We start from the raw sequence: 55,432 nt of genomic DNA, 5'->3' as shown, positions 1-55,432 counted from the left end.
GCGCTGCGCCCGAACCTGAGCCACGTCACCTGGGAACTCGCCGGGCGCCAACTCGGCCTGGCGGGGCGCTACTACATCGGCAACATCGCCCAGTATCTCCTGCTGTATTCGGTGGCGGACATCATGCTGCTCAACGCGCTGGTGTCCTCGTCCGAGGCCGGTCTCTACAGCGTGGCGGTAGTCGTGACCACGATGGCCAGGGTGCCTGCGGAGGCCGTTGTCCAGGTCGTCCTGCCGCAGCAGGCCGGCGGTGACATGACCGCGTCCGCGGCGGCAACCGCGCGAGCGCTCCGGCTCTCGTTGCTCTGTTCGTCGGGCTGCGCGTTCCTTCTCGCCGCGGCCTCCCCGCTGCTGGTCCCCTGGGTGTTCGGTCCCTCATATGAGGGAAGCGTCGCACCGTTGGTCGTCCTGGCCCCGGGGGTCGCCGCGTACGCCGTCGTGCGCCTGGCGGGGCAGTACCTGATCCGGCTCGACCGCCCACTCTCGATGTCCGGGATCACCGTCGGAGCGCTCGCGGTGAACATCGCGCTCGATCTGCTGCTGATCCCCCGCTGGGGGGCGGTGGGAGCCGCGCTGTCATCCTCGATCGCCTACGGCCTGCTGGCGGTCATCCAGGTCACGTGGTTCTTCCGGGCACGCGCCTCTTCGGCGGAGTAAAGCAGGTATTGTTTCGGCCATTTGGCGCTGCGCCACGGCCGGTTCGCCGCCGGGCCGCATTAGCGTGGATGGACAGTGATTTCTGGTGTCCGAGGCGCGGCCGTTCGCACGCCATGTCCGCGCCTAGACTTTCGCCGCGACAGGACGAAAGGCTTTGCCATGCGGAAAAGAGACCGGTCCGCCCTCCGCCGTGTCGCATTTCTTATCGGGCACCTGGGGCGAGGGGGCGCCGAGGCGCAGATATCTCTGCTCGCGCAAGGCCTGTCCAACAGGGGCATCGAGGTTCACATGTTCCTGATCTCGAAAAGCGGGCCGCACGAAGCGGTCCTCCGAGACGCGGGAATAGCAGTGCATCATCTCGGGTTCGGCCGCAAACCGTCGGGATCACCTGACCTGGTGCGGTGCCTGCGGGGTTACGCACGGCTCATTATCTCGTTGCGGCGTATTCGGCCCGATGTGCTGCACGCCTATCTCTTCGAGGGCCGGATGCTGGGACCGCCCGCCGCTCGGCTGGCGGGCGTCCCCGTCTTGGTGGCCGGTCGGCGCAACGCGGGTGAGCCGGAACAGCGGCACCGCCGGGTGCGAGTTCTCGAGCGGGCGATGACCCGGATCACCGATCACGTCGTCGCGAACGCGATCGCCGTGGCCGAGGAAGCCCGCACCATCGTCAAGATTCCGGCCCGCAAACTGAGCGTGATCTACAACGGTCTACGGGCTTCCGCGTTCGAGCAGGCCGCACCGGCGAGCATCGACACCGAACTCCCTGTTGTGCTGTGCGTGGCCCGCCTGGCGCCGCAGAAAGGGCACGACATTCTGCTCGATGCCGCGTCGCGGCTGCTCCAGCGCGGCCGGCCGTGCACCTTCCTGCTCGCCGGCGAAGGCAGGGAACGGCACCGTCTGGAAGAGCTGGTCCGCGAACTGCGGGTGGATGTTCGTTTCCTCGGTGACCGCACTGACGTCAACGCGCTCCTGGCCAATGCCGATGTGGTGGTTCTTCCCTCACTGTGGGAAGGGCTGAGCAACGCGGTCATGGAGGCGATGGCCGCGGGGCGGCCGATCGTCGCCACCGCGATAGGCGGTACACCCGAATTGCTGGAAGGCCGGGGCGTCCTGGTCCCCGCGTCCGACGCGGAAGCCTTGGCCGACGGCATCGTCCGGGTGCTCGACGACCCGGACCTCGCGGCTTCGCTCGGACGCGCCGCCCGCGCCTGGGCGCGCGAGCATCTCGACGTGGACGTGATGATCGATCAGCACATCAATCTCTACCAGCGGCTTGCCCGGATCCAGAAGGACTGGACGGACAAGTCCTAAGCGCGGGTCAGCGGCCGACGTGCGGTTTCCTCAGTGTCCGCCGACGGCCGCCTCCTGCTCCAGGCCACAGCGGACAGCAGACTCGTGACCATGACGATGGGAATGCGCTGCCGGAAGATCAGGCCGACATTGGCCACTGTCGTCGCGTAGGCGATCGTGCTCGGCACGATGAAGAGCAGCAGGATCAAGAGCACTCGCCGGTCATGGCGCCATAGCACGCGCACCCCGCGCACCGCGCTGTACAGCATGAAGTACCAGATCAGCATCTCGATCTTGCCGAGCTGCAGCGTCGCGCTGCCCTCGGTCCAAGGGAAGGGGGCCAGCAGCGTGTAGAGCAACTTCGGAATCAGCGAACCCCACGCGTTGCCGCTGTCGTCGAACAACACGCCCGAACCTTGGCTGGCGTACGAGCGGCGAGCCTCTTCCGACTGACCGAACTCCAACTGGCCCAGTGCCGTCTCCATGACCCCGCCGCTGTCGACGTAGCCGAAGAAGAACAGGCCCGCCACCAGCAATCCACCGGAGACGACCAGAGCACGGGTGAACGCCGCGCCCCTCGAACCCATGACCCCGAGAAGCGCCGGAACCGCGCACATGAACACCATGTACGCACGCACGTTCCACAGCGCCCAAAGGAGTGACAGCGTCATGAGCGGCTTGCGTATGTCGAAGCGTCGCGCAGTCGAAACGGCAAGGTAAAGACAGCCCACAACGAGGAAGGCGTTGAATCCATCCTTGAACGTGTCAGACGTGCACAGGAGAAACATCGGAGAAAACGCGGTGACGACAAGCAGGACAAATGCCGCCCGTTCGTCGGCGCCCACCACCCGCGCGAACCTGTACATGACGATGCAGAGCGCACACGCTATCAACGCCACGACGGCCGTACAGGCGAGCGGAGCCGCGCCGCCGCACAGATAGATGACGAAGGCGAAGACATAACACGGCAGAGCCACGGAGGCGAAGCGCTCGGCCGGCACGGAGGTGGCGAACTGAAGGCCTTCGCGCTGCCAGAACGCGGCGGTCTCCAGGGAGATGGACTCATACCCGAGATAGTCACCGCCGTATCCGACGGCATCGGGCCGCACTACCGCGAGGTGAACGACAAGCCGGACGGCGAAGGCGGCAAGCAGCACCGGCAGCATTCGCCACGCCGTGTGTTTGTCAAAACTTACCGAAACAAGAACGACCAGTGTGATCACGGTGGCGGCGACGATAAGGTACTCCACCCAAACTCCTCAACGCTCATCGTGTGATAGCCGGACGGCACGCTGAACAATACGATGATCGGCCGCCGAGATCGACATGGCACACCGAACCGCTGCAAGTCAGCAGGAAAGACATCCGCCTGTCACCTCATCCGATGCGATTCCATAACCTGCGGGGACAAGATATGCAAATATTCCGTCGGCACCGCGACTCGGACCATTGAACGAGTCAAGACCCAAGCTAGCTTCTGCGGCATGAAGACCCATTCCGCAGGAGCTTGTGCGAAGCCGGACGGCCGCATAAGAGTCATGGATGTCATCGCCCGGATGAACATCGGCGGCCCGGCTACTCAGCTAACGGGGTTGTGCGCGCAGTTGAACCATGACAAGTTCGACCATCGCCTCTACACGGGTGACGTCGGTGGTGACGAAGGGGACCATTTCCTGCTCCGGAACCCGGCGATGCCGGTTCACCGGGTTCCTGGGCTCGGTCGCTCGATCAAGCCTGCTGATGACGTCCGGGCGGTCATGCACCTGATCAAGGCGATCCGCGCGTTCCGGCCGCATATCGTGCACACGCGAACCACGAAGGCCGGATTGCTGGGTCGTGCGGCCGCCCGCCTGTCCGGCCTCAATCCGGCCCTGGCACACGTGTTTCACGGGCATCTTCTTTATGGGCACTTCTCCCCGCCCAAGCGATTTGTCTATGTACGGACGGAGCGGCTTCTCGCGTCGATGTCCGATCGTCTGGTGACGGTCGGAGCCCGCGTCCGCGACGAATTGCTGGAGGCCGGAATCGGCCGTCTGGAGCAGTACATCGTCACCCCACCAGGTGTCGGGCTCGGCACGATCCCCAGCCGCGAGGATGCCCGCCTGTCTCTGGGGCTCCCGCTGGACGTGCCCGTCGTCGCCTTCGTCGGCCGGCTCACCCAGGTGAAGCGGCCCGACAGATTCGTCGCCACGGCGACCGCCGTGCTCCGGAGCGTGCCCGACTGCCGCTTCGTCGTCTGCGGAGACGGCGAGCTCCGCGAGGAGATGGAACAGGCCATCGGCCCTATGCGCGGTTCCTTCCACATGCTCGGATGGCGAGACGACGTGGCGACGGTCTACTCGGCCGCCGACATGGTCCTGCTCACCTCCGACAACGAGGGGATGCCGGTCGCGCTCATCGAGGCCGGGATGGCGGGAAGGCCCTCCGTCTCCACCAGGGTGGGCAGTGTCGCCGAGGTGATCCGGCATGAGCACACCGGTTTCGTCAGCTCCGCCGACGTCGGCGAGCTGGCCGAACACACCGTACGACTGCTGCGCGACCCCGAGCTCAGACACCAGATGGGTGAGTCCGCCCGCCACTGGACCACCGCCTCGTTCGGGGTGGAGCGCCTGGTGGCCGACACCGAGGCCATGTATCGATCGCTGTATGAAGAGCGCCGGGCGAACCGCGCTTCGGCGGGAAGCGTGAGGTGACCAGATGCGATTTCTGATTACGGGCGGGGCCGGGTTCATCGGGTCCCATCTCACCGACGCGCTGCTGGCCCGCGGCGACTCCGTCGTGATCGTGGACAACCTGTCGACGGGACGGGTCGCGAACCTCGCGCTCGCCGCCGGCCATCCCCACCTTCAGTTCGTCCAGGGATCCGTGCTGGACGAGCTCATGGTGGATGAGCTGGTGCACCAGTGCGACGTCGTCGTCCATCTCGCGGCCGCGGTCGGCGTCAAACTGATAGTCGAGCAGCCGCTGCGGTGCCTGACGACCAACATCCGCGGCTCGGAGGTCGTCATCGAGGCCGCGCATCGCTACCGGAAGAAGATCCTGATCACCAGTACGAGCGAGATCTACGGCAAGAACTCGGCGGGACCGCTGAAGGAGGACGCCGACCGCATCCTCGGCAGCCCGTCCGTGGTGAGATGGGCCTACAGCACGGCGAAGGCCGTCGACGAGATCCTCGCCAACGCCTATCACCGGGAGCGCGGCCTGCCGACGATCGTCGTCAGGCTGTTCAACACCGTGGGGCCCCGGCAGAGCCCGGCCTACGGAATGGTCATCCCGCGCCTCGTCCAGCAGGCGGTCAGCGGTGCGCCCCTCACGGTCTTCGGCGACGGAAGCCAGACCCGCTGCTTCGTGCACGTCGCGGACGCCGTCGACGCGCTGCTCCGGCTCCTCGACCTCGAGGCGGCGGTCGGGCAGACCTTCAACATCGGCTCCGCGCACGAGGTGAGCATCCTGGAGCTGGCCAAGCTGATCATCGATCACACCGGGTCCACCTCCGGAATCGACCTCATCCCGTATCACGAGGCCTACCAGCAGGGTTTCGAGGACATGACCCGCCGGGTCCCCGACACCACCAGGATTCGCGAGCTCACCGGCTGGGTTCCCCGGCACACTCTCGACGAGATCCTCGTCGAGGTCGTCAAGCAGGTTCGCGAAGAGCTCCCGGCGTCCATCCGGTGAACGGGACGATCGCCGTTGCCACAGGCGTGGCCGCGTTCCTGGTCAGCTGTATGGCGATCGTGCCGTTGAAGCGCCTGGCGCTGGCATGGGAACTGACCGATCGCCCCAGTGAGCAGAAGGCCCACGCCCGCCCGACCCCTTACCTCGGTGGCATCGCGATCACGTTCGGCACGGTCGTGTCCGTGATCGCGGTGATCGGCTTCGTCGATCTCCAGATCATGGCGATCCTCCTGGCGGGCACCGCGGTGTCTCTGGTCGGCCTGATCGACGACGTCGGCCCGCTGCGCCCGGTCACCAGGCTGGTCGTGGAGGCCGGGGCGGCGAGCGGGGTCGTGCTCTCCGGGGTTCACCTCACCACGCCGGCCGACGGATGGCTGGACGGACTGCTCACGGTCGTGTGGATCGTCGTGATGCTCAACTCCTTCAACCTGCTGGACAACATGGACGGCGCGCTGGGAGCCGTCACCACCGCCACGGCCGCCTTCCTCGGCGGAACGGCCTTCGTGACCGGCCAGCCGGCGTTGGGGCTGCTCCTGATCGCGCTCGCCGGCACCAGCCTGGGCTTCCTGCCGCACAACTGGGCGCCCGCGAGGATCTTCATGGGTGACTCCGGATCCCTGTTCATCGGGTTCGTGGTCACCTGCTCGGCTGTCCTCCTGGTGATGGGGCAGGGCCCCGGCAGGGTGGTCGCCGGGTTGCTCCTACCGACCTTCGTCGCCACCGTCGACACCGGTGTCGTGTTCATCTCGCGGATACGGGCGGGTCGCTCGCCGCTGATGGGTGGTACCGACCACGTGTCACACCGGCTCCGCCGGATGGGGCTCCCCACCCGGGCGGTCGCCGCGACGCTCGGCGCGGTCGCGGCCGCGGCCGGCTGCTGCTGTCTGATGATGGCCCTGCGCTTGATATCGCCCCTGGTCACGACGATGGTCGCGGGCGGAACCGCCGTCGTTCTCATCGTCCTGCTCCAGGGCGTGCACGTCTACGCGCCGATCGAACACCTGAATGCTCCTCCAAGAATCCGTGAAAGGCGGCGTTGATCCAGTGGATCTGCTCTATTACCTGCGGCTCCTGCGCAGGAACTGGCTGCTCCTCCTCCTCTCTGTGGGGATCGGGGTAGGCGCGGCGGTGGTGGTCACCGCGAACACCCCGCCGCAGTACGTCGCGACGATCTCCATGCTGGTCTCCGGCCACGACAGGGAAGGCAGCCTGTCCACCGCGTACCAAGCTGGAATGCTGTCGGCGCAGCGGGTGCAGTCCTATGCCACCTTGCTGTCCAGTCGCCGGGTGGTCAGCCAGATCACCACGCCAGAGGACATCCAGCGTTTGCAGGCGAACATCGCGGCGGAAGTGGTCCCCGGTACCGTCCTGCTCCGTGCGACCGTCACCGACATCGACCCGGCCCGCGCCGCACAGTTGGCCAACACCCTGGGAACGCGGTTCACCCAGCTGATCGACCAGATCGAACGGCCCACTCCGGGCAGCCGCCCGACAATCAAGATCACGGTGGTGGACCAGGCGGAGACCCCCCAGATGCCGGTCAGCCCCAAGCCGCTGGTCAACCTGGCGCTCGCCGTACTGATCGCGCTGCTCATCGCCGTCGCCACGCTGGTGCTCCGCGACCGCCTGGACACGACCATCAAGTCCTCCGACACGCTGCAGCGGACCTCGAAGAGCTCGACTCTGGGCATCATCGGCTACGAGAGGGACGCGCGGCGTCACCCGCTGATCGTCCGTCCCAGGGGTCGATCGATCAGGTCGGAGGCGTTCCGCTCGCTCCGTACGAACCTGCAGTTCATCGGCGTGGACCGGCAGCCCAAATCACTGGTGATCACCAGTTGCCTGCCGAACGAGGGCAAGTCCTCGACCTCATCCAACCTGGCGATCACCCTGGCCCAGGCGGGCTGGCGGGTGCTCCTGGTCGACGGCGACCTTCGTCGTCCGCGCATCCCGACCTACCTCGGCATCGAGGGCGCGGTCGGCCTGACGGACGTGCTGATCGGCAAGGCGCGGCTGGACCAGGTGATTCAGCCTTGGGGTGAGCCGCGTCTGTTCGTGTTGCCGAGCGGCCAGATCCCGCCGAACCCGAGTGAGCTGCTCGGCTCCCGGGGGATGCGCAATGTGCTCGACCAGGTGTCGGCCGACTACGACATCGTGATCATCGACGCGCCGCCGCTGCTGCCGGTCACCGACGCCGCGACACTCTCGGCGATCTGCGACGGAGTGCTGCTCGTCGCACGGTACGGCAAGACCCGGCAGGAGCACATCCTGCGGGGCACGGAACTGCTGTCGTCGATCAACGCTCGCATCGTGGGTACGGTCATGAACTTCGTTCCGGCCAAGGCCAGCCGATACGACGGCTATGGCTACGGCTACGGGTACGGGTACGAGACCGACGTCAAGGCAGAGGTCAAGTCACCGGCGGCTGTGTGAGGAGCTGGAGCGGGACGGCGAGCGATCTGGCGATCCGCCGTCCCGCCACCCGGTGGTGCCACCGGGTGCCCCCCATGGGATCGAGGATGTCGGGCCGGTCCACCGGGACCAGGCCGCGGAGCGTGCGCACCTCGTCGACCAGCGCGTGAGCCCGCCGTACGGCATCGTGGTGACACGTGATCGCCGTAGGTGCGACGGCTCGGGTCAGGGCGCCGAACTCGACGATGGTGAAGGTACGCCCGGCCGCCGGGAGGTGCATCGTCACCGATTCGGCACGGTGCGCGGAGGTGGCCGTCAGCACGAGGTCGGCCGCGGCCACCACCTCGGTGGTCAGCGGCCGGGAGACGAAGCCGCTGGGATCGCCGCCGAGGCGGAGCAGCGTCCGCCGCGTGCGCTCGTTCATCTCCTTGCCCGGCTCGGCGTGCGTGCCCGCGCTGGTCACCTGGAACGACGGTCCGAGGGCCGAACGGGCCAGCCGCTCCGCCAGAGGGGAGCGGCAGATGTTGCCCGTACACACGAACAGGATGCGGAATTCCCCCGTACCTTCCATGAGCGCGACGGTAGAGCGCCCTGGTCGGGCGGCCGTTGGCGGCGCGCCGGTCTTTAACCCTCGCTATCGATCATTTGAGACTCGGGTCCGCAGCCGGTGTGGTCCTGGGTGATCCGGGTCTGCTGGGGATGGGCCAGCGGCTGCACCGGCACCAGTGGCGGCGCGGCCGAGGCGGGCTCCAGCAGGAGGAACTCCAGCGTCTTCGACTGTCCAGGAGCGAGCTCCAGCATGGTGGAGTAGACGGGATGCGATCGTTCGACCTCTTTGACGACCTTCACCAGCTTGCCGTTGATCCGCACGCCACCGTTCTGCGCTCCGGCCCCGGTGTACAGCGACACCCAGAGCAGGTTGGACCCGACGGCGCGCGGGCGGTCGGGGTGGTCGAGGCGGCTGGTGACATACGTGGGCAGCTTCTGGTGCGGCACATCGTTGGTGAGGCGGACCCGCACCTTCGTGACGCGCTGCCCGTCGGCGCGGCAGGAGCCCAGGTCGTACTGGAGCGAGCGCTTGAGGTAGTAGTCGAGCTTGTTGCCGCCGGAGTTGTTGATGACCAGAGCGGCGAACGGTCCCGGCTTATCCGGTAGCACGCCGCTCAGTGGCGTCGGCTCCAGGCGTTGCTGCTCGGTGTCCCTGCGGCTCCAGACCTGGATCCGCCGCTCCTCGACCAACTGCGACAAGGTGGAGAGCAACGTGAGGGGATCCGGACGGGACCGGCTCAGCGCCTCGCTGACGGCGCCGGCGATCGTGATGAGGAACTTCTTCCGCTCCTCCGGGTTCGGGTACCGGACATAGGCGTCCCGCTCGGTGAGGTCGATGACGTTCTGGGCGGTCACTGTCTCGCCACCCGGGAGGGTGACCGGCCCGATGAGCCGCAGCAGGTAGGAGAGTCCGACCGGGTCGGTCGCGAGGGCGCCGTCCAATTGCTGGCCGGTCTGCCGTTCCCACAGCGCGGTCCAGGTATTCGCGGCGTACGGGAAATGTGGCGAAAGATTGGAATTGGAGAGCAGGGAAAGCGCGCTCGACCCGTAACGCGAGTTAAATGCCGGCCCGTAGTCGGCGACCGGAGTGGAACTCGGGGAGAGGCGATTGTTGGCGGAGAGCCGCTCTATGCCGAGCTTGCCGCGCGCGGCTTTCAGAATGCCGAAGGCGCCCACCAGACCGCCGGTTCCGCGCGCTTCGGCATTCGTCTGGAAGGCCAGGAAATAACGGCGGGGACCGTCGTGGCCCAGCATCGGAGGCACCAGGGCGGCGGCGTCGGCCGCGGCGCCGAGCCAGCCGCGCAGCCGATCGGCTTCGCGCAGGGCCGTGCCGCGGGCCTCGTCCACCGCGCTCACGCCGGTGTCCGCCGGGGTAACGGACAGGCGTGAGCGCGCCAGGGAGACCCGGTCGGCGGCGGCGTCCAGGACCGGTGCCGCCGAATCGAGGACGGCCAGCAGCTCCCGCACGTTGCCCATGGAAGGCCGGTGGTCCGCGGAAGGCCGGTCGTCCAGGGGCTCGACGTCCGTGATCAGCTGTGCGGTGGCCCGGTGCACGTCAGACAGGGCAGTGGTCAGCTCCGCGACCGCCTCCGCCAGCCCGCGAATGGTCGTCGCGCCGTCTCCCACCACGGGGGTGTGAGCGATCAACGACCAGTCCGGGCCGGAGGTGAGCCGACGGGCCTCGTACGCGTGCCATCGCGCGTCCGCGAGCGTCCCGGCCAGCCGGCCGGGGTCGCTCGCGCGCAGCAGGACCAGTGCGTCCCTGGTCGCCTGCAGGTGGTCTCGCACACTCAGACCGAGGTACGCGGACCAACTCCCGGCCAGCGTGAGACCTGCGGCCGGAGCCAGCAGGCTGACAATGGCGACTCGGCGTGTCTTACTTCGCACTGGCAGTACGGCGACGCCGAATGGCGATCAATGTGCCGGCGGTTCCCACCAGCAGCAGGCCCGCACCCGCCGCTGCCAGGGCCTTCACGGGCGCTCCTGTCATCGGCAGCTCCTTGTGGCCGTGGTGGCAATGGCCACCGCAGCCCCAGTTATTCCGATGATGCCAGTGATCTCTGGGATCGTCGAAGTCGACGTGCACGTCGACGTGCGACGACGAGGTGGAGGTGACCCTCGGCGGGTAGGGCCGCGGGCTCGCGGTCCTCGTGACCGTGGCTGTCGGACTGGGAGTCACGGTCCTCGTGGTCGTGGGCGTCGGCCTGGGGGTCACGGTCCTCGTGGGCGTCGGCCTCGGGGTCATGGTCGTGATGGACGGGCTCGGCGTCGGGAAGGACTCGGCCGCCGCAAATCCGGCGGTCCCAAACGCGATCCCACCTCCGGCGGCCATCGCCACAAAAATAGGTATCGTGATTTTTTCTCTCATATCGGACTCCCCGTGTGGATGGCAGTGCGGGTCATGGGACATTTCGCCCGGAATTCCAGCGAAGTGTTCAGCACAGAACCCGTTATATGCGCCCTACTAATGGGTGCTCCGTCCGCCGCACGGTTCTTACCGAATGACCACTGATGGTTCTCCATAAGTTGACGATCAGGCGGACGGCCCGTCCGGACCTCCGTCGTCCTGATCTCGCGGCGAGGCCGGTCCGGGACGCCGACGTGTGCGGCGGGTCGCGGGGGCCGACCCCCGGCTTGCCCTGGCGCCCCGAGCGCTCGCCCGGCGTGTCGGGCGCCTGGGTCCCGGCCTGGTCGGGAGGGGACGTGGCGGGGGCAATTGGGGCCGAATCGCCCTTATGTCCGAATCTAGAGGTCTTTGTTTGATTATCGGCGTAAGTTGGGCGGGTTTGGGCGGCTTGCACTCTTGATTTGCCGCATGTGTGATCTTATTGTCGCCGCATGACCTCCGCTCCGGGCTCGCCCGGTGACGTTCTGACGCTCATCAGCGCCGGTTCCGCGACCACCCGCTCGGACCTCGCCAGACTCACCGGTCTGGCCAGGTCCACGATCAGCCAGCGGGTCGACGCGCTGATCGAGCGCGGGCTGGTATCGGAGACCGGAAGCGGTGAGTCCACCGGCGGGCGCCCGCCACGGCAGTTGCGCCTGCACACCGAGGACCACGCCTTCGCCGGCGTCGACCTGGGCGCCACGCACTGCAGGATCGCGCTGATGGACATCTCGGGCGACGTACTGGCCGAGTGCGAAGACCCGCTGCTGATCGCCGAGGGCCCGGAGACGGTCCTGGCCCACGTCGACGAGCGGCTGGAACGGCTGCTCGCCGAGGCGGGACGCCCCCGGGCCGCGCTCAAGGCGATTGGGATGGGGGTGCCGGGGCCGGTGGAGTTCGCCACGGGCCGGCCCAACAACCCGCCGATCATGCCCGGCTGGAACGACTATCCGATCCCCGAGCACTTCGCGGGCTGCGCCGTACTCGTCGACAACGACGTGAACGTCATGGCGCTCGGCGAGCACCGCAACGCCTACCCCGGCGCCAGCCACCTGCTGTTCGTCAAGATCGGCACCGGCATCGGGTGCGGCATCGTGGCCGAGGGCAAGCTGCACCGCGGCGCCCAGGGGTCGGCCGGCGACATCGGCCACATCAGGGTCTCCGGCCACGAGGACGCCGGCTGCCGCTGCGGCAACAGCGCCTGTCTGGAGGCGGTCGCCGGCGGCGCGGCCGTCGCCAGGAGGCTGACCGAGCTGGGTACGCACGCCGAGACGGGGGCCGACGTGGTGGCGCTCGTACAGGCGGGCAACACGCAGGCGCTCCGGCTGGTCAGGGAGGCGGGCAGGCTCATCGGCGAGGTGCTGGCCAGCCTGGTCAACTTCTTCAACCCCGAGGTGATCGTCATCGGCGGCGCCCTGTCCCGGGTCCACGAGCATCTGCTCGCGGGCATCAAGGAGACCGTCTACCGCAGGTCGCTGCCGCTGGCCACGCATCACCTCTCGATCGTGCCGAGCCGTACCGGGATCAACGCCGCAGCAATGGGCGCCGGGATCCTGGCGATCGAGCACTACCTGTCACCCGACAACATCAACCGCATCGTCAACGCCTGAAAGGGACCCCGATGCTTGTCATGAGGGGGATCGTCAAGCAGTTCCCCGGCGTGCGCGCGCTCGACGGGGTGGACCTCGACGTGCGAGCCGGCGAGGTGCACTGCCTGCTCGGCCAGAACGGCGCGGGCAAGTCGACGCTCATCAAGGTGCTGGCGGGCGTCCACCAGCCCGACGAGGGCACGATCGAGTTCAACGGCGCGCAGGTCAGGGCGGGCAGCCCGATCGACGCCATCAGGCTCGGCTTCGCCACCATCTACCAGGAACTCGACCTGGTCGACGGGCTCAGCGTCGCCGAGAACATCTTCCTCGGCCACGAGCACGCCCGCGCCGGCTTCGTGAACAGGGGAGCGGTCAACCGGGCCGCCGGCGCCGTGCTGGCCAGGCTCGGCCATCCGGAGATCCGGCCGAAGGCAGAGGTCGGCCGCCTGTCACCGGCCGCCAAACAGGTCGTCTCGATGGCTCGCGCGCTCTCGCACGAGGCCCGTCTGATCATCATGGACGAGCCGTCGGCCGCCCTGGCCCACGACGAGGTGGCGAACTTATTCCGCATCATCCGCGAACTCACCGCCCAAGGCGTCGCCGTCGTCTACATCTCGCACCGGCTGGAGGAGATCCGCGAGATCGGCGACCGGGTCACCGTGCTCAAGGACGGCCGTACGGTCGCCGTCGGCCTGCCCGCCCGCGACACCCCCACCTCCGAGATCGTCTCGCTGATGACCGGCCGCAACGTCGAGTATGTCTTCCCACCCCGCGCCGCGGAGTCCCCGGGCGACGAGGTGCTGCGCGTCGAGGGGCTCAGCTCGCCGGGCGCGTTCGCCGACGTGTCGTTCTCGGTGCGCGCCGGTGAGATCGTCGGGCTGGCCGGGCTGGTCGGCTCCGGCCGTTCGGAGATCCTGGAGGCGGTCTACGGCGCACGCCGCGCCTCCGGCAGCGTCGTGCTCTCGGGCAAGCCCGTACGGCGGGGCGACATCGTCGGCACCGTACGGCGAGGCATGGGCCTGGCCCCGGAAGAGCGCAAGGCCCAAGCCCTGCTGCTCGACCAGAGTGTCACCGCCAACATCACCCTGGGCAGCCTGCCGGGATTCGCCAGGTTCGGCTGGATGGACCGGGCCCGCGAGAAGGCCGAGGCGCAGCGGCTGGTCGAGGCGCTCGACATCCGCCCGCCCGACCCCGAACGGCCGATCAAGACGCTGTCCGGCGGCAACCAGCAGAAGGCCGTACTGGCCCGCTGGCTGCTCGGCAGCCGCAAGCTGCTCCTGCTCGACGAGCCGACCAGGGGCGTGGACGTGGGCGCCAGGGCCGAGCTGTACGCGGTGATCCGCGGGCTGGCCGACCAGGGCATCGGCGTGCTGCTGGTGTCCAGCGAGGTGCCGGAGGTGCTGGGCCTGTCCGACCGCGTGCTGGTGCTGCGCGAGGGGACGGTCATCCACCAGGGCGACGCCCAAGACCTCGACGAGCACCGCGTGCTCGACATGATCATGGATGGGAGAGCCGCCTGATGAGCAACCCCGCAGAAGCGGGCCCGCACGACCGTTTCGCCGTGCGGGCGCCCGGCCCGCTGGCCTGGCTCGGGGAGACCCGGCACCTGGGCCTGGTGATCGCGCTGGTGCTGCTCGCGATCGTCGGCCTGGTCACCAAGCCCGAGAACTTCGCCACCACCTCCAACCTGGTCAGCATCCTGTCGCTGGCCGCCACCATCGGCGTCATCACGGTCGGCGCCACGTTCGTCATCATCGGCGGCGGCATCGACCTGTCCGTGGGCGCCACCATGGCCCTGGCCTCCGTCTGGGCCACCACGCTGGCCACTCAGGCGTACGGACCGGCCGTGATGGCGATCTGCGCGATCCTCGTCGGCACCGGCACAGGGCTGGTCAACGGGCTGCTCATCGCGTACGGGCGGCTGGTGCCGTTCATCGCCACGCTGGCGATGCTGGTCGCGGCGCGGGGGCTGGCCCAGCGCATGTCCGACCGCAAGACGCAGATCATCCAGCCCGAAAACAGCGCGATCGTGGACCTGTCGACCACCCGGTTACTCGGCGTCCCACTGCTCGTGTACATCTTCGCGCTGGTCGTGGCGCTCGGCTGGGTCCTGCTCAACCGCACCACGTTCGGCCGCCGCACCTACGCGGTCGGCGGTAACCCCGAGGCGGCCCGGCTCGCCGGCATCAACGTCCGCCGGCACACGATGCTGCTGTACGCCCTTTCCGGGCTGTGCTGCGGCATCGCCGCCATCCTCATCATGGCCCGCACCACCACGGGCTCCTCCACACACGGCGACCTGTACGAGCTCGACGCCATCGCCGCCGTCATCATCGGCGGCACCCTGCTCACGGGCGGCCGAGGCACGATCATCGGCTCGATCCTGGGCCTGCTGATCTTCACTCTCATCACGAACCTGTTCATCCTCAACGGGCTCAACACCAGCGACCAGCTGATCGCCAAGGGCCTGATCATCGTCGTCGCCGTCCTTCTCCAGCGACGGAACCTGAAGGAGAGAGCACCATGAGCAACAACGTCGCGCGCAGGGGTTTCCTCGTCGGCGGAGCCGTGCTGTTAGCGGCCGGCTGCACCAGTAACGAGCCCGCAGCCGCGCCCTCCTCCGCGGCGCCCGCTCCCGCGCCCGCGGCCAGCGGCAACGACCAGCCCGGCACCAAGGTCGTCATCGGCTTCTCCGCGCCCGCGGCCGACCACGGCTGGATCGCGGCCATCGCGAAGAACGCCGAGTCCGCCGCCAAGCAGTACTCGGACGTCGAGTTCAAGCCCGTCGAGCCGACGAACGACATCAACCAGCAGATCTCCGCCGTCGAGTCGCTGATCGCGGCCAAGGTGGCCGCGCTGGTGATCCTGCCGAACGACGGCCAGCAGCTCAACCAGGTCGCGCTCCAGGCCACCCAGGCCGGGATCCCGGTCGTCAACCTCGACCGGGTCTTCCCCGACAAGCTGGCGTACCGCACCTGGATCGGCGGCGACAACTACGGCATGGGCGTCGCGGCCGGCCACTACATCGGCAAGCAGCTCAAGGACAAGGGCGTCTCGAACCCGGTGATCGTGGAGATCCAGGGCATCGCGACGCTCCCGCTGACCCAGGACCGCAGCAAGGGCTTCGCCGACGCGTTGAAGACGTACGGATTCAGCGTCACGGCCAAGCAGGACGCCAAGTTCACCGTGGAGACGGGCAACTCGGTGGCCGCCAGCCTGCTGCAGGCGCACAAGAAGATCGACGCCATGTGGAACCACGACGACGACCAGGGCGTGGGCGTACTCGCCGCGATCAAGGAGGCTGGGCGCAACGAGTTCTTCATGGTCGGCGGGGCCGGCTCCCTGAACGCCATGAAGGAGATCCAGTCGGGCACCTCGGTGCTGAAGGCCACCGTCACCTACAGCCCCACGATGGCCGCCTCGGCCATCAAACTGGCCAGGTTGATCGCGCAGGAGAAGGGCATGAGCGACCTGGTGGAAAACCAGGTCCCGCAGTCGATCACACTCGCGTCGGAGACTATTACCAAGGAGAACGTCGAGAAATACTTGCCACTCGGCTTCGAATCCTGATCGGGGGTTGCATGTCAGACCAAACCACCGTCGGCGTGGGCATGATCGGCTACGCGTTCATGGGCCGCGTCCACTCCCAGGCCTGGCGCAGCGTCGGCGCCTTCTTCGACCTGCCGCTGGCACCGCGGATGGCGGTGCTGGCCGGTAGGTCCAAGGAACACACCGCCGCCGCTGCCGCCCGGCTCGGCTGGGCCGACACCGAGACCGACTGGAGGGAAGTGGTCAGGCGCGACGACGTGCAGATCGTCGACATCTGCACGCCGGGCGACTCCCATGCCGAGATCGCCATCGCCGCCCTGGCGGCCGGCAAGCACGTGATCTGCGAGAAGCCGCTGGCCAACAGCGTGACCGAGGCGGAGGCCATGGTGCGGGCCGCGGTTTCGGCGTCCGGCAAGAACATGGTGGCCTTCAACTACCGGCGGGTGCCGGCGGTGGCCCTGGCCCGGCGCTACGTCGAGGAGGGCCGGCTCGGCGAGATCCGGCACGTACGAGCCCAATACCTGCAGGACTGGATCGTCGATCCGGAGTTCCCGCTGGTGTGGCGGCTGCAGAAGGACAAGGCGGGGTCCGGTTCGCTCGGTGACATCGGGGCGCACATCATCGACACCGCCCAGTTCATCACCGGCCAGAACGTGGTGGGCGTCTCGGCGCTCACCGAGACGTTCGTCAAGGAACGCCCACTCTCGCCGGGCTCTTCGGAGACCGGACCCGTCACCGTGGACGACGCCGCGCTCTTCATCGGCCGGCTCTCCGGAGGGGCGGTGGCCTCCTTCGAGGCCACCCGGTTCGCCACCGGACGCAAGAACGCGCTGCGCATCGAGCTCAACGGCTCGCACGGCAGCCTCGCCTTCGACTTCGAGGCCATGAACGAGCTGTGGGTCAGCGAGGGGGGTGGCGGCTTCAAACGCATCCTGGTCACAGAGCCCGACCACCCCTACGCGGCGGCGTGGTGGCCGCCCGGGCACGGACTCGGGTACGAGCACACCTTCACCCACGAGATCAAGGACTTCCTGGAGGCCATCGCCCAGGGCGTCGACCCGGCGCCGTCGTTCGCGGACGGCCTCCGGGTGCAACGCGTGCTCGCCGCGGTCGAGCGCAGCGCGGCTGATGCCAGCCGTTTCACAGTCGTGGAGGATGTATGAGACCGGTCACATTGTTCACCGGCCAGTGGGCCGACCTGCCGTTCGAGGAGGTCTGCCGGCTGGCCGCCGAATGGGGCTACGACGGCCTCGAGATCGCCTGCTCCGGCGACCACTTCGACGTGGCGCAGGCGATCGCGGACCCGTCGTACGTCTCCGCGAAGCAGGCGCAACTCGACAAGCATGGCCTCAAGGTGTGGACCATCTCCAACCACCTTGTCGGCCAGGCCGTCTGCGACCACCCCATTGACGAGCGCCACAAGGCCATCCTGCCCGCCCGCATCTGGGGCTCGGGCGACCCCGAGTCCGTACGCCAGGCGGCCGCCGAGGACATGAAGAACACGGCGCGAGCCGCGGCCCTGCTGGGTGTCGACACGGTGGTCGGCTTCACCGGGTCGTCGATCTGGCACACGGTGGCCATGTTCCCGCCGGTGCCGGCCTCGATGGTGGAGGCGGGCTACCAGGACTTCGCGGACCGCTGGAACCCCATCCTCGACGTCTTCGACGAGGTCGGGGTCCGGTTCGCCCACGAGATCCACCCCAGCGAGATCGCCTACGACTACGTGACGACCCAGCGCACGCTGGAGGCCATCGGCCACCGTCCCGCGTTCGGCCTCAACTGGGACCCGTCCCACATGGTCTGGCAGGACCTCGACCCGGTGGCGTTCATCCTGGACTTCGCCGACCGGATCTACCACGTGGACTGCAAGGACACCCGCGTCCGCGTCGGCGACGGCCGCCGCGGCCGCCTCTCCTCCCACCTGCCGTGGGCGGACATGCGACGCGGCTGGGACTTCGTCTCCACCGGGCGCGGAGACGTGGCCTGGGAGGACTGCTTCCGGGCGCTCAACTCGATCGGGTACAGCGGGCCCATCTCGATCGAGTGGGAGGACGCGGGGATGGATCGGCTGGACGGGGCGCGGGAGGCGCTGGGGTACATCCGTGGCCTCAACTCCATCACCCCACCGACCACCGCCTTCGACGCGGCCTTCTCCACCACCTGACGCCTTCTCGCCGGGGGCTCACAAGCGTGGGCCTCCCGGTGGGGCACGCTTCGCGCGAATGACGCTCAGGCGTGCTTCTTTGGGGGCTTCGCCCCCGGGCGAGGGGCTCCCGCCCCTCGCGCACCCCGGCCTTGCCCGGCGGAAGGACCGGCTGACTTCTGAGCCGATTCGGCCGTCCAGTCGGAGGCGTCTGAACTGGCCGGTCCGTCCCGCCCGACAACAGAGGCGAAACAGCCTATCGAGACCCGAGTCTCGTCCTTTCCATCGAGTAGCTCGCGTGCGACGTCGAGGTGGCCCGCGTGGCGTGCGGTCTCCTCGATCATGTGCAGGACGATCCGCCGCAGCTCGGTGACCTCGTCTCCGAGCGGACTTGGGTGATGTCCCTGTGGGGGCGTCGACAGAGGGGTCGCGGCGAGGACTGCGTTGGACCGCTCGCACTGCGCTCCGACCGAGAAAGGCTGCGAGGCCCTGCTCGCGTCACACACGCAGGCAGATGCCGATATCCGCAAGGAATCGACGGAATCATAGCTATGATGGCTCCGTCGATGCAGGAAGAGGGGTCGATGTGCTGATCCGGTTCGAGGTGGCGAACTTTCGCTCAGTACTCGATCCCGTCGAATTGTCGATGGTCGCCGTCGATCGAGATCGGGCGGAGGCGCGTCCGGTGCCCAACCTGGGCGAGAGTCTGCTGCCCGTCGCGGCCGTCTTCGGTCCGAACGCCTCTGGCAAGTCGAATGTCATCGCTGCGCTGACCTGGTTGCGGACCGCCGTCCGGGATTCGCTGCGTTTCTGGGACGACGAGATCCCCGTCGAGCCGTTCGCGTTTGCCGGTGGAGAGGCCCGTCCTTCGGAGTTCACCATCGAGTCCGTCGTATCGGGAGTGCGGTTCGAGTACATCGTCGAACTTGATCGGCGTGCGGTCCGCTACGAGGGTCTGTTCCACTACCCGGAGAAGAAGCGGCGACGGATTTTCGAACGTGAAGGGGAGGAGTTCAAGCTCCAGCGCGGTCTCGGGAACCTGTCCGGCACCCGCGAACTGTTGACGCCGCGCGCGCTCGCCCTGTCGATCGCCCGGCGATTCGATGAGCCGCTCGTCTCCGGTTTCGCTCGCGACCTCCTCGCGGCGCAGACGCTCGGGCTGAAGTCGCGTGGTCGGCGTCCCGTGAATCTCGCTCCGGCACGTTCGACCCTTCGTTGGTTCGAAGAGCTCTCCGATCGCGACCAGTTCGCGTTGCCGGGATTCGAGGAACTGGACAGGCCTTCTCCGGCGGATCGTACTCAGGCGTTGGCCTTGCTCCGGCTGGCCGACATGGGCATCGACGACGTGGTGATCGACGAGCCCGAGGTCTCCCATCCGGAGGGCAGTCCCGAGTCGGCGCGCATGCGGACACAACGCACTGTCCGCCTCGTCCACCGGGCGGCTCATGAGAGGGTCCCGCTTGACTTCGCGCAGGAGTCGGAGGGTACGCGCACCTGGTTCCAGCTCATCGGGCCCGTGTTGGCCGCGCTCAGGTCCGGTTCGCTGCTGCTGTTCGACGAACTGGACGCGAGCCTGCATCCAACGTTGTCCATGCAGCTGATCCGGCTGTTTCACGACCCGGCGACAAACCCCAAGGGCGCGCAGCTGATCTTCACCTCGCACGACACCAGTCTGCTCAACCACCTCAACCGCGATGAGGTCTGGTTGACGGAGAAGGCGGAGGACGGCGCGACCCGGCTCGGCGCACTGGCCGAATTCGCCGGCGAGCGGGTGAGAAAGTCACAAAACCTGGAGAAAGCGTATTTGCATGGGCGGTTCGGTGCGCTGCCGGATGTCGACCGCGCGGAAATTCTCCGCGCTCTCGGGCTGATCGGCTAGTTGAGATGGCGCCGAGAAGAACTAAGGCGAAGGACCTCAGGCGGAGGACCGCCAACCGTCCAGAACGCAAGACCATTGTTGTGTTCTGCGAAGGCGAAGCCTCGGAACCCGACTACATCAATGGGCTGAAGCGGCTCCCGGATGTTCGCGCCAACACCTCGATCAACATTGAGATCCACCCTGAACAGGGGGTTCCGTTCACCCTGGTGCAGCGAGCGGTCGAGCGAAGCCGTGATGACGAAGTCGATGAGTGCTGGTGTGTGTTCGATGTCGAGTGGCCCAAGAACCATCCAAACCTAAAGCAGGCCATCCGGTTGGCGGATGAGCACGGAATTCGCCTGGCGATCTCGAATCCTTGTTTCGAGCTGTGGTTGATCCTTCATTTTGAAGATCAGACGGCGTTTATGAATACCAGCGAAGCCGAACGGAAGAGTCGTAAACTCGACGGACGCTTCGGGAAGAGGATCGACGCCGATCAATACGTGCAACACCGGCATGCGGCGTCGGAGCGCGCGTCTTTGTTGGCCATCCGTCACGCGCGGAATCAGAGCTTGTTCCCCAATGACAACCCCTCGTCCACCATGGGCGACCTGCTTGAGGCGATTAATCCCTGACCGCGTAAGACTCTTGGCGGTGCGCCGACCGTCTCGGCACAAGACAGCTGTCTCGACTGACGCCTGCCCAGATCTTGGTTTTCCGACGCCCCACCGGTCGTCTTCTCCACCGCCTGACCCCCTCCACGGGCGAGGGCAGGATCGCGGTCGACAAGGCCTCGACCTCGAGGCCATCCACGATCGCGAGAACGCTGGCGCGCTGCGCCTCCAGGGACATCAGCAGCCCCGCTGCCCGACGATGGCCCCGCTGAACTCCTGCCGGCATCAAGCCCCGGATCGTCAGCGAGCGAATTTCTCGATGGCGGCCGGGGTGACGGGGGTGAAGAAGTTGACGAGGTTGCCGTCGGGGTCGCGCAACAGGAGCGAGCGGTTTCCCCAGGGCATCGTCGTGGGCTCGTTGACAAAGTCCGCCACGAAGTCGGTCAGCTTCTCGTGCACGCTGTCCACGTCGTCGACGAGGAACTCGATGATGACGCTGCGGTTCTGGGCCGGCTCGGCGCAGCCAGGCGCGAACAGCGGCACGGTACGGGTGCTGCCGATCGCGAGAGTGGCCGAGGCGGTGTTGAGTTCGGCGAAGTCATCGTTGGCCCAGCTCGCCTGGACTCCGGTGGCGCGCTCGTAAAAGCCGACGAGGCGGGCGACATCGGCGGTGATGATGCGGATCGAGACGAGGTTCATGGCGGTTCTCTCCAGGTAGGTCAGTGCTTCTGACCACACGTTACGAGCAATACTGGACAGAAACCGCCCAGTATCTGCAGGACACTTGGGAACATGTCCCGACCCACTGCCCGCGTGCTCGCCCTGCTGGAGCTCCTGCAAGCGGGCGGCCTTCGAACCCTGGCCGAACTCGCCGACAGGCTCGAGGTCGATGAGCGTACGGTGCGACGCTACGTCGACCACCTCATCGACCTCGACGTGCCCGTCGAGTCCGTGCGCGGCCGCTACGGCGGCTACCGGCTCGCCCGCGGTTACCGCATGCCGCCGCTCATGCTGAGCGATGACGAAGCGCTCGCCGTGCTGCTCGGCCTGGTCGCGGGTCGGCGGGCCGGCTTGATGACGGCCACCGGCACGGCGAGTGAGACGGCGGCGGCCAAGATCCGGCGGGTGCTGCCAGAGCGGCTCGGCCGCAGACTCGACGCCGTGCTCGACTCCCTCGCCTTCACGGCTCCGCCCGGCGAGTTGACCGCCCCGGAGACCGGCGTCCTGCTCTCGATCGCCGACGCGGTGCGCCATAACCGGCCGATCTCGATCCGGTACACCGCCGCCGACGGCCGGCGCAGCGAACGTACGCTGCACCCCTACGGGCTCGTCGCCCACTCGGGCAACTGGTACGTGACGGGTGCAGATCTCGCGATCGGCGAGGACCGGACGTTCCGGCTGGATCGCATTACCGGTACGAGAACTCTGCCCGGATCGTTTGAGCCGCCTGTTGGACTCGATCCGGCGAAGCGCGTCCTGACAGCGCTCGCCACCGCTCCGTACCGACACGAGGTGACTCTGCGGATCCAGGGGACAGCCGAGCAAATCCGTACCCGGCTTCCGGCCAGCGTCGCGATCGTGGAGGAGTCACCGTCCGCGAGCGGCGCGGATTCGGACACCAGGCAGTGGTCCCGTGTCGAGGTCCACGCCGAACGGCTTGACTGGCTGCCGGGCGTGCTCGCTTCGCTGGACCGGCCGTTCGTCATCGAGCAACCGGACGAGCTCCGCGACCTCGTCGCGGAGCTCGCCAACCGACTCATGTCTTCGGCCCGGCGAAGTCCGCCTCACGTCTGACGGGTATCGGCAAGGCTCCCTTGGCGTCAGCCCGAATCCTGGCCTTCGCGGCATGCTGTCTCGAACGTGTGTCCGGGTTTTTCTGCGGCAGCAGTTGGAGTTGCCGGAGCCGAACGTCACCCCATTGCATCGTCGACGCTGAGTGAATGTCTTCACTCCCCGGCCATCGCGAGTCCGCGTCGTCTGCGACTCGCGACGCAGACGCTCGGGATCAGAGACAGCCACCCGGAAGGCCGCACGCGGGCGGTGACAGCGTTATCACTGTGACGTCAGGGGCCGCTCTAGCTTTCATGTGATTACTTAACGCATGTAAAAATAACTCACAGTAATCACATCTAGTGAAAGGCCTCCATGTACGGCATCCTGACCAAGATCGCCACGGCTCTCGCCGCCATCGTCGTGCTCGGCTTCGCCGCCCCTGCGCCCGCCCAGGCAGCGGCCCCGGCCTACTTCGAGTTCGCCGACATCACCGGCGAGCGGTTCGTCGTCCAGCTCACCGACGCCGCGAAGATCCAGCATGCCCGGAACCTGCTCAGCGGCACGACCACGGACGAGCCACACATCATGGGACGGATCGTCAAGCGCCCCGCTCCCTACAACCGCCCCTGGAGCTACTACCTCCACCCCGGCACCGTCGACTTCTTCAGCGACGCATTCGAGATCTGCGACGCGACCATCCCCTACGTCGAAGAGCATCTGGACGAGGCCGGCGGCCCGTTCCTGCCCGGCCTCATCTGGTGCCCCTGGACTTCCAGGCTCGTGCGCGAACTTCCTTAGACCCGACGTCCTCTGCCACCGCGGCCCCTGGAGAACCGATCCAGGGGCCGCCCCCATGCGCAGAGAAGCAGCTTCCGCGAGAACGTCCGTCTTCGGATGTCGGCCGCGGCAAGAACTTCAACACGCAGACCTGACGGGGAAGATCAGCGTCGGCGGCGCCCGCCCCTGCGGGCAGCACCACGACAGGAACTCCCTGACCGTCCCCATGATCGCCGCAATGCGAAAGGTACAAGGGGATTCGCCCGCTCAGGCCGGTAGTACCGAGGCAGTGGAGGGTGTCGCCGTAGGTGTAGCTCAGCGCGTCCTGGCACTCGCCGCCGCGGTGTGGCGCGACTTCCAGACTGGTCAGGCGGTCAGCCGCCTGCGACCACTAAACGTGTTCGGCCAGACCTGCCTGAGACGTGGTGGTTGTGGTGCGGTAGAACTCGGTCGCATGTGCGGGACGTGCCCGGTTCGTTCGCCGTTTCGGCAGGTCGGAGCCTTGCGAGCGGCGCTTGGGATGCTTGCGTCGTACCTTCGCCTGTGATCCACTTCCAGGTACGTCATCGGAAGCTGGGGTTCCGCGATCGACAGTGGCCCGGGGGCTGGAGGGGGATCCATGTCTGAGGGGAACCACGCCACCGTGGCGGTCACTGGGGTGACCGGGGCGCTGGGCAGCCGGGTCGCGGCCCGACTCGCCGGCCATGGCGTCCCCCAACTCCTCGTCGGGCGCAGCCCCGACCGCATGCCCGAGCTGCCAGGCGCCCAGCGACGCGGTCCGGCCGCCTACGCCGACGCCTCGGACATGCGTCAGGCGCTCGAGGGTGCGTCGACCCTCATCCTGGTCTCCGGACACCGTACGGGGCGCCGGCTGGAGGAACACGCCACCGCGGTCGAGGCCGCGATCGCGGTCGGCGTGAACCGGGTCCTGTATGTGTCGCTCGTCGGCGCGGCGCCCACCGCCACCTATGTCAACGCCCGCGACCAGTGGCTGACCGAACAGTTCCTGGCAGGGGCCGGGGTCCGTCACACGGTGCTCCGGGCGGGCATCTACGCGTCGACGCCGGCCGCCCTCGCCAACGAGGAGTTCGTCGTGAGCGGTCCCGCGAGCGCCGGCCGGGCCGCCTTCGTCACCCATGAGGACATCGCCGACGTGATCACGGCCGTCGCCCTCGACGAGGGTCCCCGCTCCGAGCACGACGGCGCGATCCTTGAGATCACCGGGCCCGAGGCCCTGACCCTCGACGAAGCGGTCACCCGGATCGCCGCGGCCACCGGCCGGCCCTACCGCTTCGAAACCGAGACCCTTGAGGAAGCCTTCGCGCGGCGATGGCGACTGGGCATCAGCGGGGAACAGATCGAGACCTGGATCTCGTGGTTCCAGGCGATCGAGAAGGGCGAGGTCTCCGTGGTCACCGATGTCGTCCCCCGGCTCACCGGCTCGCCGGCGACCCCGATCTCAGACGCGGCCTGGTGGCCCGCGCCGAAGACGGCGCGTGGTATCCGCTGAGGGCCCCTTCCCGGTCGCGCTCTTCGGGTGGGTCGACGCGGTAGACGTCGGGGCGGTGAGTGGCGTGGATCGCATGAACGTGAGGGTTCAGCAGGGCCAGGATTCCGGCGTTCTCTCAGGCGGTGGCCGAAGAGGCGGCTCACCTGAGGTTCGAGCTTGGATCGAGGCCGGTCAGGCTGGCGGTGGAGGTCCACAGGCGCGCCGCGAGTGCGGTGTCGGCCAGGTGACCTTGGATGGGTTCGAGGGTGGGCAGGCCGCGGATCCCGAATATCCGAGGTCCCCAGAGTTGGCCGCCGCGTACGGACGGGTCGAGGACGGCCCGGACGGCGGGCCAGGCGGCGGCCTCCTTACCTTGCAAGAGGAGGCCGGCCGGTAGGCCGCGCAGTCGTTCGCCGGTGGTTCGGAGGTGGACCGGCGGGCGTGAGGGGGTGAGGGAGTCGAGTGCGCCGCCGGGGTGGGTGATCACGCTCAGCGTCGTGCTGCCGGCGGCGCGCAGGCGGCGGTCGAGTTCGAAGCCGAAGAGCATCTGCGCGAGTTTTGATCGTACGTAGGTGAGTTTCGGCCGGTAGTCGCGTGTGCTCTGGAGATCGTCTAGGTCCAGGGTCTCGGACTTTGCCGTGAAGCTGCCGGTGGTGACGACGCGGCTCGCGGGTGTGGCTGTCAGCAGGGGTGTGAGCCACGAGATCAGCGCGAAATGCCCCAGATGGTTGGTGGCGAACATCAGCTCGTGGCCGTCCTTGGTCTCGCGCCGTGGCGGCTGGTCGAGCAGCACCCCGGCGTTGCAGACGACCGCGTCCAGTCTGTCCAGTCGCAGGGCGTCCGCGGAGGCTTTGAGTGAGGAGGGGTCGGCGAGATCCAGGCGGATATGCCGGACGTGTGCGCCGGGGACGCGGGCGCGGATCGAGACCTGCGCGGCTTCGGCTTTGGCGGTGTCGCGGCAGGCGAGGATGACGGTGGCGCCGGTGCCGGCGAGTTGTTCGGCGACGAAGTATCCGATGCCCGCGTTGCCGCCGGTAACGAGGAAGGTCTTGCCCTCGGCGCGCGGCAGGCGTCGTACGTCCCAGGGGGCTGGGCTGTGGAGGGAGGACATGGTTTGGCTCCTTGCGTTGATAGCTGGTCGGGTCTGCGTCAGTGCTGGAGTTCTTCTGGTGCTCGTCTGGGCATCAGGGTCACGGCCGGGACGGTGATGGCGGTGAGGGCTACGACGACGATGAGGCTGGTCGTCATGGCGGGGCCGAAGCCGGAGCCGGTCCACTGGAAGAAGACCGAGGCGACGGCGGCCGAGCCGATACCGGCCGCCAGTTGCTGGATCGCCGACAGGGAGCCGCTGGCGCTGCCGGCCTCGTCGGGATCGATGTCGCCGATCGCGACGTCGAAGATCGTCGCGTAGCAGGCGCCCATCCCCAGACCGGTGAGGAAGACGGCTGGTGCGAGGGCCCACAGGCTCAGGTCCGTGCCGGAGGCCGCGACCAGGACGAGCAGCCAGCCGCAGCCGACCAGGATGACGGCCAGGCCGAGGAAGATGAGGGTGCGGCCCAGCTTTTTGATCAGCGCCATGCATGCTGCCGAGGCCACGATGATGCCGACGGTCATCGGCAGGAGACCCAGGGCGGCGTCCCGCGCCGAGGCGTGCAGCCCTTGCTGCATGAACAGGGAGAGGACGTAGACCAGCCCGGTGGTGGCGGCGAAGACGATCAGTCCGACGAGCAGCCCGGATCTGAAGCCGGGGTTGCGCAGCAGGGATGGCTTGAGCAGCGGGTCGGCGGCGGTGCTCTGGCGGCGGGCGAAGGCGGCGAGGAACGCCAGGCCGGCGGCGATGGAGAGGATCGGGATGGCGGTCCAGCCGTTGTTCGACCCCTCGACCAGCCCGAAGAGCAGGCCGAACATGGTGGCGGCGAGCAGCCCTGCGCCCACCCCGTCCACGCTGACGGACGCGTCGCCGTCGTCGTGCGGCAGCAGCCGGACGGCCAAGACCAGGCCGAGGCCGCCGAGCACCAGGTTGACCAGGAAGATCGGGCGCCACGACAGCCCGGCGATGTCGGCGTCGATGACGAACCCGGCCACGATCGGGCCGCCGACCGAGGCGGCCCCCAGCATGGGGCCGAACAACGCGAACGCCTTGGTGAGCATGTCACGCGAGAACGCCTTTGTCATGATCGCGATGCCTTGCGGGATCAAGAGCGCGCCGAACGCGCCCTGTGCGCCGCGGGCGAGGATCAGCAGAGCGGGGCTGGGCGAGAGTCCCGCTACGGCCGAGGCGATCGTGAAGCCGCTCATGCCGACGAGGAACAGCCTGCGCTGGCCGTACTTGTCGCCCAATCGCCCGCCGACCACGAGCAGGACGCCCATGGCGAGCATGTAGGCCGACCCGAGCCACTTGATCAGGCCCTCGCCGCCGTGCAGTTCGGCGGTGATCGTGGGCGCGGCGATGTTGGTGACTGTGGCGTCGATCATGTCGAGGGCGTCGGCGAGGAGCACCAACCCCAAGATCGCCCACATGCGCCGAGTGGACGCGGTCGTCGGCGGGCCGACGGTTACGGGGGTTGCCATGACGCATCTCCGTTCACAAGAAATCTGAACTGACTAAGAAACTATAACCACTATAGATTCAGAAGCATTCTAGCTTCAGCTACGATGGGGACATGCCAACGACGATGGGGCGCCGCGAGCGCAAGAAGGCCCAGATCCGCCAGGCGTTGTCGGACGCCGCGTTGCGGCTGTTCTGCGAGCACGGGTACGACGGCGTCACCGTCGCTCAGATCGCCGACGAGGCGGACGTCTCCATCGCCACCGTGTTCGCGCACGTGCCGGACGGCAAGGAAGCGCTGATCTTCGACGACGGCGCCGAACGACGCGTCTGGCTGGTCGCCGCGGTCCGCGACCGGCCCCCCGGCCAGTCAGTGCTGGACGCCCTGCGCCGTTGCATGGCAGCCCGGGGGCCCTTCGCCGACGACCTCCCGCCCGAACTTCGGCGCAAGCGCGACCTGATCGTCAACACACCCGCCCTGCGGGAATACTCACGCAAGCTCTGGATAGCCAGCGAGGGAGCCCTGGCTGAGGCGATCGCCGCCGAGAGCGGCCGCGACCCCTCCGACATGACTGTCCGCGCTCTGGCCCGCTATGTCCTGGAGATCCCCGAGCTCGCGGGCGCGGAACCCGATTCCCTGGCCGCGCTGAACGCCATCTTCGACCTGCTCGTATCCGGCTGGCCCGAGTCGCCCTGACCAAGCCCCCACCTGGCCGATTCGCCCGCCGCGCTGAAGCCAGTGATCACGTCGGCCGGGTGATCCCCAGCTCCTGGTCGAATACCGGCAGCCGGTCCGGCGCTCTGGCTCCACGGCGATGTTCGTCACCTGGAAATGGCGCCGCACTCAGGTCGGTGGCTGAATGGTGGTCTTCCGGAGGTGTGGATTCGGTATTCGGCCTTACCGTCTGGATCTGTACGTCGGCCCACACGATGCGGTGCTCGGCTTCGGTGACAAATGTCCCCCAGCATCCGTTGGACAGATCGGCGACAATGCGAATACCGCGTCCCGATTCGGCCTCGGAAGCGGGCTCGGCCATATGCGGCTCGGCTCCAAATGCGCCGGGATCGGTTACCTCGATGCGAAAGAAGCCGTCCCCGCGGCCCACGTTCACTGTGACCCACTCGCGGTGCGGGCCGTCTTCCACGTGTTCGCAGGCGTTCGCGACCAGCTCGGAGACCACCTGTTGCACATCGGGCAGCGTCGGCTGGTCGTCCGCGAGCCACCAGGCGACAGCCGCGCGCGCTTGTTTCGGCGCCATGCGGCCGCGGCGCAGCCTGGTGGCTCCGATAAGGCTTACGTCTTCTGTTCGCATTGACATGGAAATCACCTGACCTGTCCTAATTTCCGTGCCGTTATAACACGCGATATCGAGAATTCGTGTGTAGCACGGGGAATTGTTGGCCCGAAACACTGGTAAGCGTGCCATCCAGCGGGTAATTTCTGGGACAACCGCAAGGGCTCGTGCCACACGGATATGAGTCCCACCGGTGGGAATGTTGTGTGATCCTGTGGGATCGGACCAGGAGCAGCCCCCTATGCGTCCTGCCAAAGAGTTGAATCCAGACGCCAGCGCAGAGGCCCGTTTTGGGTACGAACTACGTCAGCTTCGTCTTGAAGCAGGACTGACCCAAGGGCAACTCGGCCACAAAATCGGGTTTTCCGCCAATCTTGTCGGTTCGGTCGAACGAGCCGTACGCACACCGACCGAGGTGCTCGCCAAACGCTGCGAGGAGAGACTGAGGCTGGAGCCGGGCCGTCTGGTCGACTTCTTGCCTGTCGGCAAGCGGGAGTCCATCTTCAAGACGCTCGCCCCTTGGCTCGACATCGAGGCGACAGCTCGGGAACTCTGGACCTGGGCGCCGACCATTGTTCCTGGGCTCCTGCAAACGCAGGATTACACCCGGGCCATCGTGGAGGGAAAGCCGGGCGTCACCAAAGCCCAGATTGAGGAGGCGGTCAAGTCGCGGATGGCGCGGAAGAGCATCTTCGGCGGCGACAATCCGCCCACACTCTGGGCGGTTCTCGATGAGTCGATCCTTTACCGTCCGATCGGGAGTGAAAGTGTCACCCGTGACCAACTGTCATACCTCGTTGAGGCGGCTCATAGTCCCTGTATCACGATCCAGATCCTCCCGCTCAGTGCCCGTGTCACGGCTGGACTGCTCGGAGGCTTCGTGATCGCGCATACGACAGGTGGACCAAGGGCCGCCTTCGTAGATAGCCCGGTTTCGGGGAAGGTATGGGACGGAGCGGCTGAGATCGAGGTCCTCGGCCTCCGCTATCAGATGTGTCGTGCGGAAGCCCTTCCCCAGAGCGTGTCGGTCAAGAAGATCGAAGAGAGGTTGGAGCAGAAATGGACCTGAAGCTAAGCGAGGAACTCAGGACTGCTGACTGGCGGAAATCCTCGTTCTCGGGCGACAACGGAGACTGCCTGGAGGTCGCCCCGCTGTCGGCCGGCCGCGTGGGCATCCGCGACACCGAGCAACCCGACATGCAGCCGTACGTGGTGAGCGCGTCGGTTTGGGCAGCGTTCATGGACGGCGCCAAAAGAGGAGAGTTCGACTTCTAGTCGCTCAAGGAACGGGCCCGGCTGAGGGGCGGGCGGTGTGCCCAGGTCGCCCAGCGCCAGAGCCACTCGATGGGGCCCTGGCGGTAGCGGCGCAGCCAGAGGGTGGACACAAGCCACTGGGCAGTGAGGATGGCTCCCGCGGTCAGGAACGCTGCCTGCGAGGACTGGCCGATCGGCAGGCCGAGGAGGTGACTGGCCGCCAGGACGAGGAGTGTGGCGGTCAGATAGTTGGTCAGTGCCATCCGGCCCAGTGGCGCGAAGAGGGCCTGCAGCGCCGGTCGCAGCGGCGTTCGGAGCAGGACCAGCAGGGCACATGCGTACACGCCGATGAGCAGCAGATCGGCCAGGCTGGAGGTGAAGGACGGCTGCGACGTGTCCGTCCCGGTGCGTATGGTGGCCTGTACCCACAGGACACAGGCCACCGCTGCCGCGAAGCCCAGGCCCAGCACAAGCGGCCCTCGGCCGGAGCGCTCGATCTTTTCGATGACCCCGTAGCGGACCAGTGCCGAGCCCAGCAGGAACAACCCTGCGATCAGCAGGGGCCCGCCCCCGCCGAAGATCAGCGCCGCCGACATGAGTGCGGCGGCGAGGCCGGTCACGGCCCATCGCGGCAGCCAGGTCGAGGGCAGCAGCACCAGTATGCCGACGATGGCGTACTTGGTCAGAATTTCGCCCGGCCACAGCAGCATGTGCACGAGGCCGATGGCGAGCAGTGTCACAAGGCGGCGCAGCAGGACCAGCCGTGGGCGGGGGACTCGGTTCGCGGCGGAGTCCAGCAGCAGTGAGAACCCGATACCGAAGAGCAGGGAGAAGGTCGGGAGCCCGAGCCAGGGGTCCCAGTCGCCCATGGGCTTCGTCACGACCGCGGTGCCGTGGTTGGCTATCAGCTGGATGTTGGCGAGCAGGATCTCGCACAGCGTGAGCCCGCGCAGCACGTCGAGCGCGATGATCCGGGATCGACCGGAGAACGGCGCAGCCGGACCCTTGGGGCGCGACTGTGGGGGGAGATCTTCGCGTGGCATGGGGCCTCATCCTGCAAGGTCGCCCGGAGGACGGCGTCGGTCGAAAGCAGGGTTCACGGCGGCCAAGAGCGTACTTTCGGCTGGTTCATCGGCGAGGGCGGGTACCTGGCTTTGAGCATCAGTGAGGCCCACGAGGCCGGAAACGGGGAAGAAACACGCTGCTGGCTTCAATGCCTCCCATGACTGGACACCGATCAGCGTCGACATGGTTCGGCGACGAGAGCATGGATCGACGTAAGTTCCTGCGGCGGGCCGGTCTGGCCGTCGGCGCCGGCGTGCTGCTTCCGCAACTGGGGGCGCCCCGGACGAGCGCGCCGCTCTCCGTGGCCCTGAGTTCCGCGACATTGAGTATCGACCCCGACCAGCTTTTCAAGAACGGCGAATTCAAGCAGGCCGATCGGGGCTATGCCTACCTCCTGCGCAAGGAGCCCGGCAACGCGCACGCCGTGGCACAGCGCGGACGCATCGCGCTGCTGTCCAACAAGTTCGACGACGCCGAGAGGTTCCTGGCCAAGGCCATCGAGCTGGCCCCTGGCGACAACTTCTCGAAGCGGCAACTGGCGGAATGCTTCGTCCGGCAGGACAAGGTCGCTCGCGCGGTTCCGCTGCTGCGGGGCACCGGCGATCCGAGTGACGCGGCATTCGCCACCCAGTACGCCAGCGTGTCCGGCACGCCGTACGAGCTGCGGGGCGCGCAGAAGACGCGCGTCCCCTTCGTGTGCGTCGATCCTCTGCCCTGTGTCAAAGGCGCGGTGAATGGGGGTGAGCAGAAGAACTTCTTAATCGACACGGGGGCGACGCTGGCCTTCTCGAGGGAAATGGCGGAGCGGGCCGGTCTTCGCGCGGTTTCCACCAGCACGAGCCATCCCGCCGGGCAGACTCTCACGACATATCACGGCGTCATGGAGTCGTTCCGGCTGGGTGACATCGTGCTGCGTAATGTTCCGGTCGTCTGGTACGACCTGAGAATGCCGGACCTGCCGGACGGATCTCAGCCGTCGGGCGTTATCGGGACCACGCTGCTTTATCACTTCCTGGCCACGATGGATTACGCGAAGCAGGCGCTTGTCCTGCGGCGGAAAACGGGAACGCAAGTGCGGGACCTCCAGGCGGAGGCCCGGCGTACCGGGGCCGATCGCCTGCCGTTGTGGCTGGCAGGCGATCACGTCCCCTGCACGCTGGGCAGTCTCAACGACTACGGGCCACGGGTGGCCTCCCTCGACACGGGAGGCATGGGCATGGGCATCATGACGACCGAGGAGAACGCGAAACGAGCCGGTATCGAGATCGACTACGAACACCCGACGACAGGCGGCGGGATGACGAGCTACCCGATCACTCCGGCCAGGATAAGCCTCGGCCGCAAGGTCGGCCGGAACATTCCCGGTGTCGTCGGCGGATGGCCGTGGCTCGAGCTTTTCGGGTTCGAGACGATCGCCAACTTCACCCATGAGTTCTTCAAGTCCTACGCCATCACCTTCGACTATGCGGACATGAACTTCTATATCGCGAGCAGATAGCGCGGGCCCTTCGCGGAGTCCTCGGGTAGTGAACGGTCCTGTTGGGAGGACCGTTCCCCCGAGGGCTCCTTTCGCGTTTCCGGGCGTTGAAACGCTTCGCTTCGCTCGGTCCAAGTACAGGCGTAGGGGAGATCGGCTGGGTACGTGGAGGGACGCGCATGAACACCATCTTCGAAGAGCGCCTGCTCGGTGCGCTGAAGGAAGAGATCACCACAAGGAGGCCGACACCGGTGCGGCGGCGCGGTCCAAGTCGGCGTTTCCTGGCGTTGTCCGGCGCGCTGGCGGGGGCCGCGGCGACCGCCAGCGTGGCGCTCACCGCGTCCGGGGGAGCCGGCACACCGGCCTACGCGGTGGTCAAGGGCGCGGACGGATCGGTCGAGGTGTGGATCAACGAGTTCCACGACTCCGACGAACTGGAGGCCAAGCTCGCCGCGGTGGGGATCACGGCGGTGGTCGACTATCTGCCCGCGGACCGGACCTGCCGGGAGCCCCGGGGCGAGCAGGGGACCGCCGGGGGAAGGATGCGGGTCGGCATCGGCAAGGACGGCAAGGGGATCGCGTTCAAGATCAGCAAGGGGCGGATCGGGGTAGGTGAGACGCTGGTTCTGGCGATCTCCATGGACCGGGCCGGCGCGGACCGGCCACCCGTTGCCACCTCGCTGCAGGTGGTCAAGGGGGCGGCCGCGAGTTGCGTGGTGACCCCTCTGCGCCTCCCCGGCGATCCGTCCGGCGACGAGAACACGCAAGACGACGGTCCCACCAGCGACATCGAGCGCAGCGGTACGGACGACAGTCCCGGCCCGAGCACCGCCACCCGTAAGCCGTAAATCGGGTCCACCGGGCTCCGCGTCACTCACCTCATCCTGCACCTGCCGGCCCCGCCAACCGCGCGGCCGGTGGATACCTCATGCCCAAAAACCACCCAACAAGGAGAGATATGAGCATCCGTCTGCTGCTAGCCGTACCCGTACTGGCCCTGGCCCTCACAGCGTGTGGCGCGAAGGCCGGGGAGGGGGACGTCGCCAGCGCGAGCGGCAGCACAACCAGTCCCGCGGCGTCGGCCTCGGCGTCCACCGACAGGCGGGCGGCGGGGCTCAAGTTCGCCCAGTGCATGCGCGAGCACGGCGTGGACATGCCCGACCCCGAGCCCAACGGCCCGGTCGCCATTCAGCAACGCCCGGGAGACGAGCAGAAAGTGCAGAAGGCCCAGGAAGCGTGCAAGCAGTTCATGCAGGCCGCGGTAGGCGAGAAGGGGAAGGGGCTCGATCCGCAGAAGCAGGACCTGTTGGTCAAGTTCGCCCAGTGCATGCGCCAGCACGGCATCGACATGCCGGACCCGGCCGCCGACGGGCGGATCGAGATCAATATCAAGGAGGGAACCCCGGAGGAGAAGGTCAAGGAAGCACAGACGGCGTGCAAGCAGTTCGCCGGCGACCTCCCGCTCCCGCGGTGAAGAAGGGCCTCGCGTTCAGCGGCGCCGCCCTCCTCGCGGCGGCGGCCTGGGCGGTGTTGGCCCTGCTCGACGGTGGCGGCACCGGCACGGCCTCGCCGAGCAAGGTCACGGTCCCGGCCACCGCGGCAATCGCCAGGCAGGACCTGGTGGACACGAAGACCGTGGACGGGGCGCTCACCTACTCCGGTGAGCGCCTCCTGACGAGCGGTGCCGCGGGCACGGTGACGTGGGTGGCCGCGGAGGGCACAGTGATCCGCCGCGGCCACCCGCTGCTCAAGATCGACCGGAAGCCGCTCGTCCTGATGTATGGCAAGCTGCCCCTCTACCGGCAGCTGGAGCAGGGCGTTAGCGACGGCCCGGACGTCGAGCAGCTGGAGCGCAATCTGAAGGCGCTCGGCTACGGCGACTACCTGACCGTGAACGAGAGCTTCAGCTACGCGACCTACCTGGCCGTCAGGCAGTGGCAGGACGACGTAGGTCTGCAGAGGACGGGGCGGGTGGACGCGGCGCAGGTCGTGTTCGTGCCCGCCGCGGTCCGGGTGACCGCAGCGAAGGTCGAGGTCGGCGGGCGTACCGGCCCGGGTCAAGGGGTGCTCACGGTCAGCGGCATCCGGCGGCTGGTCCACGTGGATCTCAACACCGACTACCAGGCGCTGGCCAGGAAGGGTGCCAAGGTCAGCGTCAAGCTGCCGGGCGGCGAGCGGATCGCCGGGAAGATCACCTCGGTGGGTACGGTCGCCAAGTCCGCCCAGTCTGGACAGGGGCAGGACAACGGCGAGACGACCGTCGATGTCGATATCACCCTGAACAAGACGCCACGCACCAAGCTGGATCAGGCCCCGGTCGACGTCGAGCTGGAGAGTGAACGCCACAAGGGCGTGCTCGCCGTGCCGGTCGAGGCGCTGCTGGCACTGCGCGAGGGCGGGTTCGGCGTCGAGGTGGTCGAAGGCTCCGCCACCAGGATCGTGCCGGTGCAGGTCGGCGCGTTCGGCAGCGGCAAGGTGGAGATCAGCGGTACGGGCCTCGCGGAGGGCATGAAGGTAGGGGTGCCCGCCCCATGAGCTTTCGCGAGATGTGCATCGTCGAACTGCAGGGCGTGACCAAGGTCTACGGAGGACAGGTCGAGGCGCTTCGCGGTGTGGACCTGACGGTCGAGTACGGCGAGCTGCTGGCCATCGTCGGCCCCTCCGGCTCCGGTAAGTCGACCATGCTCCAGCTGATCGGAACTCTGGACCGGCCGACGGCAGGGACCGTGCGCATCGCCGGCTACGACGTGGCCGAACTGTCGGACCGGGAGCTGTCGGCGCTGCGCGCCCGCCACCTGGGATTCGTGTTCCAGCAGTTCCATCTGGCCGTCGGCGTGAGCGCGCTGGACAACGTGGCCGACGGCCTGCTCTACACCGGCACCGCGCTGCGCGAGCGCCGCGAGCGGGCCGAGGCCGCCCTGACCCGGGTCGGACTGGGCCACCGGCTGGGGCACAAGCCGAACCAGATGTCGGGCGGCGAGCAGCAGCGGGTCGCGGTTGCCCGGGCCGTGGTGGGTGATCCGCCGCTGCTGCTGGCCGACGAGCCGACCGGCAACCTCGACTCGCACTCGGGGGCCGAGGTGCTGCGCGTGCTGAGCGACCTGCACGCCGCCGGGACCACGATCGCGATCATCACCCATGACACCGAGATCGCCGAGTGGTGCCCGCGGCGGGTCCGGGTACGCGACGGCCAGATCATCGCCGACGACGGCCCCGGCGACATCCGCCACCCTCCTGCGGAGATCGCGAAGGGAGCCCGCCCATGACGCGCGCGAGACTGTCACCTGCCAGGCTCAGCGCCGTCGACGTGCTGCGGGTCGGGGCGGCCGGGCTACAGGCCCGCCCCACCCGGGTCATCCTGTCCGCGCTCGGCATCGCCATCGGCATCGCCACCATGATCGCGGTGATCGGCATCTCGTCCTCGTCACGGGAGCAGCTGCTGCGCCAGCTCGACCGGCTCGGTACGAACCTGCTCACCGTCTCGCCCGGCCGTACCCTGTTCGGCGACAAGGCCAAGCTGCCCACCTCGGCGCTCAGCGTGGTCAAGCGCATCGGTCCCGTCAACACGGCCTCGGCCACCGGAACGATCGATACCACCGTACGGCGTACCGACTACATCCCTGAGGCCGTGACCGGCGGCATCTCCGTCCAGGCGGCGAGCACCGAGCTGCTGACCACGCTGGAGGGCGGCGTCACCAAAGGGGTATGGCTGAACGCCGCCACCGAACGGGCCCCCGCGGTCGTGCTCGGCTCGGAGGCCGCCAAACGCCTCGGCCTCGGCAGGATCGGCGTGCGGGCGTGGATGGGCAACCAGTGGTTCACCGTCATCGGCATCCTGGGGCCGATGCCGCTCGCCCCGGAGATCGAACGCTCGGTGCTCCTCGGGTTCCCCGCCGCAGAGACGTACCTGGGTTTCGACGGGCACCCCACGACGATCTACGAGCGTTCGGGCGAGGAGGCAGTGGAGGCCGTCAGGGCGGTACTGCCGCGTACCGTCAACCCGGAGAACCCGGAGCAGGTCGAGGTCAGCAGACCATCGGACGCGCTGGCGGCGCGGGCCGCCGCCGCGGACGCGTTCACCAACCTGCTGCTCGGGCTCGGCGCGGTGGCACTGCTCGTCGGCGGGGTCGGCGTGGCGAACACGATGGTGATCTCGGTGCTGGAACGGCGCAAGGAGATCGGTCTGCGGCGCTCCCTGGGAGCCACCCGGGGGCAGGTGCGCATCCAGTTCCTGTCGGAGTCCCTGCTGCTCTCCGCGCTCGGCGGCGTCGTCGGGTCGGTGCTGGGCGCCCTGGCCACGGCCGGCTACGCGGTGTCGCGGGGCTGGCCACCCGTCGTGCCGCCGTGGGCGATCGGCGGGGCGGTCGGCGCCACGCTCGTCATCGGCACGATCGCCGGCCTCTATCCCGCCATGCGCGCCGCCCGCCTGTCCCCGACGATCGCCCTGGCCACCACCTGAGTTCCACATGACGAAAAGTGAGGCATATCCATGTTCCCAGTTCCGACAGCCGCCGCCATAGCGCTGGCGTTCCTGCTCGCAGGTACGCCCAACGCGGCAGGACAGTCCCAGCCGGCGGTCAAGTGGGGCTCCTGCCCCGCCTACTCCGACGAGGTGATCCGGGCCCGCGGCTTCTCCGACGCACAGATACCGAAGTTCCGCGTCCTGCTGAGCCGTATGGAGTGTGGAAAGGTCAGCGTTCCGCTGGACTACCGCAAGCCGCGCGGCCGGCAGATCACCATCGCGATCACCCGGCTCAAGGCCGTGGATCGCGCGCACCGACTGGGCAGCCTGGCGCTCAACCCGGGCGGGCCAGGTGGCAGCGGGTACGTCATGCCCATCGAGATCATCCTGATGAACGCGACGAACGCACAGCTCAACGACCGGTACGACCTGATCGGCATCGATCCTCGCGGAGTCGGCTTCAGCACCAAGGTCAACTGTCCGCCCCCCGGCGGAAAGCCCCCGGCACCGGGCCCGCTGACCAAGGAGGCGGCCAAGAGCATCTATGACAGCGAAGTGGCCACGAACAAAGCCTGCGGGCGCTCCGATCCCGGCTTCCTCGGCCGGCTCACCACCGTGAACATGGCGCGCGACCTTGATCGGGTACGGGCGGCGCTGGGTGAGCGGAAGCTTGACTTCTTCGGCGTGTCCTGGGGCACCTGGCTCGGTGCGGTGTACCGCAGTACCTTCCCCGGCAACGTGGGCCGCATGTTCCTGGACAGCGTGGCGCTGCCGCGGTTCCGGCTGGACGATTTCGAGGACGGCCGCGCCGCGGCGGCCGAGCGCGATTTCTCCCGCATGGCGGCCTGGATCGCGCGGCACCACGACACCTACGGCTTCGGTACCACCGCGAAGAAGGTGCGGACCGCGATTCTGGCGCTCGGCCGCGCCTACGACGAGACCCCGAAGCGGTACACCGACGTGGCGATACCCGCCGATGGCGGGCTGGTCGCCATGCTGGCCTCCCAGGGCTCACTGGGCTGGCCGCGAGCCGCCAAGGCGCTCAAGGAACTGCGCGAGGACACCGGCACCACCGCCCCGCCCACCGTCAAGGAATTCCTCAGCGGAGGTCCGCAGCAGCCGCCGCCGGCCGACGCTCCCGAGCAGCTCAACATGACAACGAGCCAAGTGGTCTTCTGCAACGAGGACCCCAGCCGCCTCGGCTTCTCCAAGGCCTGGACCGCGTACCAGCGGCGCCTTGAGCAGAACCCGGTGACCGGCAGGGCCGGCCGCTTCTCCGCCGGCTGCGCCGGCTGGCCGCTCCCGGCGCAAAAGGTGCGGGTGCACCGCACCGCAGGTTCGCTGGTGCTGTCCGGACACCGCTACGAAGCCATTTCCCCGTACGAGTGGACGACGCAGATGCGGTCGGCCATCGGCGGCAAGGTGTTCACCGTCAAGGACGACATGCACGGGTCCGTTCTGCGGGAGTGCCCCGCCGGCCTGGTGTCGTACTTCACCACGGGCCGAATCGCCAAGGGCTGCGACGGCGCCGCGACGCCGTAGAACTTTTACCCACATCGAGAGGAATCTTCATGCAGAAAGCAGCGGACCCAAAGCATCTCATTCTGAATTACCAGAAAAGCCAGCCCCACGGCTGGCCGGCGAAGCCGGGGCAGGAGGTCGGCGCGACCCTCGGCGGGCACACCGCGGCCAAGGACTTCGCGTACAACGAAAAGTCCTACCGGATCAGCCTGCTTCCGTTCGGCCAGACGGGTGATTCCCCCCATCCGATTTACGAGGATGTTCCGGCCGACCCGGCCATCGATTTCAAGCGGACCCTCGCCAAGGCGTTCGGCACCTACTACTCGTTCAACTATGCGGGCGGTTTCCGCGGCGGGCACGAGTTCGAGGTCCAGTCGTACAGCGTGTACGCCGACCAGGACGGCTCGCCCGACCTGAGCTACGGTGCCGATCTGTACATCGCCTGCGACCCGGACCTCCGCCAGGGCACCCTGCGATGGATCCAGGTCGTCAGGCGGATCGGGACCACCGGATCGTCCGAGAGTCAGGTCGACAACATCGGACGGCCCAACCCCTTCTATAAATATGGGGGGCGTACCTCGGTCTACGGCGACCAGGTGTTCAATTTCACCTGCGGCGTCCTGCCCGATATGGCGTCCGTCCTGTCGGACGTCCAGTTCATGGCCGAAGCATTCCTCGTGCGGGACACCGGGACCAGGGGCGCGGGCGGGAAGGCCGTCGTCAATATCTTCGGCGGCATCAAATACGGCTGGCAGGTGCAGGAAAGAAGGCCGTGAAACGGCACCCAGCGCGTAAACCGGCCACGACGATTTCGAGGTTGATCAATCTTATGCGTCCAATCCATGTCACAGACCCACGCGTAACACGAAGGTCTCTGCTGCAAGGAGGAAGCCTCCTCGGCCTGTCCGCGCTCGTCGCCGGGCCGATGTCCGCCGCAGCCGTATCCCGGACCCGGTTCTCGGAGACAGCCGCACACCTCGTGCTGGATTACCGGTCCAGCCGGCCGCACGGGTGGTATCAGGGGTCCACGGTCGGCGGGCACGTCACGTCCAAGGACTTCGAGTACAACGGAAAGTCGTACCGGGTCGCCCTGCTCCCGTTCAGCCAGTCGGGCGATAACCCGTATCTGGTCTACGAGGATGTTCCGGCCGATCCGGCCATCGGGTTCAAGCAGAATCTCGCCGAGGCGTTCGGGGCCCACTACTCGTTCAAGTACGTGGGTGGTTTCCGGGGCCGGAACGAGTTCCATGTCCAGTCGCACAGCGTGTACGTCAGCAAGCCGTCGGGAAACGTGCCCGGCCTGGACTGCGGGGCCGACCTGCATGTCGTCTACCGCCCGGACTCTCGCAAGGGAGATCCCGCCGCCAATGACAATCTGCTCTGGATCCAGGTCGTCAAGTCGGTGGGCCCCGCTCTCGACAACCTCTGGCGGGCCAACCCGTTCTATCTCGCCGGGGGACTCACCTCGGTCAACGGCGAGAAGGTCTTCAGTTTCTACGACGCGCCCTCGGTCGGGCTCGGGGGACCCGAACCCGATGTGCGATTCATGGCAGAGGCGTTCCTCGTGCAGGACACCGGGACCAAGAATGCGGCCGGGAAGGATGTCGTCAACATCTTCGGCGGAATCAGGTGGGGCTGGCAGCTGCAGGAACTGACGCGGTGATCCGCACTGCAGTACGGCTTCGGCTCGGTCACCACGCAGCTCATCAGGGCGGGTCTGCTGGACGAGGTCCGGTTCTGGATCCACCCGGTCCTGGAAGGCGCCGACAGCGTGACGACGCCGCTCAAGGACTTCAAGGCGTCGTTCGATCTGGTCGACACCAAGGTCATGAAGAGCGGCGTGATCATCGCCTCGTACAGGCCGGGGGTGCGCTACGCGAGGTGTCTGGGAAGCTACATGCTTGTTTACTTTCTGTCATCAAATGACTACTCACTGTTAGCTACTAAGTGTCTGTCATCCGCAGACTCCCCGAGAACAAGGAGTAGTCATGAAGGACCTCTCCCGCCGCACGGCGGTGGTCGTGGCCGTCCTGGCGTCCGCCACCGGGCTCGCGCTGCCGACCACCACCGCGCACGCGGCCGAGTCCTACCCGTGCCCCCGGGTCCAAGCGGTCTGCACCTGGACCGAGCCGGGCGGCCAGGGCGATCTAAGGCTGCTGTGGGACGATACGCCCTACATCGTCCCGCCCGTGCGCAGTGCACAGAACCAGACCCCGGAACCCTGGTGTTTCTACAACGCGCCGGGCTACCAGGGCGACGGGCGCCGGGAGGTCGCGCGCAACGAGACGGTGGCAGACTTCGGCTTCGACGCTCTCTCCGCCAAGCGGGGTCCCTGCCAATGGGAGTAGTAGTTCCGTCCGCCCGTCCGCCACTTCGGTAGGCGGGCATCGCGGGCGGTAGCGTCTCCGTCGCCTAAGACCGCGCCGCCGGGCCCCTCGAAAAGGGGCCCGGCGGCGCACCCATTTCCAGGTGCGAGCCCAGGCCCGCGGCTCACGGGACCGGGCGGGGAGTTGGCGGCGAATTCGCCCTACCCCGAGACTCTCACGGCTGACAGTGCCTGCGGGCGTTAGATTGAGGAGATGTCCCTGACCCTCGATTTCGTCAGCACGATCAGGGCGGAGCGGTCCGGATTGATCGACCGCCTGTCCGACGTCGAAGGCCTGACCGCCTGGGTGCGCGCACACGCGGCCGACTTCGACGTCGATCCCGGCTTCACCGCCACGGAGGGACTACGCGAGGAGACCGTACGCCTGCGCCAGGCCGTACGCGCGCTGTTCGCCAGGGCCGTGGCCCCGGAGTCGCCGAGCCGGGCGGACGCGGCGGCCCTGCCCGGCTTCGCGGAATCGCTGGCCCTGGTCAACGCCGCCGCCCTGGCCGCTCCGCGAGCCCCGCAACTGTCCTGGAGCGGGGAGCCGGCCCTCGTCGTCGTGCCCGCCGTGCCGGCCGAGCCGTCGGCACGGGTCCGGGCCGCGCTCGGGACGGCGGCCGTCGAGTTCCTGGCGGGGCCTGAACGGGCGCAGTTGCGTACCTGCCAGGCCCCACGCTGCGTGCTCTATTTCGTGAAGGAACACCCACGTCAGGAGTGGTGCTCGACCCCCTGCGGCAACCGCGCCAGAGCGGCCAGGCACTACCGGGAGCACAAGAAGTGAGCCACATCTAACGCATGCGAAGCCGATTTGCCGTTATATAGTTCTTTCTAACGGCCAATCGGTCGTTCATGCGTTAGATGATGGGGGAGTGCGGAATGTCGTCGTTCCAGACCGGGCACATCGGGCTCAACGTCACCGACCTCACCAAGTCCATGGACTTCTACCAGCGCGTCTTCGGCTTCACCTCGGCGGGCGAGTCACAGCACGAGGGGCGCCGCTACGCGTTCCTGGCCCAGGACGGCACGCTCGTGCTGACCCTCTGGCAGCAGAGCGAGGGCCGCTTCGCCACCGCGCGGCCGGGGCTGCATCACCTGTCGTTCCGGGTCGCCGACCTCGCGGCGGTGCGGAGGGCCGAGGCGGTCATCAGGGAGATCGGGGCCACCCTGCACCACGACGGCGTCGTGCCGCACGGTGAAGGCGCGTCCTCGGGAGGCGTGTTCTTCGAGGACCCCGACGGCATCCGCCTGGAGATCTTCGCCCCGGACGGCGGCGGCGACCGCCCCGCGCCCACCTCTGGCGCGCCGACCTGCGGGTTCTTCTAATGGTGTCGTATTCGGACGAGGCCGCCGTCCAGCGGCTAATGGGGTCGCATCCGGGCGAGGTCGCCGTCCAGCGGCGGGCGGGAGTGCGGGGCGGGGAGCTCGGCAGCTCGCGCACCCGCCCGGAGATCCCGGAGGTGGCGGCCGCGTTCCTGCGGCAGCAGCGGTTGCTCGTCGCCGGCGCGGCCGACGACCTGGGCCGGCTCTGGGCGAGCGTGCTGACCGGCCCCGCCGGTTTCGCCTCCCCCGAGGACGACCGCACGATCGTCGTACGCGCGCTGCCCGGCGCGCCCGATCCTCTGCACGGGCTGTTCGCCGGGGAACGCGACCTCGGACTGCTCGCCATCGAGCCCCACACGCGGCGCAGGATGCGCGTGAACGGCACGGCCGTGCAGGCGGGCGAGGCGCTGGTGGTGTGGACGGAGCAGGTCTACTCGAACTGCCCCAAGTACATCCAGACCCGCGAGCCCACGACCGCCCCGGGCGGCATCCCGGCCAGTCTCGGTACAGGGACCACGCTGACAGCGCGCCATCAGGCGTGGATCGGCGCGGCGGATACGTTCTTCATCGCGACGGGCGCCGAGAAGCTCGGCGCGGACGTCTCACACCGGGGCGGCAATCCAGGGTTCGTGAAGGTCACGGGGCCGGGGTCGCTGGTGTTCCCGGATTACGCCGGCAACTCGATGTACATGACGCTGGGGAACCTGGAGGTCAACCCGGCGGCCGGGCTGCTGTTCGTGGACTGGGAGCGCGGGGAGACGCTGCACCTGACCGGCCGGGCCCTGGTGGACTGGGATCCGGGGGACGTGCCGGGGGCGCAGCGGCTGGTGCGGTTCGAGCTGGCGGAATGGGCGCACGTCGCGGGCTCGGTCTCGGCGGGCTGGACGAACCCGGGGTACCACCGCTTCAACCCGCCGGTCTAGAAAGGTCAAGCTCCGACCCTGCGCCCTGATTCGTCTTCACATGGATCCTGGATAAGTTCGCCTCATGAGCAAGCCCGCGCGTCCGACCAAGCCCACCCTGAGCCAGGAGTACATCGCGGGTGTCGCGTTGGCGGTGATCGACTCGATGGGGCTCGGCAAGTTCTCCATGCGCAAGCTCGGTGCCGAGATCGGCGTCGACCCGATGGCGGTCTATTACTACTTCGACGATCAGGAGGCCCTGTTCGACGCCGTCGCCGAGCTGCTGTTCGAGGAGTTCGACGTCGACTCGCTGCCCTGGCGGGGCACGTGGCGCGCGCTGCTCGAACAGTCCTACGGGCGCATGCGGGACACGCTGGCCGCGCACCCGCATGCCGTGCCGGTGTTCGCGTCCCGGCCGATCCGGTCGGCCAAGGCCATCGCCACGGGCAACCAGACGCTCGCTTCCCTGCGGGAGGCCGGATTCGCGCCCGAGGTCGCCCTGCAGATGACGCGCTCCCTGCGCGACTACACCATCGGCCACGCGATGGGCCTGGCCGCCGTCCAGTTGGGCGCGCGGCGGCGCAGCCGCAAGCCCGAGCCCGGGGCGCCCGGCTACAACCTGCTCGCCGAGAGCGCCGACGCCGTAGACATCGACCAGCACTTCGGCCTCGGCCTCACCGCGATGCTGGACGGCTTCGACCGGCTGAAGAGCTGAGCTGAACCAGTGGTGGACAGCCCGGGCGGTGGATGAAAGCGTCTGCTGTGAGAGGTGGGCGTATGAGGGACTACCCGCTCGGCGCACCGTACCGGCTGGAGCTGGACGACACGTACGGCTGGCTGCGCGAGCACGAGCCGCTGGCCCGGATCAAGATGCCGTACGGCGAGCCGGCCTGGCTGGTGACCCGCTACGACGATGTCCGCACGGTCTTCGCCGACCCGCGCTTCGGCCGGGCGGCCGCGGCCGGCCGGGACGTGCCGCGCATGTACCCGGAGCCGGTGCCGGGCGGGCTCTCCGACCTCGACCCGCCGGAGCACACGCGGATGCGGCGGCTGGTCGGCAAGGCGTTCACCGCGCGCCGGGTGGAGCTGCTGCGGCCCCGCGCCGAGGAGATCGTCGAGGACCTCCTGGATCGGCTGACGGCCCAGGGACCGCCCGCCGACCTGGTGGAGGGCTATGCCGTGCCACTGCCCGCGACCATGATCTGCGAGCTGCTCGGCGTGCCGTACGAGGATCGGGAGACGTTCCAGTCCTGGGCCGACGCGTACATGACGACGACCGCGATACCGCTGGAGCAGAAGATGGCGCGGCTGGGCGCGCTCGGCGGCTACCTGGCCCGGCTGGTGACGCGGCGGCGCGAGTCCCCGACCGACGACCTGATCGGCGCGCTGGTGCAGGCGCGGGACGAGCAGGACAGCATGTCGGAGGAGGAGCTGATCGGCTTCCTGATGACCCTGCTGGCCGCCGGATACGAGACCACGGCCACCCAGATCGCCAACTTCACCTACGCGCTGCTGACCCACCCCGACCAACTCGCCCTGCTGCGCGCGGGGCAGGTGGACCTGGCGGACGCGGTCGAGGAGTTACTCCGGCACGTCCCGGTGACGGCGATCTCCGCCACGTTCATCCCGCGGTACGCCACCGAGGACGTGGAGCTCGAAGGCGGCACCGTGCGCGCGAACGAGCCGGTGTTCGCCGCCTACTACACCGCCAACCGCGACCCCCAGGTGTTCGAGGACCCAGAGCGGCTCGACCTCACCCGCAAGCCGCAGCCGAACTTCGCCTTCGGCCACGGCCCGCACTTCTGTCCCGGGGCGCCGCTGGCGCGGATGGAGCTTCAGGTGGCGCTGGCCGCGCTGCTGCGCCGCCTGCCGGACCTGCGGCTGGCCGTGGCGGACGAGGAGCTGAGCTGGAAGACCGGCATGGTCATCCGCGGTCCGGTCTCGCTCCCCGTCACCTGGTGATCACCGAGCCGACCGCCGCGCGGCGGCTCGCGCCCGGGTCGGGCTCCGCTATGGCGACGAGCGCGAGTGGGTGGAGGTCGGAGTGGAGAACGCCGCCAGTGCGGCGAAGCCCAACACGAATGTGGGCGGGGTGCCTGCCGTACGGACGGACACCGAGGTCACGCTGTTGCGGCCGGGCGCGAGTTACGCCACATATGCCAGGACGAGCCGGGCCGGTCAGCTCGACGCCCAGCGTCTGGGGGACCTGGCGGCGGCGGTGCGCGTGAAATCGAGCCGCTCTCCGGAATGACCCCTGTCCGGCCTGGAGAGCACGGCCGAGCAGGCGCTGGACCAGCTCGACCGGGCGTACGCGGTGTGGTCGTCGGGCGTGCGGGCGCTCGGCGAGGAGGGCATGGCCAAGCCGTGCGGCCCGGCCGAGGGCCCGTTCGCCGAACACCCGATGTCAGACCTGATCCCGCACCTCAACAGGGAGGCCATTCACCACGGCGCCGAGATCGCCCTGCTCCACGATCTCTGGGCGCCCACCAAGCATTAGTCCATGAGGACGATCTGGCGCAGCACCTCGCCGCCCTTGAGCGCGGCCACGGCGTCGTTCAGGTCGGCCAGGCGGATCCGGGCGCTGATCATCGACTCCAGGTCGAGCTGGCCGGCCTTGTAGAGCTTGGCGAAGTAGGGGAAGTAGTGCCGTACGTCCGCTTCGCCGTACAGGCTGGAGAGCAGGTTCTTGCCCTCGAACAGCAGGCTGAACGCGGAGATCGACACCATGTCGTCCACCGCGCCAGCGCCGACCACGATGACCTCGCCGCCCGCGCGGGTGACCTGCCACGCGCTCTGGATGGTGGCGGCCTTGCCGACCACCTCGAAGCCGTAGTCGAAGCCGCTGCCGCCGGTCAGCTGGTTCAGTGTCTCGGGGACCTGCTCGGGGGTGACGGCGTGGGTGGCGCCGACCTTCTTGGCCAGCTCGTGCTTGGACGCAAGGGGGTCGATCGCCAGGATCGTCCGGGCGCCGGAGATGCGCGCGCCCTGGATGACGGACAGGCCGACGCCGCCGCAGCCGATGACGGCGACGGTCGAGCCGGGCCGTACCTTGGCGGTGTTGATGGCGGCGCCCACGCCGGTGGTGATGCCGCAGCCGATCAGCGCGGCCGCCTCCCACGAGATGTCCGTGTCGACCTTGATCGCGCCCTGCCAGGGGATGACGATCTCTTCGGCCCACGTGCCGCACCCGGCCATGCCGAACGCCGTCTGGTCGCCGCCGAAGCGGAAGTTGCCCTTGGTGAACGCCTCGATCACGTACTTCATGCAGAGGTACGGCTGGCCGCCCAGGCACAGGTCGCAGTCCTGGCAGGACGGACGCCAGTTGATGATCACGTGATCGCCCGGCTGGACCGAGCTGACATGCTCGCCCACCTCGACCACTTCGCCCGCGCCCTCGTGACCCGGGACGAGCGGCACGGGCTGCGGCAGCACGCCGGACATGGCCGACAGGTCCGAATGGCAGACGCCCGTAGCCTTGATCCGCACCCGTACGTCGGTCGGTCCGACGGGGGTGAGGGTGACATCGTCGCGGATGTCGAGCTTGTCGTCGCCTACGGCATGCAGAAGGGCGGCGCGCATGGGGGGTTCCTCCTCCGGCTATTCCTCAAGGGAAAGAGCGGCTTTGGGGCAGGACCGGACCGCGTGACGGACGCGGTCCAGGAGTTCGGGCGGCGGTTCCGGGAGCAGGATGTGCAGCTGGTCGTCGTCGTCCACGTCGAACACCTCGGGTGCGAGCCCCATGCATACGGCATTGGCTTCGCACACCATTTCATCGAGCTTGATCTTCATGTGAGCCTCCTGTGGTCCCATGAGACCACTTTGGTGCGCTCGACGACGTATGCAACCCGCTTTCGTCCGGTCTGTTCGACATAGGGCAGCAGGAGATCGTCCGCCACGCCCGGGGTCATCCTGCGTGCGACCAGCAAGCCGACGGCCAGGACCTGCTCGGGCTCGTCCACTCGCTTGGCCTCGCCGTACAGCAGGACGCCGCGCAGCTCGTTGTAGTCCTCGCCCGTCTCGACCAGGCAGCTCACCCGCGGGTCGCGCTCCAGGTTGCGGACCTTCTGCGCCTTGGCGTAGCTCCAGAAGGCGATCCGCCCCTCGTCGAGCCCATAGAACATGGTCACCAGATGCGGCGTGCCGTCCGGGTTGATGGTCGCGAGCTGGAGCTTGCGGGCACCTTCCAGGAAGGCCGTGACCTCGTCTCCGGACATCGCGACGCGAGCGCGCTGATTCACGTTGCCAAGTAGAACAGGTTGCAGAATGCCGGGCAAGGGGGCGCTGGAATGTTGTTCGGTTCTACTAGGGTGCATCCCTATGACGATGCCGCCTGAACTGCGATACGCAGCCAAGCATGCCAAGGGATTCATGCCGGAAGGGGAGGGCCTGGCCCTGTTCGAGGCGGCTTGCCAGTACGGCAAACTCGGGCCGATCTGTGAGATCGGCACCTACTGCGGCAAGTCGGCCGTCTACCTCGGGGCGGCGGCCAGGCTGGCCGGGTCCGTGGTCGTCACCGTGGACCACCATCGCGGCTCGGAGGAGATCCAGCCGGGCTGGGCCCACCACGACCCGACGCTGGTCGATCCGCGGTTCGGCAAGATGGACTCGCTGCCGACGTTCCGCCAGACGATCGCCGCCGCCGGGCTGGAGGACGAGGTGATCGCCGTGGTGGGCCGCTCGGAGCAGGTGGCCCGGCTCTGGAACACGCCTTTGGGGATGCTGTTCATCGACGGCGGCCATTCCGACGATCCGGTGACACGCGACTACGAAGGCTGGGCTCCGCACGTCATGGCGGGCGGCGCGCTGGTCTTCCACGACATCTATCCGGACCCGGCCGCGGGCGGCCAGGCTCCCTACCGGACCTACCTGCGGGCGCTCGCCTCGGGCGCGTTCGCCGAGGCCTCGGCCGAGGGCTCGCTACGCGTTCTGGAACGGGTCGCTCCGGGGATCTAGTGCCGCTTCCCGCGTGCCCATGCTCTGCGGGTGTGGGCACGCCAGGACTGGAAGTCCTCATGGCTGTGCGGGTCGTGGCCGAGCTCGATGAGCGCCCCTTCGGCCCACGCGCCGGCCTCGTCGGGCTCCGCGCCCGCCAGGATCGGTACGGCCTGCGCCACGTGATCCGGCAGCGGCCCCGCCTGGAGCCCGGCGGACACGGCGAACGCGCACCCCTGGGCCAGATGGGCACGGAACCCGTCGGCCCCCGCGTGATCGGCCAGCCACCACAGCTCGTCGGCATTGGCGCCACCGGTGTGCGTGGCCGCGAACCCGACACCGCTCCACAGATCGCCCCGCCGGCCCGCCGGGAAGGCGGCGATCCTGGCGGCCACGTCGTCCGGCGAGGCGCACTCGTGGTACCAGAGCAGGCGGCCCAGACCCTGGTCGAAGATCGCGCAGTGGGCCCTGGTGAGCAGATCGGGCATGGTCCGCTCGCCGACCATCCGGTCGGCCCGCCCCAGGCTCCACTGGAACCCGAACCCGTCCACGGCCAGCCAGCGGAACAGCGGGTGCGTCTGCCGGGTGCCCCGCATGGGCCGCAGGCGCAGCAGCGCGTAGCCGCGCCCGGCACCCACGTGCACGGCGTACGGGTGGAATTGGGCGGGGCCGGCCAGTAGCTCGTGAAGGCGCCGGCCCCGGGTCATGGTGAGCAGATCGAGCACGGTGCAGGCGGCACCGGCCCCCTCATAGGCGAAGCTCCGCTGCTCAGGAGACATTTCATCGATTTTGCAGGCTTCACGCGAAACAGCGGCGTTGAAGCCGAAAAGATATGACCGCTCGGCCCCTTCGACGACCACCCGGGAATGTCCCTGCCGTAGCCGGAACCTCCGCCGGGCCAGATCGGCTTCGGACTGCTCCCTCAGCAGCAGCTTGCGTAGTCCGTGAACCGGCGAAAGCGTCGGCTCAGTCCTGTCCTGCTCCAAGAACGCTGTTGTGCCCGTGTCGCCCACGCTTCCCCCGAAGACGCCTCGTACGGCCACTCACGAAGCTAGTAACCGCAATGGGGCGTTCGGCGGTGCCGCTCCGCATTTCCCGGCAAAGAACCCGCAAAAGCCCTTGCGCGTACAAGATCACGCACGAGCGGGCGTGCAACCACACAGATGCGGCTCGGCGGGGGAGACGGAGGCGGCGCTGACGTCGCGGAAGATCCCCGCTCCCGAGGAGAAGGCGAACAACGCGTCCCCCGCGAGCACCGCCGCCGCGGCCGTATATCCGCTCCGCTCGTGCGGGAAATGGCGGTCGTTGGCGAACTGCCACCCCGTCCAGTACGAGCCGTCCTCATGGCGCAGGTGCTGCATGTCGGCGAACAGCCGGGCGGCGCGCTCGCGGTCGCCCAGCGCGTCGAGGGCCAGCGCCAGCTCGCACGTCTCCGCGCCCGTCACCCACGGCTGGTCCGAGACGCATCGGATGCCCAGCCCCGGCACCACGAACGTGCTCCACTCCCGCTCCAGCAGCTCTTCCGCCGCCGGTCCCCGGACGGCGCCGCCGAGCACCGGGTAGTACCAGTCCATGGAGTAGCGGCTCTTGTCGGCGAACGCCTCCGGGTGCGCGGCCAGCACATGGGCCAGGCGGTCGGCGGCCAGCTCCCAGTGCGGCTGCGGGTCGCCGAGGTGGTCGGCGAGCAGGACGCCGCAGCGCAGGCCCTGGTGGATCGACGAGCAGCCGGTGAGCAGCGCGTAGGAGGATGCCCGGCCCTGGGCGTCGCGCTCCCAGACGATCTCGCCGCGTTCGGTCTGCAGCCCCACGACGTAGTCGAGCGCCCTCTTGACCATCGGCCACCTGAGCTCGGTGAACCGCTGGTCGCCCGTCACCAGGTGGTGGTGCCAGACGCCGGCCGCGACGTAGGCGGCGTGGTTCGACTCGCCGCCCGGCTCGGTGGCGACGCCGTCGACCAGCTTCATCGCCCACGAGCCGTCGTCGCGCTGGTGCCGGGCCAGCCAGTCGTAGCCCCGCGTGACGGGGTCGCGCAGGCCGGCCACGGTCATCGCCATCAGGCACTCGACGTGGTTCCACGCGTCCACGTGGCCTTCCGGCCAGGGCACGCCGCCGTCGTCCTGCTGGATCGCCGAGATGCTCAAGGCCGTCTGAACGGCCTCCTCGCGTGAGATCACGCGGCGGGCTTCCTGACGTAGAGCACCACGCTCTTGCCGATGAGCGGGTTGAGCAGGGATTCGGCCAGCCGGGTGAGCGGCGGGCGCTTCATGATGTCCCAGACCAGCAGCTCGTGGTACGCCTTGGCGAGGGGATGGTCGTCGTTGTTGACGCCGACCGCGCACTTGATCCACCAGTACGGCGCGTGCAGCCCGTGGGCGTGGTGGTGGGGGCCGATGCGGAAGCCGGTGGACTTCAGCTTGGCCGACAGCTCAGCCAGCGTATAAATCCGGATATGTCCGCCGGGGGCCGTGTGGTAGTCCTCGTCCAGCGCCCAGCAGATCCGCTCGGGCAGGAAGCTCGGCACGGTGATCGCGGCCGTGCCGCCGGGCTTGAGCACCCGGAAGATCTCCCGCATCGCGGCCATGTCGTCGGGGATGTGCTCCAGCACCTCGGCCGCGATGACCCGGTCGAAGGAGCCGTCCTCGAACGGCATGTCCAGCGCCGTCCCCTGAACGGTCTCGCCACTGGCCTCTGGCGGCACCTCGCCCGCCTTGTCCATTGCCACGAACATGGCCGCCACGCTGTCCAGCTCGGACTGGTCCATGTCGAAGGCGACCACGTCCGCGCCCCGGCGGAGCACCTCGAACGCATGCCGGCCACCGCCACAACCCAGGTCGAGCACGCGCACGCCGGGCCCGACCGGCAGCCGGGCGAAGTCCACGGTCAGCACTTATCGATCTCCTTGAATTCGGTCGGGCGCTCGAAAGCTCTGTCAGCGGGTACGACGGGCCGCGATGGCCTCGCGGTACGCCTCGACGGTCTTCTTGGCGACGACGCGCCAGGTGTAACGCTCCATGACCCGCTCGTATCCGGCCTTGCCCACCCGCTCACGCTCCTCCGGGGAGTCGTGCAGGCGGCGCAGCACCGCGGCCAGCTCCTCGGCGTCGCCGGGCGCCACCTGGATCGCGGCGTCCCCCACCACCTCGGGCAGCGCACCCGTACGGCTGGCGACCAGCGGCGTGCCGCAGGCCATGTGCTCCACGGCCGGCAGCGAGAACCCCTCGTACAGCGACGGCACCACAGAGACCTCCGAGGTGGCGATGAGCTCGCCCAGCTCGTCGTCGGAGATGCCGTGCACAAAGCGGACCCGGTCCTGCAGTGACAGCTCCTGCACGAGCTGCTCGGTGGGCCCGCCGGGGGTCGGCTTGCTGACCACGGTGAGGCTGACGTCGCGCTCGGTGGCCAGCTTGGCCACGGCCCGCAGCAGCGTGGAGACGCCCTTCATGGGGGAGTCGGCGCTGGCCACCGCCACGATCGAGCCCTTTTTCTTCGGCTTCTCGGGACGGGGGTGGAAATAGCGGGTGTCGACGCCGAGCGGGATCAGGCGCATGTTCGCCTGCGGGACGTTGAAGTCGCGGTGGATGTCGGCCAGCGACGACTCGCTGACGGTCAGGATCGGGCTCAGCCGGGGCGCGACCTTGGCCTGCATCTTCACGAACGCGTACCAGCGGCGCATGGTCAGCTTCTTGGCGCCGGTGGCGGCCTCCAGCTCGATGCGCCGGTCCACGCTGATCGGGTGGTGGATGGTGCCGACCACCGGGAACAGCTTCTGGATGCCGAGCAGGCCGTAGCCGAGGGTCTGGTTGTCCTGGACGACGTCGAAGTCGCCGACCCGCTTCTTCAGCGCGCGATGCGCCCGCAGCGTGAACGTCAGCGGCTCGGGGAACCCGGCGGTCCACATGGTGCCGACTTCCAGCCAGTCGATCCAGTCGCGGTACTCGTGCAGCTTGGGCGTCCTGAACGGGTCCTCGTCGCGGTAGAGGTCGAGGCTCGGCACCTTCTGGAGGATCACGCCCTCGTCCAGCTCCGGGTACGGCTGGCCGGAGAACACCTCGACGTGATGCCCCAGGGCGACCAGCTCGCGGCTCAGGTGGCGGAGGTAGACCCCCTGACCGCCACAGGTCGGCTTGCTGCGGTAGGACAGCAGTGCGATCCGCAGCGTGTCGCTCACGGACACCCCTTTCTCGCCCGGTAAGCACCCAGAGATGGGCGTGTACCGTGAAGATGACCTTAGTCCGAGAAGGCTACCATTCGGTAGGTCATCTGGAATTGTTCACAACTGCCGCCAAAGGCCGTGCGAACTGCGATGTTGGCATGACCGAGCGTGGTTCGGTGGAACGTGTTCTAGGAGTCTTGGGCGCTGTATCGAGGCGCTTAGCTGTACATTCCCGTCCAAACGGACGCGGTCGTGATAGTGGGAGGACCCCTTGGCCAGGCGCGCTCTGATCACCGGCATCACCGGCCAGGACGGTTCCTATTTGGCGGAGTACCTGCTCGGTCAGGGGTACGAGGTGTGGGGGCTGGCTCGCGGCCAGGCGAACCCGCGCGTGTCGCGGATGCGCAAGCTGCTGACCGAGGTCCAGGTGGTCCGCGGCGACCTGCTCGACCAGGGGTCGCTGATCTCGGCGGTGGAACGGGTTCAGCCCGACGAGGTCTACAACCTGGGCGCCATCTCGTTCGTGCCCATGTCGTGGGAGCAGGCGGAGCTCACGGCCGAGGTGACGGGAATGGGCGTGCTGCGCATGCTGGAGGCCATCCGGGTGTGTTCGGGCGTGTCGCGTGGCGGCGCCGCCTCCGGCTCCGGCCAGATGCGCTTTTATCAGGCTTCGTCCTCGGAGATGTTCGGCCAGGTCAGCGAGACGCCCCAGACGGAGCGCACCGCCTTCCACCCGCGCTCGCCGTACGGCGTGGCCAAGGCGTACGGGCACTTCCTCACGCAGAACTACCGCGAGTCCTACGGCATGTACGCGGTCTCCGGCATCCTGTTCAACCACGAGTCGCCCCGGCGTGGCGCCGAGTTCGTCACCCGCAAGGTCTCGCTCGGCGTGGCGCGCATCAAGCTCGGCCTCGACAATGAGCTCCGGCTCGGCAACCTGGAGGCCCGGCGGGACTGGGGTTTCGCGGGCGACTACGTACGGGCCATGCACCTGATGCTCCAGGCCGGCACGCCCGAGGACTACGTGATCGGCACCGGGCGCATGAAGTCGGTCCGCGAGCTGGTCGAGGCCGCCTTCACGGCGGCCTCCCTGGACTGGGAGCAGTACGTCGTCACCGACCAGGCCCTGCATCGGCCCGCGGAGGTCGACCTGCTGTGCGCCGACCCGAAGAAGGCCCGGGTGCAGCTCGGCTGGGAGCCGACGATGCCGTTCGACGAACTGGTGGCGACGATGGTCGAGTCCGACCTCCGCCTGCTGTCGAACGGCGGCGACCCCGACCAGGACAGTTCCTGGCCCTGATAGACCCCGATCGCCGGTGCTCCTTCGAGCATGCCCTATTGACAAAATACTGTTTTACGTAAAGGATGATTTTTGCGATGAAAGATGTCCTGTACCTGGAACAGATCGAGCAGGCCGAGGCGCTGCTCAAGCCGCAGCGCGTCGAGGTGCTGCGGCAACTGGCCGAGCCGGGCACCTGCACCGAGGTGGCGGCCCGGCTCGGCCAGACGCCACAGCGCGTCTACTACCACGTCAAACGGCTGGTGGAGGCGGGCTTGGTCGACCTGGTGTCGGAGCGGAAGGTGCGCGGTGTCCATGAGGGCATCTACCAGGCGGGCGCGCGTTCGTACTGGCTGTCACCCCGCCTGGTCGGCCGGATCGGCCTGCGCAAGGCGCAGGACGAGCTGAGCCTGGGTTACCTGCTGGACCTGATGGAAGAGGTTCAGGCGGACATCGCGGGGCTCGACAGGACCGCGACGGAGCTGCCGTCGATCGGACTGTCGGGGGAGATCCACGTGCGCCCAGAGGACCGTCAGGAGTTCCTGCACGAGCTGCAGGGGATGCTGCAAGACCTGTTCACGAGGTACGGCGGAGCGGAAGGTGACGCCTTCAAGCTCGCCGTCGCCTGCTACCCCAAGGGAGACGAACATGAGTGAGCCGATGACCGTCCGCGCCCGTGTCCAGGCACCGGTGAAGGAGGTCCACCACGCGCTGACCGACGCCGCGACGATGCGGCTCTGGCTGGCCGAGCACGCCGAGGTGGACCTGCCGGACCGCTACGCGTTCTGGGGGCGCCACACCCCCGAGGGCGACGCGCCGCACCAGCGCCCGCTGCACGTCGACGACCACACGGTGCGGTTCTCCTGGTTGCTGGACGGCGTGGACACCACGGTCGAGTTCGGCCTGGAGGAGGACAGTCCCGAGACGACCATCGTGTCGGTGTCGCAGACCCACTTCGACTTCCAGGAGGCGCTCAGCGAGACGACGATCCGCGGGGTGATCCAGACGTACTGGTGCCTCATGCTGGCGAACCTGGCCGAGCACCTCGAGGGCCGCCCGCTTACCCCGAAGGCCGACTTCACCTCCTCCGACCTGCGGGCGGAGGTGCTCATCGCCGCTTCCGCGGAGAAGGTCTTCGACTCGCTGATCGACTCGGAGTCGGTGACCGCCTGGTTCGGGTTCCCCATCGAGATCGAGCCACGGGTCGGCGGCCGCTATGCCATGGGCGGGCTGGCGAACAACCCCGACCCGGCGAAGATCGTCGAGCTGGAGCCGGGGCGCAGGCTGTCCGTCGACTGGGGCGGCGTCGGGATCGGCACCTGGGAGCTGGCGGAGTCCGGCGGCAAGACGCGGCTGACGTTGGTGCAGAGCGGCTTCGACCGGTCGCCGTACGCGGGCTGGTGCGGCATCCTGTCCGGGCTCTCCGAGCTGCGCCGCTTCCACGAGGTGGCCGACTGGAGCCCCATCTGGGTGTCCTAGCCGTCCTCCTCCGCCAGGTGGGTCAGCACGGTCTCCGCGACGGACCCCATGACCTCGATCTGCTCCGGAGTCAGCAGGCCGATGAAGTGGCGGCGTACCGACTCCACATGATCGGGGGCCGCCGCCTCGATGGCCCGCAGCCCCTGCTCGGTCAGCACGATCACGGCGCCGCGGCCGTCCGTCTCGCATTCTTCCCGGGTCACCAGGCCGCGCTGCTCCATCCGTGAGATGTGCCGCGACAGCCGGCTCTTCGACCACAGCATCCGCTCGGCCAGCTTGGTGAGCCGCCACCGATGCCCCTCGGTCGACGACAAGGACGACAGTACGTCGTAGTCGGGGGCCGACAGCCCCGAATCCCGCAGCAGATCACGGCTCACCCGGGCGTCCAGGAGCAGCCGCATCCGGCGGTAGCCGAGCCAGGCCCGGAACTCGGCGTCATCCAACCAGCGTGGGTCACCCATGCCGCCCAGATTAGTTGACGTGTAACCAACTTTGGATTTAGGTTCCATGTAAACCAAATCTGGGAGGCGGGCGCACATGTTCGGTGTGGGTATCTCGGCTTCGGCGGCTCCGGGCGCCGATCCGGTCGGGGACGCGCGGTTGGCCGAGGAGT

General features: G+C 68.1%; 60 protein-coding genes (2 of these 60 running past the window's edge). 42 read left to right on the top strand and 18 right to left on the bottom strand.

The window, feature by feature from the left end; translation table 11 throughout:
* Positions 1-657 carry the 3' portion of a polysaccharide biosynthesis C-terminal domain-containing protein gene (locus KLK06_RS62595; protein WP_214640097.1) on the top strand. Its footprint begins 525 nt before the window's first position, so the window shows 657 of its 1,182 coding nt (coding positions 526-1,182); its start codon lies beyond the left edge, outside the window; its stop codon occupies positions 655-657.
* Positions 658-816: 159 nt separating this feature from the next.
* Positions 817-1,968, top strand: a complete 1,152-nt coding sequence (locus KLK06_RS36085) for a glycosyltransferase (RefSeq protein ID WP_214640096.1) — start codon at positions 817-819, stop codon at positions 1,966-1,968.
* Here KLK06_RS36085 and KLK06_RS36080 read toward each other — a convergent pair.
* The gene (locus KLK06_RS36080; protein ID WP_214640095.1) at positions 1,965-3,197 is read right to left on the bottom strand and encodes a hypothetical protein; all 1,233 of its coding nucleotides are present in this window, start codon (positions 3,195-3,197) and stop codon (positions 1,965-1,967) included. The genes KLK06_RS36085 and KLK06_RS36080 overlap by 4 nt on opposite strands.
* A gap of 288 nt (positions 3,198-3,485) precedes the next feature.
* Between KLK06_RS36080 and KLK06_RS36075 the strand changes: the two genes are divergently transcribed.
* The 4 genes from KLK06_RS36075 to KLK06_RS36060 are packed head-to-tail and all read left to right on the top strand — an operon-like array spanning position 3,486 to position 8,058.
* Positions 3,486-4,640, top strand: coding sequence for a glycosyltransferase (locus KLK06_RS36075; RefSeq protein ID WP_250906538.1), 1,155 nt, complete (start codon positions 3,486-3,488; stop codon positions 4,638-4,640).
* A gap of 4 nt (positions 4,641-4,644) precedes the next feature.
* Entirely contained in the window at positions 4,645-5,625 is a 981-nt protein-coding gene (locus tag KLK06_RS36070; RefSeq protein WP_214640094.1) for an NAD(P)-dependent oxidoreductase, read from the top strand.
* On the top strand, positions 5,622-6,665 hold the full coding sequence (locus KLK06_RS36065) for a glycosyltransferase family 4 protein (RefSeq protein ID WP_214640093.1): 1,044 nt from the start codon (positions 5,622-5,624) through the stop codon (positions 6,663-6,665). Before KLK06_RS36070 ends, KLK06_RS36065 begins: the two co-directional genes overlap by 4 nt.
* A gap of 4 nt (positions 6,666-6,669) precedes the next feature.
* The gene (locus tag KLK06_RS36060) at positions 6,670-8,058 is read left to right on the top strand and encodes a polysaccharide biosynthesis tyrosine autokinase (protein WP_214640092.1); all 1,389 of its coding nucleotides are present in this window, start codon (positions 6,670-6,672) and stop codon (positions 8,056-8,058) included.
* On the opposite strand, the gene KLK06_RS36055 is transcribed toward KLK06_RS36060, so the two are convergent.
* The 3 genes from KLK06_RS36055 to KLK06_RS63205 all read right to left on the bottom strand — a co-directional run bounded on the left by KLK06_RS36055 (position 8,036) and on the right by KLK06_RS63205 (position 10,576).
* A complete protein-coding gene (locus tag KLK06_RS36055) occupies positions 8,036-8,608 on the bottom strand; it encodes a low molecular weight phosphatase family protein (RefSeq protein WP_214640091.1) in 573 nt (190 codons plus the stop codon). The genes KLK06_RS36060 and KLK06_RS36055 overlap by 23 nt on opposite strands.
* Before the next feature lie 53 nt (positions 8,609-8,661).
* Complete coding sequence (locus KLK06_RS36050; RefSeq protein ID WP_214640090.1) at positions 8,662-10,374, bottom strand: DUF4012 domain-containing protein; 1,713 nt, start codon at positions 10,372-10,374, stop codon at positions 8,662-8,664.
* Positions 10,375-10,462: 88 nt separating this feature from the next.
* Positions 10,463-10,576, bottom strand: a complete 114-nt coding sequence (locus KLK06_RS63205) for an LPXTG cell wall anchor domain-containing protein (protein WP_374197173.1) — start codon at positions 10,574-10,576, stop codon at positions 10,463-10,465.
* 848 nt (positions 10,577-11,424) lie between these two features.
* Between KLK06_RS63205 and KLK06_RS36040 the strand changes: the two genes are divergently transcribed.
* The 6 genes from KLK06_RS36040 to KLK06_RS36015 are packed head-to-tail and all read left to right on the top strand — an operon-like array spanning position 11,425 to position 18,274.
* Positions 11,425-12,582, top strand: coding sequence for an ROK family transcriptional regulator (locus KLK06_RS36040; protein WP_214640088.1), 1,158 nt, complete (start codon positions 11,425-11,427; stop codon positions 12,580-12,582).
* Positions 12,583-12,593: 11 nt separating this feature from the next.
* The gene (locus KLK06_RS36035; protein WP_214640087.1) at positions 12,594-14,081 is read left to right on the top strand and encodes a sugar ABC transporter ATP-binding protein; all 1,488 of its coding nucleotides are present in this window, start codon (positions 12,594-12,596) and stop codon (positions 14,079-14,081) included.
* Positions 14,081-15,088 (top strand): ABC transporter permease, encoded by a 1,008-nt coding sequence (locus KLK06_RS36030; protein ID WP_250906537.1) that lies wholly within the window; start codon positions 14,081-14,083, stop codon positions 15,086-15,088. Before KLK06_RS36035 ends, KLK06_RS36030 begins: the two co-directional genes overlap by 1 nt.
* Positions 15,085-16,131, top strand: coding sequence for an ABC transporter substrate-binding protein (locus tag KLK06_RS36025; RefSeq protein ID WP_214640086.1), 1,047 nt, complete (start codon positions 15,085-15,087; stop codon positions 16,129-16,131). The genes KLK06_RS36030 and KLK06_RS36025 overlap by 4 nt, the downstream gene beginning before the upstream one ends.
* Positions 16,132-16,142: 11 nt before the next feature.
* Positions 16,143-17,273, top strand: a complete 1,131-nt coding sequence (locus KLK06_RS36020; RefSeq protein ID WP_214640085.1) for a Gfo/Idh/MocA family protein — start codon at positions 16,143-16,145, stop codon at positions 17,271-17,273.
* Complete coding sequence (locus KLK06_RS36015; RefSeq protein WP_214640084.1) at positions 17,270-18,274, top strand: sugar phosphate isomerase/epimerase; 1,005 nt, start codon at positions 17,270-17,272, stop codon at positions 18,272-18,274. Before KLK06_RS36020 ends, KLK06_RS36015 begins: the two co-directional genes overlap by 4 nt.
* Before the next feature lie 65 nt (positions 18,275-18,339).
* Here the strand turns inward: KLK06_RS36015 and KLK06_RS36010 are convergent, their stop codons facing one another.
* Positions 18,340-18,759, bottom strand: coding sequence for a DUF664 domain-containing protein (locus KLK06_RS36010; RefSeq protein WP_214640083.1), 420 nt, complete (start codon positions 18,757-18,759; stop codon positions 18,340-18,342).
* An 80-nt stretch (positions 18,760-18,839) separates the two neighbouring features.
* On the opposite strand from KLK06_RS36010, the gene KLK06_RS36005 reads away from it, so the two are divergent.
* Positions 18,840-20,132 (top strand): ATP/GTP-binding protein, encoded by a 1,293-nt coding sequence (locus tag KLK06_RS36005; RefSeq protein ID WP_214640082.1) that lies wholly within the window; start codon positions 18,840-18,842, stop codon positions 20,130-20,132.
* Between the two features lie 5 nt (positions 20,133-20,137).
* Entirely contained in the window at positions 20,138-20,746 is a 609-nt protein-coding gene (locus KLK06_RS36000) for an RloB family protein (RefSeq protein ID WP_214640081.1), read from the top strand.
* Between the two features lie 279 nt (positions 20,747-21,025).
* Here the strand turns inward: KLK06_RS36000 and KLK06_RS35995 are convergent, their stop codons facing one another.
* Positions 21,026-21,424: a VOC family protein gene (locus tag KLK06_RS35995; protein ID WP_214640080.1), complete on the bottom strand. Its 399-nt coding sequence runs from the start codon at positions 21,422-21,424 to the stop codon at positions 21,026-21,028.
* A gap of 93 nt (positions 21,425-21,517) precedes the next feature.
* Here KLK06_RS35995 and KLK06_RS35990 point away from each other — a divergent pair, with 93 nt between their 5' ends.
* The 3 genes from KLK06_RS35990 to KLK06_RS35980 all read left to right on the top strand — a co-directional run bounded on the left by KLK06_RS35990 (position 21,518) and on the right by KLK06_RS35980 (position 24,785).
* Positions 21,518-22,519, top strand: coding sequence for a YafY family protein (locus tag KLK06_RS35990; RefSeq protein WP_214640079.1), 1,002 nt, complete (start codon positions 21,518-21,520; stop codon positions 22,517-22,519).
* 351 nt (positions 22,520-22,870) lie between these two features.
* A complete protein-coding gene (locus KLK06_RS35985) occupies positions 22,871-23,296 on the top strand; it encodes a calmodulin-binding protein (protein WP_214640078.1) in 426 nt (141 codons plus the stop codon).
* Between the two features lie 598 nt (positions 23,297-23,894).
* The gene (locus KLK06_RS35980; RefSeq protein WP_214640077.1) at positions 23,895-24,785 is read left to right on the top strand and encodes an NAD(P)H-binding protein; all 891 of its coding nucleotides are present in this window, start codon (positions 23,895-23,897) and stop codon (positions 24,783-24,785) included.
* 139 nt (positions 24,786-24,924) lie between these two features.
* On the opposite strand, the gene KLK06_RS35975 is transcribed toward KLK06_RS35980, so the two are convergent.
* Both KLK06_RS35975 and KLK06_RS35970 read right to left on the bottom strand, forming a co-directional pair.
* Positions 24,925-25,875, bottom strand: coding sequence for an SDR family NAD(P)-dependent oxidoreductase (locus KLK06_RS35975; protein WP_214640076.1), 951 nt, complete (start codon positions 25,873-25,875; stop codon positions 24,925-24,927).
* Between the two features lie 38 nt (positions 25,876-25,913).
* A complete protein-coding gene (locus KLK06_RS35970; protein ID WP_214640075.1) occupies positions 25,914-27,335 on the bottom strand; it encodes an MFS transporter in 1,422 nt (473 codons plus the stop codon).
* Positions 27,336-27,427: 92 nt separating this feature from the next.
* On the opposite strand from KLK06_RS35970, the gene KLK06_RS35965 reads away from it, so the two are divergent.
* A complete protein-coding gene (locus tag KLK06_RS35965; RefSeq protein ID WP_214640074.1) occupies positions 27,428-28,009 on the top strand; it encodes a TetR/AcrR family transcriptional regulator in 582 nt (193 codons plus the stop codon).
* Positions 28,010-28,055: 46 nt separating this feature from the next.
* On the opposite strand, the gene KLK06_RS35960 is transcribed toward KLK06_RS35965, so the two are convergent.
* Positions 28,056-28,631 (bottom strand): ATP-binding protein, encoded by a 576-nt coding sequence (locus KLK06_RS35960; protein ID WP_214640073.1) that lies wholly within the window; start codon positions 28,629-28,631, stop codon positions 28,056-28,058.
* A 217-nt stretch (positions 28,632-28,848) separates the two neighbouring features.
* Between KLK06_RS35960 and KLK06_RS35955 the strand changes: the two genes are divergently transcribed.
* A complete protein-coding gene (locus tag KLK06_RS35955; protein WP_214640072.1) occupies positions 28,849-29,676 on the top strand; it encodes a helix-turn-helix transcriptional regulator in 828 nt (275 codons plus the stop codon).
* A complete protein-coding gene (locus KLK06_RS35950; RefSeq protein ID WP_214640071.1) occupies positions 29,667-29,882 on the top strand; it encodes a DUF397 domain-containing protein in 216 nt (71 codons plus the stop codon). The genes KLK06_RS35955 and KLK06_RS35950 overlap by 10 nt, the downstream gene beginning before the upstream one ends.
* Here KLK06_RS35950 and KLK06_RS35945 read toward each other — a convergent pair.
* The gene (locus tag KLK06_RS35945; protein WP_214640070.1) at positions 29,879-30,904 is read right to left on the bottom strand and encodes a DUF418 domain-containing protein; all 1,026 of its coding nucleotides are present in this window, start codon (positions 30,902-30,904) and stop codon (positions 29,879-29,881) included. The genes KLK06_RS35950 and KLK06_RS35945 overlap by 4 nt on opposite strands.
* 224 nt (positions 30,905-31,128) lie before the next feature.
* Here KLK06_RS35945 and KLK06_RS35940 point away from each other — a divergent pair, with 224 nt between their 5' ends.
* From KLK06_RS35940 to KLK06_RS35860, 17 genes are all read left to right on the top strand, one after another.
* Positions 31,129-32,424 carry a retropepsin-like aspartic protease gene (locus KLK06_RS35940; RefSeq protein ID WP_214640069.1) on the top strand — a complete coding sequence of 432 codons (1,296 nt, stop codon included), beginning with the start codon at positions 31,129-31,131 and terminating at the stop codon, positions 32,422-32,424.
* A gap of 158 nt (positions 32,425-32,582) precedes the next feature.
* Complete coding sequence (locus KLK06_RS35935; RefSeq protein WP_214640068.1) at positions 32,583-33,251, top strand: hypothetical protein; 669 nt, start codon at positions 32,583-32,585, stop codon at positions 33,249-33,251.
* 110 nt (positions 33,252-33,361) lie between these two features.
* Positions 33,362-33,877 (top strand): hypothetical protein, encoded by a 516-nt coding sequence (locus tag KLK06_RS35930; protein WP_214640067.1) that lies wholly within the window; start codon positions 33,362-33,364, stop codon positions 33,875-33,877.
* Positions 33,874-34,938, top strand: a complete 1,065-nt coding sequence (locus tag KLK06_RS35925; RefSeq protein ID WP_214640066.1) for a peptidoglycan-binding protein — start codon at positions 33,874-33,876, stop codon at positions 34,936-34,938. The genes KLK06_RS35930 and KLK06_RS35925 overlap by 4 nt, the downstream gene beginning before the upstream one ends.
* Complete coding sequence (locus KLK06_RS35920; RefSeq protein WP_250906535.1) at positions 34,935-35,669, top strand: ABC transporter ATP-binding protein; 735 nt, start codon at positions 34,935-34,937, stop codon at positions 35,667-35,669. Before KLK06_RS35925 ends, KLK06_RS35920 begins: the two co-directional genes overlap by 4 nt.
* Entirely contained in the window at positions 35,666-36,862 is a 1,197-nt protein-coding gene (locus KLK06_RS35915; RefSeq protein ID WP_214640065.1) for an ABC transporter permease, read from the top strand. Before KLK06_RS35920 ends, KLK06_RS35915 begins: the two co-directional genes overlap by 4 nt.
* A gap of 30 nt (positions 36,863-36,892) precedes the next feature.
* Positions 36,893-38,407: an alpha/beta fold hydrolase gene (locus KLK06_RS35910; protein ID WP_214640064.1), complete on the top strand. Its 1,515-nt coding sequence runs from the start codon at positions 36,893-36,895 to the stop codon at positions 38,405-38,407.
* Positions 38,408-38,436: 29 nt separating this feature from the next.
* Complete coding sequence (locus KLK06_RS35905) at positions 38,437-39,162, top strand: hypothetical protein (protein WP_214640063.1); 726 nt, start codon at positions 38,437-38,439, stop codon at positions 39,160-39,162.
* Between the two features lie 203 nt (positions 39,163-39,365).
* Positions 39,366-40,049 carry a hypothetical protein gene (locus KLK06_RS35900; RefSeq protein ID WP_214640062.1) on the top strand — a complete coding sequence of 228 codons (684 nt, stop codon included), beginning with the start codon at positions 39,366-39,368 and terminating at the stop codon, positions 40,047-40,049.
* Between the two features lie 325 nt (positions 40,050-40,374).
* Entirely contained in the window at positions 40,375-40,734 is a 360-nt protein-coding gene (locus KLK06_RS35895; protein WP_214640061.1) for a peptidase inhibitor family I36 protein, read from the top strand.
* A 231-nt stretch (positions 40,735-40,965) separates the two neighbouring features.
* A complete protein-coding gene (locus tag KLK06_RS35890; protein ID WP_214640060.1) occupies positions 40,966-41,535 on the top strand; it encodes an ABATE domain-containing protein in 570 nt (189 codons plus the stop codon).
* A 95-nt stretch (positions 41,536-41,630) separates the two neighbouring features.
* The gene (locus tag KLK06_RS35885) at positions 41,631-42,077 is read left to right on the top strand and encodes a VOC family protein (RefSeq protein WP_214640059.1); all 447 of its coding nucleotides are present in this window, start codon (positions 41,631-41,633) and stop codon (positions 42,075-42,077) included.
* Positions 42,077-42,997 (top strand): pyridoxamine 5'-phosphate oxidase family protein, encoded by a 921-nt coding sequence (locus tag KLK06_RS35880; protein ID WP_250906534.1) that lies wholly within the window; start codon positions 42,077-42,079, stop codon positions 42,995-42,997. The genes KLK06_RS35885 and KLK06_RS35880 overlap by 1 nt, the downstream gene beginning before the upstream one ends.
* A gap of 64 nt (positions 42,998-43,061) precedes the next feature.
* Entirely contained in the window at positions 43,062-43,691 is a 630-nt protein-coding gene (locus KLK06_RS35875) for a TetR/AcrR family transcriptional regulator C-terminal domain-containing protein (RefSeq protein ID WP_214640058.1), read from the top strand.
* A gap of 62 nt (positions 43,692-43,753) precedes the next feature.
* A complete protein-coding gene (locus KLK06_RS35870) occupies positions 43,754-44,938 on the top strand; it encodes a cytochrome P450 (protein WP_214640057.1) in 1,185 nt (394 codons plus the stop codon).
* Positions 44,939-45,020: 82 nt separating this feature from the next.
* Positions 45,021-45,227 carry a hypothetical protein gene (locus KLK06_RS35865; protein ID WP_214640056.1) on the top strand — a complete coding sequence of 69 codons (207 nt, stop codon included), beginning with the start codon at positions 45,021-45,023 and terminating at the stop codon, positions 45,225-45,227.
* A gap of 3 nt (positions 45,228-45,230) precedes the next feature.
* Entirely contained in the window at positions 45,231-45,473 is a 243-nt protein-coding gene (locus KLK06_RS35860) for a DinB family protein (RefSeq protein ID WP_214640198.1), read from the top strand.
* Here KLK06_RS35860 and KLK06_RS35855 read toward each other — a convergent pair.
* Genes KLK06_RS35855 through KLK06_RS35845 form a run of 3 tightly spaced genes read right to left on the bottom strand, consistent with a single transcriptional unit; the run spans position 45,470 to position 47,214 of the window.
* Positions 45,470-46,555: a Zn-dependent alcohol dehydrogenase gene (locus KLK06_RS35855; RefSeq protein ID WP_214640055.1), complete on the bottom strand. Its 1,086-nt coding sequence runs from the start codon at positions 46,553-46,555 to the stop codon at positions 45,470-45,472. The two genes, KLK06_RS35860 and KLK06_RS35855, sit on opposite strands and share 4 nt — an antisense overlap.
* Before the next feature lie 18 nt (positions 46,556-46,573).
* Positions 46,574-46,765: a ferredoxin gene (locus KLK06_RS35850; protein WP_214640054.1), complete on the bottom strand. Its 192-nt coding sequence runs from the start codon at positions 46,763-46,765 to the stop codon at positions 46,574-46,576.
* Complete coding sequence (locus KLK06_RS35845) at positions 46,762-47,214, bottom strand: pyridoxamine 5'-phosphate oxidase family protein (RefSeq protein WP_214640053.1); 453 nt, start codon at positions 47,212-47,214, stop codon at positions 46,762-46,764. Before KLK06_RS35845 ends, KLK06_RS35850 begins: the two co-directional genes overlap by 4 nt.
* Before the next feature lie 85 nt (positions 47,215-47,299).
* Between KLK06_RS35845 and KLK06_RS35840 the strand changes: the two genes are divergently transcribed.
* Positions 47,300-47,929 carry a class I SAM-dependent methyltransferase gene (locus KLK06_RS35840; RefSeq protein WP_214640197.1) on the top strand — a complete coding sequence of 210 codons (630 nt, stop codon included), beginning with the start codon at positions 47,300-47,302 and terminating at the stop codon, positions 47,927-47,929.
* Here the strand turns inward: KLK06_RS35840 and KLK06_RS35835 are convergent.
* The 4 genes from KLK06_RS35835 to KLK06_RS35820 all read right to left on the bottom strand — a co-directional run bounded on the left by KLK06_RS35835 (position 47,926) and on the right by KLK06_RS35820 (position 52,082).
* Positions 47,926-48,921, bottom strand: coding sequence for a DUF1702 family protein (locus KLK06_RS35835; RefSeq protein WP_308168606.1), 996 nt, complete (start codon positions 48,919-48,921; stop codon positions 47,926-47,928). The two genes, KLK06_RS35840 and KLK06_RS35835, sit on opposite strands and share 4 nt — an antisense overlap.
* Before the next feature lie 120 nt (positions 48,922-49,041).
* Positions 49,042-50,082, bottom strand: coding sequence for a prenyltransferase (locus tag KLK06_RS35830; protein WP_214640051.1), 1,041 nt, complete (start codon positions 50,080-50,082; stop codon positions 49,042-49,044).
* On the bottom strand, positions 50,079-50,795 hold the full coding sequence (locus tag KLK06_RS35825; RefSeq protein WP_214640050.1) for a class I SAM-dependent methyltransferase: 717 nt from the start codon (positions 50,793-50,795) through the stop codon (positions 50,079-50,081). Before KLK06_RS35825 ends, KLK06_RS35830 begins: the two co-directional genes overlap by 4 nt.
* 42 nt (positions 50,796-50,837) lie before the next feature.
* Complete coding sequence (locus KLK06_RS35820; RefSeq protein WP_214640049.1) at positions 50,838-52,082, bottom strand: glycosyltransferase family 4 protein; 1,245 nt, start codon at positions 52,080-52,082, stop codon at positions 50,838-50,840.
* A gap of 250 nt (positions 52,083-52,332) precedes the next feature.
* Here KLK06_RS35820 and KLK06_RS35815 point away from each other — a divergent pair, with 250 nt between their 5' ends.
* From KLK06_RS35815 to KLK06_RS35805, 3 genes are all read left to right on the top strand, one after another.
* Positions 52,333-53,361, top strand: a complete 1,029-nt coding sequence (locus KLK06_RS35815) for a GDP-mannose 4,6-dehydratase (RefSeq protein ID WP_214640048.1) — start codon at positions 52,333-52,335, stop codon at positions 53,359-53,361.
* Positions 53,362-53,438: 77 nt separating this feature from the next.
* A complete protein-coding gene (locus KLK06_RS35810; RefSeq protein ID WP_214640047.1) occupies positions 53,439-53,996 on the top strand; it encodes a helix-turn-helix domain-containing protein in 558 nt (185 codons plus the stop codon).
* Positions 53,989-54,819 carry an SRPBCC family protein gene (locus KLK06_RS35805; RefSeq protein WP_250906532.1) on the top strand — a complete coding sequence of 277 codons (831 nt, stop codon included), beginning with the start codon at positions 53,989-53,991 and terminating at the stop codon, positions 54,817-54,819. The genes KLK06_RS35810 and KLK06_RS35805 overlap by 8 nt, the downstream gene beginning before the upstream one ends.
* On the opposite strand, the gene KLK06_RS35800 is transcribed toward KLK06_RS35805, so the two are convergent.
* Positions 54,816-55,280 carry a MarR family winged helix-turn-helix transcriptional regulator gene (locus KLK06_RS35800; protein WP_214640046.1) on the bottom strand — a complete coding sequence of 155 codons (465 nt, stop codon included), beginning with the start codon at positions 55,278-55,280 and terminating at the stop codon, positions 54,816-54,818. The genes KLK06_RS35805 and KLK06_RS35800 overlap by 4 nt on opposite strands.
* Positions 55,281-55,356: 76 nt before the next feature.
* Here KLK06_RS35800 and KLK06_RS35795 point away from each other — a divergent pair, with 76 nt between their 5' ends.
* Positions 55,357-55,432 carry the 5' portion of an LLM class flavin-dependent oxidoreductase gene (locus KLK06_RS35795; protein ID WP_214640045.1) on the top strand. 776 nt of this gene lie beyond the right edge of the window, so the window shows 76 of its 852 coding nt (coding positions 1-76); its start codon is at positions 55,357-55,359; its stop codon lies off the right edge, out of view.

The organism is Nonomuraea sp. NEAU-A123 (genome assembly GCF_018603905.1).
Taxonomy (GTDB): domain Bacteria; phylum Actinomycetota; class Actinomycetes; order Streptosporangiales; family Streptosporangiaceae; genus Nonomuraea.
This window is presented reverse-complemented; position numbering and strand designations above follow the sequence as displayed.

Bases quoted from the DNA above. Each gene is read 5' to 3' on its own strand.
- KLK06_RS36085 (WP_214640096.1), top strand. From the start codon at position 817: ATGCGGAAAAGAGACCGGTCCGCCCTCCGCCGTGTCGCATTTCTTATC.
- KLK06_RS36075 (WP_250906538.1), top strand. From the start codon at position 3,486: ATGGATGTCATCGCCCGGATGAACATCGGCGGCCCGGCTACTCAGCTA.
- KLK06_RS36070 (WP_214640094.1), top strand. From the start codon at position 4,645: ATGCGATTTCTGATTACGGGCGGGGCCGGGTTCATCGGGTCCCATCTC.
- KLK06_RS36055 (WP_214640091.1), bottom strand. From the start codon at position 8,608: ATGGAAGGTACGGGGGAATTCCGCATCCTGTTCGTGTGTACGGGCAAC.
- KLK06_RS63205 (WP_374197173.1), bottom strand. From the start codon at position 10,576: ATGACAGGAGCGCCCGTGAAGGCCCTGGCAGCGGCGGGTGCGGGCCTG.
- KLK06_RS36040 (WP_214640088.1), top strand. From the start codon at position 11,425: ATGACCTCCGCTCCGGGCTCGCCCGGTGACGTTCTGACGCTCATCAGC.
- KLK06_RS36035 (WP_214640087.1), top strand. From the start codon at position 12,594: ATGCTTGTCATGAGGGGGATCGTCAAGCAGTTCCCCGGCGTGCGCGCG.
- KLK06_RS36030 (WP_250906537.1), top strand. From the start codon at position 14,081: ATGAGCAACCCCGCAGAAGCGGGCCCGCACGACCGTTTCGCCGTGCGG.
- KLK06_RS36025 (WP_214640086.1), top strand. From the start codon at position 15,085: ATGAGCAACAACGTCGCGCGCAGGGGTTTCCTCGTCGGCGGAGCCGTG.
- KLK06_RS36020 (WP_214640085.1), top strand. From the start codon at position 16,143: ATGTCAGACCAAACCACCGTCGGCGTGGGCATGATCGGCTACGCGTTC.
- KLK06_RS36015 (WP_214640084.1), top strand. From the start codon at position 17,270: ATGAGACCGGTCACATTGTTCACCGGCCAGTGGGCCGACCTGCCGTTC.
- KLK06_RS36000 (WP_214640081.1), top strand. From the start codon at position 20,138: ATGGCGCCGAGAAGAACTAAGGCGAAGGACCTCAGGCGGAGGACCGCC.
- KLK06_RS35995 (WP_214640080.1), bottom strand. From the start codon at position 21,424: ATGAACCTCGTCTCGATCCGCATCATCACCGCCGATGTCGCCCGCCTC.
- KLK06_RS35990 (WP_214640079.1), top strand. From the start codon at position 21,518: ATGTCCCGACCCACTGCCCGCGTGCTCGCCCTGCTGGAGCTCCTGCAA.
- KLK06_RS35985 (WP_214640078.1), top strand. From the start codon at position 22,871: ATGTACGGCATCCTGACCAAGATCGCCACGGCTCTCGCCGCCATCGTC.
- KLK06_RS35980 (WP_214640077.1), top strand. From the start codon at position 23,895: ATGTCTGAGGGGAACCACGCCACCGTGGCGGTCACTGGGGTGACCGGG.
- KLK06_RS35975 (WP_214640076.1), bottom strand. From the start codon at position 25,875: ATGTCCTCCCTCCACAGCCCAGCCCCCTGGGACGTACGACGCCTGCCG.
- KLK06_RS35970 (WP_214640075.1), bottom strand. From the start codon at position 27,335: ATGGCAACCCCCGTAACCGTCGGCCCGCCGACGACCGCGTCCACTCGG.
- KLK06_RS35965 (WP_214640074.1), top strand. From the start codon at position 27,428: ATGCCAACGACGATGGGGCGCCGCGAGCGCAAGAAGGCCCAGATCCGC.
- KLK06_RS35960 (WP_214640073.1), bottom strand. From the start codon at position 28,631: ATGTCAATGCGAACAGAAGACGTAAGCCTTATCGGAGCCACCAGGCTG.
- KLK06_RS35955 (WP_214640072.1), top strand. From the start codon at position 28,849: ATGCGTCCTGCCAAAGAGTTGAATCCAGACGCCAGCGCAGAGGCCCGT.
- KLK06_RS35950 (WP_214640071.1), top strand. From the start codon at position 29,667: ATGGACCTGAAGCTAAGCGAGGAACTCAGGACTGCTGACTGGCGGAAA.
- KLK06_RS35945 (WP_214640070.1), bottom strand. From the start codon at position 30,904: ATGCCACGCGAAGATCTCCCCCCACAGTCGCGCCCCAAGGGTCCGGCT.
- KLK06_RS35940 (WP_214640069.1), top strand. From the start codon at position 31,129: ATGGATCGACGTAAGTTCCTGCGGCGGGCCGGTCTGGCCGTCGGCGCC.
- KLK06_RS35935 (WP_214640068.1), top strand. From the start codon at position 32,583: ATGAACACCATCTTCGAAGAGCGCCTGCTCGGTGCGCTGAAGGAAGAG.
- KLK06_RS35930 (WP_214640067.1), top strand. From the start codon at position 33,362: ATGAGCATCCGTCTGCTGCTAGCCGTACCCGTACTGGCCCTGGCCCTC.
- KLK06_RS35920 (WP_250906535.1), top strand. From the start codon at position 34,935: ATGAGCTTTCGCGAGATGTGCATCGTCGAACTGCAGGGCGTGACCAAG.
- KLK06_RS35915 (WP_214640065.1), top strand. From the start codon at position 35,666: ATGACGCGCGCGAGACTGTCACCTGCCAGGCTCAGCGCCGTCGACGTG.
- KLK06_RS35910 (WP_214640064.1), top strand. From the start codon at position 36,893: ATGTTCCCAGTTCCGACAGCCGCCGCCATAGCGCTGGCGTTCCTGCTC.
- KLK06_RS35905 (WP_214640063.1), top strand. From the start codon at position 38,437: ATGCAGAAAGCAGCGGACCCAAAGCATCTCATTCTGAATTACCAGAAA.
- KLK06_RS35895 (WP_214640061.1), top strand. From the start codon at position 40,375: ATGAAGGACCTCTCCCGCCGCACGGCGGTGGTCGTGGCCGTCCTGGCG.
- KLK06_RS35890 (WP_214640060.1), top strand. From the start codon at position 40,966: ATGTCCCTGACCCTCGATTTCGTCAGCACGATCAGGGCGGAGCGGTCC.
- KLK06_RS35885 (WP_214640059.1), top strand. From the start codon at position 41,631: ATGTCGTCGTTCCAGACCGGGCACATCGGGCTCAACGTCACCGACCTC.
- KLK06_RS35880 (WP_250906534.1), top strand. From the start codon at position 42,077: ATGGTGTCGTATTCGGACGAGGCCGCCGTCCAGCGGCTAATGGGGTCG.
- KLK06_RS35875 (WP_214640058.1), top strand. From the start codon at position 43,062: ATGAGCAAGCCCGCGCGTCCGACCAAGCCCACCCTGAGCCAGGAGTAC.
- KLK06_RS35870 (WP_214640057.1), top strand. From the start codon at position 43,754: ATGAGGGACTACCCGCTCGGCGCACCGTACCGGCTGGAGCTGGACGAC.
- KLK06_RS35855 (WP_214640055.1), bottom strand. From the start codon at position 46,555: ATGCGCGCCGCCCTTCTGCATGCCGTAGGCGACGACAAGCTCGACATC.
- KLK06_RS35850 (WP_214640054.1), bottom strand. From the start codon at position 46,765: ATGAAGATCAAGCTCGATGAAATGGTGTGCGAAGCCAATGCCGTATGC.
- KLK06_RS35840 (WP_214640197.1), top strand. From the start codon at position 47,300: ATGCCGCCTGAACTGCGATACGCAGCCAAGCATGCCAAGGGATTCATG.
- KLK06_RS35810 (WP_214640047.1), top strand. From the start codon at position 53,439: ATGAAAGATGTCCTGTACCTGGAACAGATCGAGCAGGCCGAGGCGCTG.
- KLK06_RS35805 (WP_250906532.1), top strand. From the start codon at position 53,989: ATGAGTGAGCCGATGACCGTCCGCGCCCGTGTCCAGGCACCGGTGAAG.
- KLK06_RS35800 (WP_214640046.1), bottom strand. From the start codon at position 55,280: ATGGGTGACCCACGCTGGTTGGATGACGCCGAGTTCCGGGCCTGGCTC.